The sequence below is a fragment of the Methylomonas sp. Uni0009 genome, from assembly GCF_054188105.3.
This window is the reverse complement of the sequence record NZ_JBTAFN010000002.1, coordinates 57672-115342: the sequence shown is the minus strand read 5'-3', so window position 1 is coordinate 115342 and position 57671 is coordinate 57672. Positions and strand designations below refer to the sequence as shown.

The following is a 57671-nucleotide window of genomic DNA, read 5'->3' as shown; positions in this document are numbered from 1 at the left end:
CGAGCATTCGATTCCTAAAAAATCCATTGGTGCCAAAGGCAGTTTTTGTTTGGAGCGTCAGACTGGTTTCAATTCGGAATCGGCTGGGATTCGTTGAAATACCCACATATTTGTCTAACTCCAAATTCAAACAATCAATTGCCCTTGAGTCGCCGCCAAATTGATCGTCACCACCGTACCGGAATTGAATGCCAAGTAGTCGGTTTCGATACCGTCCGAGAAGATCACACCGTTTTCAGGCATCTGCGATTCCAGCTTGAGCGGCGTGTCGGGTGTGATAGAGCCGAAAACCAAGCTGGTGCCGGTAGTCCGACTCGGAAACGGTTCGCGAACGGTAAATTGCAGACGTTGTTCATGCCAAGCAAAACCATCTTTCAGCGGATGGGACTCGCTGCCGGAAACTCCTAATGCCCCAGCCAAGATCGACTGAAACCAGCCAGTTGAGCCAAAACCCGTAGAAATGATAATACCGGATGATGATTGAGTTTCCTGGCGGCCATTCCACGACAGCAGATACCGGGCGGATGTATGGCTTTGCGGTCCAACAAACAGATCATTGACTGCCAGCATGCGTTGACCATCATTGGTTTTTGCCTCGGCAAAGGCTATGGTTTTGCAAGCCGACTTGCCGGCTATGGTACGTGTCACCACTGACTGCAAATCCCCGATTTCGAAAGGCAGCAGCTTGCCGTCCCAGCGGCCAGGATCGGGGTTGATCGCAATGACCGGCTGACCTTCGAGATATTTCAGGGTATTGGCCACCAGCCCATCCTGGCCGATGGTGACCACGATATCGGCGGGTCCAAACTGGTAATTGGGCAGTAGCCGCCGCTCCAGCAGCTGAAATCGGCCCAGCGCTTTCAGCGTCCGTTCGGCCTCTTGCAAACGCCGCTGATAGAGATCGTGCTCATCCAGATAATCCTGGACATCGACCTGGTTGTGTTCCAGGTAAAACCGAGCTTGCGGCCAGGTGTTGAAACGCTCTATTAACTCCTGCAGCCGCGTCTTGCGTACCACCAGAATAAAGCGGTATTGATAATTCTCACTCATGACCGCGCCGATTTTTTCATGATTTGACCGAACAAATCCGGCGTGATGGTCAATTCACCGATCTTGCCGGCATTCTGAGCTAGGGATTCAAAGGCCATGGCCATGAGTTGCTCAGGTTCCATTTTGGCGAGCGCCATCGCCCTGAGATTTTCCACCGGCAGCTCCCTGAATGCCTTCATGCGTTCCGTAATGGCATAGGCTTCCGCATCCGCTTGCTGGCGGCTGTTTTCGCTGTTCAGAGCGACCAATTCTTTGCGTTGTGTTTCGGCGGCAATCTCGGCCTGCAAACGCTCGCGTTCAGTTTCGACTTTTCCGCGTTGAATGGTTCGCTCGTTGAGGATCCGTGATTCTGCAATTTCCTGTTCTTTTTGTTGCACCGATAACTCGGTTTGCAGTTCAGCCTCTTTGATCGTGCGTTCCTGTTCGACTGCGGATTTACGGCGATCATAGATGGCGTCATCCGCCTCCTTCAGAATCGCTTCCCTGGCCTCCGCCTCCAGGGCGCGAGCCGTCTCTGGCGTCGGCTGCACGGCGCTGATCGAAACATCCAGCAAATCGATGCCCAATGCCGCCAACGGGGAATCCCCGGCAAGCTGTTCTCGGAGCAAGGCAACTAACGTCTGACCCAGTTTCAATGCATCTCGTAGTCCGGTGACTTGTACTTTGTTCTGCACAATCGATTGCACGATACGAATGACCCTATCCGACAATTTCAGTGGATCTTCCGAGACATACGTCAGACCGTCGTTTTTCAGACTGTAATTCAGCATCTCGGCCATTCTTTCCGGTTCAGTCACCCGATATGTCACCTGGCCTTGCACGGTCACCGACTGAAAGTCTGCCGTCAAAAGCTTAAAAATGAATGGAGCTTCCTGAGCACTGACCGGTACTGCGGCGATCGAGGCCGTGGCAGCATTGTAGAAAAAGCTCAAGCCTTTGCCTTTTTTTCGGGCTTTACCGTTAACGGTTTTGATAACAAACGTTGATGAGTCCGCTTTGAAATATTGAATGCCTAACATGGTATTTCTCCTGTTTGTGTCGAAAAGTCACTTAATAAAAATAGTGACTAAAAGACATTAAATTGTCAAGCACGAAAGTGGCAAAAAGACACCAATTTTGTGATAATGCTTACTGCCTCAAAATTTGCCATCAAATGGTCAGAGATACCTACCGCTACCATGGATGAAAAACAGTTTTTAGCTGAATACGATAAACGCCAATATGCAAGCCCACTGCTGACTGTCGATGCTGTGCTGTTTACCTATCATGAAGAAAACCTGAAAGTATTATTGGTCCAGCGCTCGAACCACCCCGACCGGGGCAAATGGGGTTTGCCGGGCGGTTTCGTCGACTTGGAGCGGGACAAGACCCTGGAAGAGACGGTGTTACGCAAACTCAAGGAGAAGACCGGTATCGATCCGCCCTATCTGGAGCAGTTGCAAAGCATTGGCAATGCCGGGCGGGACAAGCGAGGCTGGTCGGTAACGGCTGTCTATACTGCATTGATGGCGTATCAGGACTGCGAAGCCCACATCGACACGGTGGCCGATGCGCAATGGCTTTCTCTGGATGTGGTCAACAATATGGAGTTAGCCTTCGATCATCTGGCCATCATTAAACTGGCACGGGAACGTATGCGCCAAAAGGCACTGTATTCGATCGTACCGGCCTATGCATTACCGGAAACATTCACACTACCGGAACTCCAACACCTGCACGAAATTTTGATAGGAAAACCGTTGCAGAAAAAATCTTTCCGTCGCCGTATCGAACAGGCGGAACTATTGATCGATACCGGCGAAAAACGCTCGGAGGGCGGCCGGCCGGCCGTTCTGTATCGGATGAAACAGGGCTCAGGTGCTTATACCTTCGTGCGCAATTTGGAGGATTGAATGCATGCATGTCGTTCCTGAAAAAATTGCTCATTGCTATAGGCCTAACAAGCCCGCGTAGCTCCGATTAGCGAAGCGTAATCGGAGGAACGAAAGCCTTACATCCGTGCGATTAGCAACGTGTAATCGTATTAAAATGGCTACACCCTATGCCTGCTTTTGGCTGGACATTTGCCATTGGGACTTTTGTTTCGTCTGACGGGTATTGGCCGATTTTTGCCTACCACTGTAAGATTAAGATGGAACCAATAATCTAAACTGTCAGGTAGGGTTTGGATTTTTACAAATCAACATATCGATACTACCGACTCACGCTGTTGCTTAGCTTTGCCTGCGCCTTGGTCAAAGAGATTAACAACGTTCTCCGCACGCACAGTTTCCTGTCCGCCTAACAATTGATCAAGCAACTTCGGTTTTATTAACATTTCCCGTGCAATGGTGCTACGCGGCATACCGCATTGCTGTTCGAGCACATGTAAGCCATCGGAAACGATCTCAGGAATCTCCGGAACAATTGCATCGTCTTCATCTTCCTTAATTGCCTGACTGTGCCGGCGTAAATAAATAACGCCAGATCTGTATTGATCTTCGGAAAACACGCCCAATTGCCGGCCTCGGTATAAAATGGCCGCTTTGGAAACTTTCCACTTTAGCTTGATATCGGACATCGCAGACCAGCTAAAACGACTGCCCCTAAACGCCCGCTGACATTCTTTAATGAAGTAGGCTCTCGGCATTAAAAAAGCGCTCGCAAACCGGTTAGCTTGGCTTTCCGTCAACCGGTCGCCGGTTTGAACTCCAACGTGAATTGTTAAATGCCCTATCTCGTGAGCGATGCCGAACCGGGTTCTGCAAACCGATTTACCTTCCGCATTCAACGTAATCACCGGCCTTCGCGTTGCAAAAGAAATTGCATCGATTTCGTTGGACAACCCGTCCATACGCATCAACACTGCCCCAGCATTCTCGGCCACCCGGATCATATTAGCGATGGGCCCTAGCCCTAATCCCCACTCGGCACGGCACGCCTCGGCCACTTTCTCGATGTCTTCCGGAGTGGCTGGTTCCTCATGCAGAAAGCCGTAGGCCGGAAAATCCAGACTCCGGTCCAATACAGATACCAGCCGCTTAAACATCTCGCCTTTCGCACGGGCAACCTGCCGTAAAGCCACCTTCGTGGTCAGTTGCTTACGAAAATGGCACTGTTCTTCGGCAATCGGCATTGCATCCAACACCGTAAAAAAGCCCGGTAACACATCCAAGGCTTCCGCTAAGTTCAGTGCCAGACCTTCAGTCGGCTGTTCAATTCCAGACTCCAACCTGCTCAAATATTGCCGGGATTTACCTACCGCATCAGCCAATTCCTGTAACGAAAGTTCATTGAATAACCTGGCCAGCCGAAGGTTTTGAGACAAAAACTCCGCGCTCATTTCTCCCCGGCCTGACCCACGTCACCATCGGTCGATGGGCGTTTAGGCGTAACGGCAGGCTTGCCGATTTCAACAGCATGTGGCGTAACAATCGGAGTCACGCTATGCAGCGTACTGACAGTATCAGATTTCCATTCACATTTAATAACATCGGCCGCATCGAAACCCAAAAAAACAACTCTTGGCTCCTGATCGTCGTTATAACCTTTATCTAAAATAAAACAGAACCGGCACGGCTCGTCGTTTTCCGTTTCATCAATCAGCGATTGTTGATAACGGTTAGGAATCAGCGTTGCGCTCTTTTTGGGATTATTTGGATTATCGGTGCTAAAGCGGCACGGAACGGAGCCTATCTTAAAAACCAGATCGTTTGCGCTATTTGATAGCTCTAACCAAAGATATTTCTGCGATAAAACTAAATCGATAATTCTCTTCCTCTGGCGGCCAAATGCAGTGCAGCCCCAGGTATACGGGCCATCATAGTCGGAAGTAAGATCGTCCAGCGTATTGTTGTATTCCTCTAACAGAATGTCGGCAATAATAGTAAGGCGTTCGTGGGTTAAGTCTGATTTATAGTGTATAGGAAGTCTCATCGGGCACCTTTTGTGCAAATTTCCAATTTTGTCAACCTAATGATTGTGCAAAATTGCATTTTTGTCAACTAGATGTCTTACGATGGATAAGGTGTGGCACAAACCGATTCTGTATCGTTTGATACGTGTCGCTATCGCCCAACACGTCCTACGTCCCTAAGACACGCGCATATTTCTTTACTTTTTAACGGCTTGATACCGTCCGGTTCTGGATTGAGCAAAACATCCAAGCTCGGCATTTCTTTACCGAATTCATGCCCGCAAGCCAGGCCATTTAGCCGATTCATCGCTAATACAGAAACCACCGAGTACGAATTTACCTTTTTGGGATTCCTCCCATGCGTCTTCCGTCGCCATGCCGTACCTGATTACTAAATATTAAATAGTATGATATGGCTCCATATCATGTAACATCATTCTATGTGCCATAACCGCCCTACCCCTTTAAATACAAAGAAGAGGAAGATCAGCATTGACACGATTACTTAGGAATAATGATCACTTTATTCATTTATTAGCGCGCTATCTTTCGTTAATCAGCCTAATATGACATTAGCCTCGCGCAACCTCCGGATAATATCGGCGATGTAATAACACTCCCGGTCCAACAGTTCAACGCCATAATGCCGCTTAACGGCTCCCTTAACCTGGGCATATTCCTCATCTGTCATTCCTGGCCCGAAAAAATCCGTCAAGTCCGAACGGTTAGTCAGAAAAGCAACGCTGTTCGGTCCAAAATCCAGGATAGGCCAAAGTACATTTTGCAAAAAATCTTCAACCAACTCAGGGTCGCTATAAATGTCATCTTCCGGCATTTTTACCTCAACTTCTTCTTAACCTCAGCCAAACTCCGCTTCCGTTCCAACGCCTGATCAAAAGACTCGCCCGGCTTGGCCATCTCTGATAACGAGGTACCTGTCAATCTAGCAATCACAGCCGCCCGTGTTTCCCCCGGTCTGGCCTGCCGGTTAATTTCCTCTTCAGTAAGCAGTTTACGTTCTAACGACTTAGGTTTGTTGCCGTCTTTCAAGCCAAACTGAAACTGAAAATGCGTGATGGTACGTCCAGATTTACGCTGGCCATATTTAACCCACAAATTGGAATGCTGGTTGATTTCCTCGACAGCGGGATCGATAACCCGCTTTTTCAGATCAACCACCCTATCGTATTTCTCGGCCACCTGGAACTGACGTTTTAGCCACTCGACTTCAATTTCTCGCTCACCTGCGGAACTCCATTGCACTAACAATTCATATAGGCGGATGGAGTACACACTTTCAAACCTAGCAACGTGCTTGAGCTTATATTTGGTGAATTCGCGGGACAATTGCGACAAATAAGGGATGATGCCAACAGAGAAACTAAGAACCAGCTTGCCCTCGCCTGGCACATAGTCAATGCTACTTATCCAGCGCGTTTTTCGATGTTTGATTTGGGGATTATCTGGATCGGGATCATCAATAATGACGCTACGCTCATAAAGCTTTTCAGTGGCTTTTTTGAGGTCACGATAGGCGTTGGTAAGATTTTCCAAACCCGCCAAATCAGCCACGCCGGAAGCCGTTATTTCAAAACGATAGTTCTCCGTCAAAATAGCCTTGGAATCGATCTGCGCAATACAGGCCAGCAAAACCCGTTGCTCGGCCAGCGTCAGCATGTAGCTGGCTTCGACAACCTTGTTGGATTTGACAACGGTGAGTTGGGCCGATTGTTCCAAGATAATATGACGACATGAAGTAAACAATGTCTAACTATACGCCCCTTCCAAAATAACGACAAATAAAAATAACTGTCGTTGTTTTAACGATCAATTTGTCGTCATATAAGATCAATCCGTCCACTTGTAACGCTCAATTTGTCGTTGTTTAACGATCAATCTGTCGTCATATCACAATCAATCTGTCGTTGTTTTTAGGCTGAAAGCCTTGGTATACATGGTCTGCGACGCTCTTAAAAAATATAAAAAAGGGAAAAAACAAAAAAAGGGGGTGACGATCAATTTGTCGTTATATTGGGGAAAGCTTTCAGCCGCTTAATGACTTATATTTTGGATGATGCGAACTGTGCGATTTTCTGTGTGCGTCAAGGTAGGGCGAGCACCACACAGTCGGCAAGACAGAGATAGATTAAAATTTATTAGGGTTCTAAGCCGGAACCCCAGAAAATTTTGTTATTCAGCGGGGCTGTCATCGCCATTTTTGACGGATACATCCAAAGACTTATAAACAGAAAGCCGCCCTTCCAGGTTAGCCACCAATTTTTCAGCATCCAATGCCACTTTTTTGGATGCCTGTAGTTCGGATTTAAGGCTTTTCAGCTCTGTTTGCTCAGATTCGTATTTGCCCCGTAGATTCTCCAAGGCGGTAAGCTGTTTGGATAGCTCAGAATTCTTACGTTGCACTTCCACTTTCAAATCATCATAGGATTTTGTTATCGCATCCAAAGACGATTGCAACTTACCAACCTGAATATCGATCGTCCGAATTTCAGCGTCTTTTTGCTTGAGTTCCGCAACGTGGTCTTTTTCGAGTTGCTGCCGGTCGGCGAGCGCTGCTTTATGGGTTGCTTCAAGATAACCCACTTGCTTTTTCAATTCTTCAACTTCGTGCTCAAGCTGTTCTCTATCCTTGGATAAGCCGACATTGGCTTTTTCAGTTTCGGCTAATAAACTTTTGGTTGTCACATGCGCAACGTGTTCAGCGTCAAGTTGCCCTTTTATACTTCTAAAATCTTCCTCCAGGCGCTCTATTTTCATCGCTTGGGCTTCGGAAAACGCGAATGCCTCTTCAACTCTGGCTTGAGCGTCCTTTTCGGCTTGCCGTAATGCTTCCCGTTGAACCTCAAGGTCTTTATCGGCAATACCCTTGGCGATATTCCAGATTTTTTTAAGCAGGTCTTCGCCATCCTTGGTCAATTCTTGAGGTAGTTGGATAACGGCAGGCAAAGTATCAGCCGATAGCGTTTGCGCTTCATCCGAGGCATACCAACTATTCAGGTATTTAGTGATTGTGGTTAGGCTTCCGCGTCCCAAGTTATCCAACAGCTTCAACGCAGTAGGGCGCTCACCTTGGGCAGCAATCTCGGTGCAAGCCGTATGTACTTCTTCTTCGGTCAAACGGACAGTGGCCATGATTTTGCTCCATAAAATGACATTGTGCTATCAGGATAGCACATTATTACACCATTGACAATAATTATCGTAATTACATAATTATCGTAATTATGTATATATTGCTGTTGAAGATATAACAACTCTTGTTTGTTGCTAGATTGATGAAATGCTTGTGTCCGCCAAGTAATCCCTAAAACTTTACTCACGTTTAAAGCTATTTTTGATAGAAATTGATTTAAAGTTGACCGAAAGTTGACTGATTTTTGATCAGTCAATGACTACGAATTGACAACTGTTGATAATATTGAGACTGAAACATCGGGGCAGGATATGTGAAGTGCTAGCACCGGCATTGCCGATACTAGCGCTTCACTTCCTCTTATTCGCGCTACGCACTCAACGGGAATCCTGCTCTGCGAGACCAACCGGCTGCCGCCGGCACATGTTTAACGGATGGTTAATATGAAGAGAGATGCCGATAGTGAAAAGAAGCCGACGAGAAAGAACAGCACGCCAATTGTTGTGCGGGTTACGCCGGAGGAAAAAGCGGCAATAGATGGCCATGCTCGACAGACAGGCCATAGCACATCAGCTTATCTGCGGTTGCTTGGCCTTGGTTACGCTCCTAAAAGCATCACTGACAATCAGAAGGTTTTAGAGTTGGCAAAGATCAATGGCGACCTGGGGCGTCTTGGTGGGTTGCTTAAGCTTTGGCTAACCAATGATGCCCGAACTGCGCAGTTCGGTGAGTCCACTATCAGGGCTGCACTTGCGCGTATCGAAGCTACCCAAGACAAAATGGTCGAAGTTATGAAATCAATAATATTGCCTCGATCCAAATTATAAAAATCTCAATAGCCAGCTTCTTTTGATGGCTGAATGCGTGATCGCGTATTCCTCGCCATATCATTTCGTCAGTTCATCGATCTTGTCGTCAATTGCCGTTAGCAGATGATCTAGACAGAACTTGTGCATGCTGCCTGGCGTGTGCTCGGCAATGTATTTGAGTTTCAGCAGGTACGGTTCCGGAAGGCGGACGTTGTAAACTTTGGTCACATCATCCCTAACCCCTGCTTCTTCCCAAGGATAAGCCGCGATTTTTTTTGCCAGCTTGGTTTTGGGTTCGGTGCGCTGTTCGGCTCCGGAAAGGAAAGCATCCAAATTCGGTTCCGACATTTTCGGCGGTCTGCTTTTCAATTCACTCATTGCCGAACACCTCTTTATACAACGTTTCCATTTCCTCGACGGCCTTGGGATCTTTCGGTTTTACCTCGATAACCGCCAAACCTTCTTTTGCCGCTTTCCGGTAGGCAATTCGGTCGCGAATGGTGACATTTGCCAGACCAAGATTCGAAAAATCGTCCAACAGTTTGCCAGTGTCGTCGGATTCGTGAACAGATGGATTGGTCGATGAGCGGCTGATGATGACTCGTGCCTGCAAATCCGGGTTGAATGCTTTTGCCGTTTCGACCAGCTCGTCCATTTGATTCAAGGTCCAGATGTCGAATTGACTGGGTTGGATAGGTACATACGCTTTTTGCGCAACAACCAAGGCGGAACGCAATTCCACTGAATCTCGGCCGCCGGCATCGATGATTATGTCCTGATAACGGTGTTCAAGATCTTTGACTTCGGCAGGCAAACCCTTGCCGAATTTTTGTACGCAAGCGACACGTGGCATCACCTTCTCTTCGTCTCGGCTTTGCGCCCAATAATTAGCGCTGCCTTGTGGATCTGTATCGATCAATAGAACGTCCCTGCCAGCCAACGCTCGCATCGCAGCTAGGTTGGTCGCCAGCGTGGTTTTGCCAGTACCGCCCTTCTCTCCCCCAATCAAAATAATCATGCCAATTCATCCTATGTTATTTCATTAGATATGAAGTCATATCATACCATTTCATTTGAAGTTATTTCTTGCCCAGGTTATTCAGCAGGCGAATAACCACTTAGATCATGGTTTGAGTCGTGCGGGTTTCTTCGTTGATGCTTTTGGCGTATTGAAGAAGTTGATAAAGATCGCGTTCTGTGGAGTCATGCATAGTCGCAACATATGATATCAAACAATGCGAAATCATATCATATCATTATAAGTCGCCATGCTACGACATCTACCGCCGCCCGTCTGTGATTTTTAGCGATAACGATGTGGCGTTTTATAGAGCAGACTTCGGCTATTGGTCTCGCTTGCTTCCTTATGTTTTTCCCAGTAATAGTCTCGATCCTGTATGCCCATGCTGTTTTCTCACGTTTGTAACGTTGGGGATAAGCATATTTCATCTCATCTTGTCACAGTGGAAATGTTTCCAGCATGTTTTGCATTCCTTGTTCTCGGCATAATTTTTCCAAAACCGGAGCGAAGTCCTTCTCATTAAGCTTGAAGAATCAGATAGGTATCGTAGTAACCAGCAAGATATTAAACCAGTTTAACCCTGCTCACTCGATCCAGGCCGTAATCTGGGGCCATCGACAACATGAGGAATGCAAAATGAATTTTGACTTGGATACTGCGATTCAATTGGTTCATTCAATATCGGTATTATTCAAAGAAGCTGCAATGGCTTTGGGAGCGGTTGCTACATTGTTGATTAGTTATCGTAAGGTTCGCAAACAATTAAATTTACTAAAACAAAGGTTTTAGTAAAAATATTATGATTTCATATCATATCATTGTGTTTTCATGCCCCTAAATAGGCGATTTTTTGCTTATTCGCCTAATATTTACGTTTTTGCATTTTAATTATAATGCTATAAAATACTAATTTTAGTAAATTATATATCCGGCCCAGAAGGCCGAAAATACCGACCAGGTTTACACACGCGGTAAGGAGTGAAGATGGCCGAATCCAATGGAATTACCTTTGGGATAGCCGCAGGATTCGGAAAAAATAGTACGCTAAGACTTTTCAGTAGTTCGCAGCGGTCTGAATTGCCCTTCTTCAATCTTTCTATTATGACGCCAAATGTAATCGCCCGTCAGACTGATGTGTTCCCAACCCAACGGCGACAAGTATTGCAGTAGCGCATCATCAATAGGCTTGTCCAATCCCCGCAGTTTTTCGACAGCCCTTTCCAGATAGACGGTGTTCCATAACACAATGGCCGCCGTTACCAAATTAAGGCCACTGGCACGATAACGCTGTTGTTCGAAGCTTCGGTCGCGGATTTCGCCCAGGCGATTAAAGAATACCGCTCTGGCTAAGGCATTGCGGGCCTCGCCCTTATTCAGTCCCGCATGGACACGTCGGCGCAGTTCTACGTTTTGCAACCAATCCAAAATGAACAAGGTGCGCTCGATACGACCCAGTTCGCGCAAGGCCACAGCCAGTCCATTCTGCCGTGGGTAACTGCCCAGTTTCCGTAGCATCAACGACGCGGTGACAGTGCCTTGTTTGATTGACGTCGCAAGCCGTAGTATCTCGTCCCAATGCGTTTGGATGCTTTTGATATTCAAATTACCGCCGATCATGCTCTGCAACGCTGGGTAATCTTGGCCGTTTTTCGGTACATACAGCTTGGTATCCTTCAAATCGCGAATACGGGGCGCAAAGCGAAAGCCCAGCAGATGCATGAGTGCAAAAACATGGTCGGTAAAGCCGGCGGTATCGGTGTAATGTTCTTCGATCCGCAAATCCGATTCGTGATACAGCAAACCATCGAGCACATAGGTCGAATCGCGGATACCGACATTCACGACTTTGGTATGAAAAGGGGCGTACTGGTCGGAAATGTGGGTATAGAACAATCGGCCCGGCTCGCTGCCATACTTCGGATTGACATGGCCCGAGCTCTCGGCCTTACCGCCCGCCCGGAAACGCTGGCCGTCAGAAGACGAGGTCGAGCCATCGCCCCAGTTTTCGGCAAACGCATGATTGAACTGGGCATTCACTAACTCGGCTAATCCGGCGGAATAGGTTTCGTCCCGGATATGCCAGGCTTGCAGCCACGACAGTTTGGCGTAAGTCGTGCCGGGGCAAGACTCGGCCATTTTGGTGAGCCCCAGATTAATGGCGTCGGCCAAGATGGTCGATAGCAACAAAGTGCGGTCTTTAGTCGGCTCTCCATCCTTCAAATGCACAAAATGCCGGCTAAAGCCGGTCCAGTCGTCCACGTCCATCAATAATTCGGTGATTTTGATGCGGGGTAACAACATGCCTGCGTGGTTGATCAATTGTTGTGCCGCTTCAGGAACGACGGCATCCAATGGGGTGATCTTCAGCCCTGAATCGGTGATGATGGCATCGGGCAGTTCATTGGCCAATGCTAAACGGTTTACCGTGCTCAGTTGTTGTTCGAGCAACTGCAACCGATCATGTAGATATTGTTCGCAATCCGGATTAACGGCAACCGGCAATGCCTTTGCCTGTTTGAGCGCCCGAAATTTCTCAGAAGGCAACAGGTATTCATCGAAGTCGCGAAATTGCCTGGAACCCTGTACCCAGATGTCGCCGGAACGGAGTGCGTTTTTCAGTTCAGTGAGCGCACAGATTTCATAGAAGCGACGGTCAAGCCCTGGCTCGGCATGTACCAGCGACTTCCAGCGCGGTTTGATAAAAGCCGTCGGCGCATCAATCGGCACTTTGCGTGTGCCGGTACTGTTCATAATGCGAATTACCGCAATGGCATCCAACACATTTTGCGCCGCTGGTGCCGCTCGTAATGTCAGCACGTCCAGAAAATCCGGCGTATAGCGGCGGAGGGTGCTGAATTGCTCAGCAAGCAAGTGTAAGTGATCGAATGCGGCGGGTTTGGCCAGTTGATCCGCTTCGATGATGGTTTGCTGGAAGTCGTCCCAGGAAATAACGGACTCGATTGCGACGTAAGGATCGCTCTCCGATTGCTTGGCGTCCAACAAGGCATGACCGATTTTTGAAAGTAATCGTACCTTGTCGTTGATCGCCTTGCCCTGTTGTTGGAACTGATGTTGATGCTTGTGCTTGGCTGCACTGAATAACTTCAACAGGATACGGTCGTGCAAATCAATAATTTCGTCGACAATGGTCGCCGTGCTTTCCAAGGATACAGCCACGAGCGTGGCGTATCGGCGCTCGCTTTCAAACTTGCCGAGGTCCTGCGGCGTCATTTGCCCACCTTCACGCGCGATTTTTAATAGCCGGTTCTGGTGAATGTGCCGACCAATGCCATCCGGCAAGGCAATGGCCTGAATGGTTTTCAGTCGCTCGATGTGCTCCAGCATATAACGGGAATTGGGCTTCAAAGGCGACTGGCGTAGCCAAATCAACCAAGTCGTGTTGGAATCCGGCTTGATTTTCAGCAGTTCGTCGAGCCGTTGTCGATGCAACGCCGTGAGCGGCTGGGCCAATGTCCGGTAGAGGCTGCGATTCGCGCGAGTGATGGCTTCGGCACAGGCTCGCTCGACCACATTAATCGTCGGTAGAATAACCTTGCGTTGGCGAAGCGCTTCCAAGGCATAGGCCGCTAACACCACACCCTTATCGGTTTGCATGGCGAGATCGGCCAGCGTTTTCACCAGAAACCGAAAATCGGACAAACCGAAGGTCGATAAGCCAAGATAGCCGCGCAGTTCCTGGAAATGTTCGCGCCGCGTTTCGTCGCGTTCGCAGCTAACGCATGACCAGGGTAACGTAGCAGGCAGAGCTGTACCGCGAAGCCCAGTCGATTGGCGTCACCCCGGCGCTGCCGAATCAGAGCCCAGTCGGATTCATTGAAAGTGTAATGGCGGATCAGGTCGTCTTGAGTATCAGGCAAGGCCAGCAAACTACCCCGTTCCGTAGCGGACAAAACCAAGCGCCTGGCCATGATTACGCAGTGGTTTTCAAATATTGGTATAGGGTTTCGCGGCTAATGCCATACTCGCGGGCCAACTTGGCTTTCTGCTCGCCGGCACTGGCCCGGCTTTGTAACTCTGCTACCTGCTCAGTCGATAGTGCTTTCTTGCGCCCCCGGTAAGCGCCGCGCTGTTTGGCCAGCGCAATGCCTTCGCGCTGCCGTTCGCGGATCAGCGCCCGTTCGAACTCGGCAAACGCCCCCATGACAGAAAGCAATAAATTGGCCATCGGCGAATCTTCGCCAGTGAAAGTCAAGCATTCCTTGACGAACTCGATGCGCACGCCGCGTTTGGTTAACTGTTGCACCAAGCGCCGTAAGTCATCCAGATTTCTCGCCAAGCGGTCCATGCTATGCACGACGACCGTATCGCCTTCTCGAACAAACGCAAGTAGCTCGTCCAAGGCGGGGCGTTCGGTGTCTTTGCCGGAAGCCTTATCGGTAAACACCTTACTGACCTCGACCTGTTCCAGTTGCCGTTCCGGATTTTGGTCGAACGAGCTGACTCTGATGTAACCAATCCGATGCCCTTGCAAATGAACAGCCCTCAAATAACCAAAAGTGTCAGGATAAAATCTATAGCCTTTGGCGGCATGTGTCAATATTTGAAAAAACATACTCTATCCTGACGCCAAAGTAACGCACAGCCTGACATCAGGTTAGGGTATAGTCTTAACTGACACCGCCACCCATAGCTTGGTACAGAGCCGCACTATCGACAAGGCGCTGCGCCTGAGCCGCGATCAAGTTAATTCTGGTCTGTTGCGCCGCTTGTTGTGCGATCAGTTGCTGAACGTAGCTGGCTGCACCCAGTGCATATTGCCTCTGCACGGATTGCAAAGAGCCCTGTGCCGCAGCATCGGCGCCGGCCAATGCTGCCAATGCCTGGGCATCGTTCTCCAGTGCGCGCAGGACATCGGCCACATTGCGCAGGGATTCGAGCACCACGCTTTGGTAATTGGCTGCCGCGGCATCGAACGCGGCCAATGCCGCGCGCTTTTCGGCGGGCAGTGCGGGATTAAAGAGCGGCTGGGTAAGTTGTCCAAGGACATTCCATATTGCCGAACCGGGGCCGAACAATGCGCCTGCAACCAAGGTCTGCGTAGCGAGATCGGCGCTGAGATTAAGTTGCGGATACAGCTTGGCGATTGCGCTGCCGTATTCCGCGTTGGCCGCGTGTAACAGCGCTTCTGCGCCCAGGATGTCGGGGCGGCGGCGCACCAACTCGGAAGGTACGATTAAGGGTAAATCGGACGGTAGGGTGAATTCTTCCAGAGTGAAAGTGGGTAATCGCCCATCTCCCGGGGCACGGCCGGTGAGTGCGGCCAGCAAATGTTCATTCTGCTGGCTCTGTTTGCGCAACAGAGGAAGTCCGGCGCGAGTCTGTTCCACTTGGGTTTGCAGTGCCAATACCTCATCCGGTGCGCCCTGGCCAAGACGCACGCGTTCTTGGGTAATGTGCAATTGTTCATCTTGCGCGCGAAGAATGGCCTCCGTAGTCTGTATTTGTGCCGCAAGCCTGGCTTGGGTGATCGCGGCGGTAACGATGTTGCCCGCCAAGGTCAGCTGCGCACCTTCCACTTCGTGACGACGATACTCGGTTTGAGCGACTAAGGCTTCCAATGCGCGGCGGTTACCGCCGGCAAGGTCGAGTTGATAATTTACGTTAACACCGGCGTTAAACAAACTGAATTCCCGCGCCTGGTCATCTTGCCCCAATACGATGGGATTAAAGCGTTGTCGTTGAGCACTGAAACCGGCATCGACTTGAGGATACATCATCGCCCCCTCCTGCGCCGCACGGATTTCCTGCGCCTGACGTAACGTGGCTCTTGCAGAAGCCAGCGTTGGACTGGCCTGAAAAGCCTGTTCTATCAGCGCGTCGAGTTTGGAAGATCCCAGATCACGCCACCACTGTGCACTCACATTTGAGCCGATCCTAAAGTGTTGTGCCCCCCCAAAAGCCGTGGCTGCGGATGCCGTTTGAGTTGACAAAGGGGTTGCGGTGTAGGCTGGCATATCGGGGGCGGCCGGTGGTTTGAAATCGGGCCCTACGGTACAACCTGCCAGCAATCCGGCAAAAATGATGGCTGTATAGGTCCGAACCGTCATGTGATCGGTCTTCGATCGATCAATGCCGTGACGGTGTATTCCTTCAACATTGCCCATAAAAATGTTCCACGAACGATTGACGAAAACTCTGATGGCAAGCCAGGCAACTGCTTTGCAGATTCGCAAAGGCTGTGATCACGCCTTGTCCATCGTTCCGAGCGGCAACTTGTTCCAGCGCCCGCGCAGCTTGATGCGTTATTTCGTCATGACTTTCGAATGTGCCCATATTGGTGCCAATGAACGTCAGGATACGCATCTTCTCGATAACGGGCGGCTCTGGATGCTCGGCGATCTGTGGCGCAATTTTGGCGACCAAAGCCCAATCTTCACGAGAAATAGCGTCTGTGATGGCCTGCATACTCCTACCGAGTTCTTGCATGATCCTTTTTAGTTCTAACGGCTTAACTTCGGTATCTCCATCAGCCCAAGCATGCGAGTAGATGCCGGCTATAAATACGCTGGCTGCAATGACAGTCAATAGATTTTTCGGGAAGTTTTGGTATGTCATAAAGCACCTTGAATTTAATTGTTTTCTCACTCAAATCCTCGTCCTTCGCCGACTTCCTCATGGGCCACGCCATCGCGGATATGGTAGATGCGTTTGAAGGTGGGAATAATTTTTTCATCGTGGGTGACAACGATGATGGCGGTCTCGAACTGGCGTGCCATGTCGTTGAGGATACGGATAACGGCCATGGCCCGTTCACTGTCGAGCGGCGCGGTGGGCTCGTCGGCAAGAATCACAGGCGGGCGATTGACCAGCCCCCGCGCGATTGCAACGCGCTGCTGTTCGCCGCCGGAAAGCTGCGACGGCATGGCACGGGCGCGGTGTTGTACATCCAGTGCGGTGAGAAGCTCCAGTGCTTTCGCACGCGCTTTACTATTGGGAATCCCTGCCAACATCGGCAGCAGTGCAACGTTGTCGGTCACATCGAGAAAAGGAATCAGGTAGGGTGCCTGGAATACGAAGCCGATCTTGTCGCGCCGCAAGGCTCGCAGGTCACGTACTTTCCAATCGTTGTCAAAGATCACCTCATCACCCAGAACCATGCGACCGGCAGTCGGATCGATCACCGCCCCCAGACACTTGAGCAGGGTGCTCTTACCGGAACCTGATGGTCCGATGAGTCCTACCACTTCACCCGGAGCAACCTGCATGTCCACGCCCCTCAAGGCATGAACAGCGGTATCGCCCTCGCCGTAGCGTTTCTTTAAACCTTCAATGTGAATGCCTTTGCCGCTCACCTTAGCCTCCTATGGCGTCGGCCGGATCGACCTTGAGCGCCATACGGATAGCAACAAGGCTGGCCAATGCGCAGATTGCCAGCACAGCGAAAAAACCGGCGACGGAATCAAGTGGCTCCAACAGCACATACTTGGGGAAAATCGGCACCCAAAAGGTAGCGGTGATTTTCCCCACCACAAAACCTATAGTGCCAAGCGCAAGCGACTGCTGCATGATCATGCCGGCAATGGTGCGGTTCCTGGTGCCGATCAGTTTAAGCACCGCGATTTCCCGGATTTTTCCCAAGGTCAAGGTATAGATGATGAAAGCAACAATGGCCGCGCTGACGATGCTCAGAATCACCAAAAACAAGGCGATTTGCCTGGCTGATTTATCGATTACTTTGTCCATCAGAATCGATTCCATCTGGGCACGGGTATAAACCTGCAGGCGCGTCCAGCGGCGAATCGTTTCGGCTGCATCCTCAGGGAGTGTGCCGGGTTTGAGCTTAACAAGTACCGCATTAACATAGGTGTTGGTACTTTGCGATGCGTTCACCACAGCGAGCAGATCGGGAATGCCTGGGCGATTGAAGTCCGGGTTCTCGGCATTGCGGCGGCGCTGCTGAACCAGAGCATCGTTGTCTTTCAGAAATTGCGCTTCTTGTGCGTCTTTGAGCGGAATGAACACCATCGGATCACCGTTATAAGACACCGTGCGTTTGGATAATCCGACGACCGTGTAAAAATTGCGGCGGATTCGGATGCGCTCACCGAGCTGAAATCCGCTGGAAATATCGGCAATGGCTTCATAGTGACTACGGGTGATATGTCGTCCAGTGACGAGATACCGGGGCTGTCCCGGCGTACCCGGCTTGCCGGCCGTGACGCCAACTACCATGGCGCTAACATCCTGCTCGCCGTGGCCTACCTGCATAATCAGATAGGTGACATTGGCTGCGTATTCTACCTCCGGCATATTCAGCAGACTGCGATACAGATCGTCGTACAGACTGGACGATTCGGCATAAGGCCCCTGAGTGCCCTGTTGCACTACCCACAGATCCGCGCCTGTATTGTCCAGCATCACCTGTGCATCGTCGACCATGCCCCGATAGATGCCGGCCATACTCAGCGTCACGCCGATCAATAAGCCTAATCCGACGCCGGTGAACACGAATTTACCCCAGGAATGGAGAATATCGCGGCCCGCCAAGCTGATCATCGTGCGGCACCGGGAATGTGTTCAACCACATGAATTCGGCTGCGAGTGGTCAGCGCCTTTTCGCTGTATACCACTACCCGATCGCCGTTCTTGAGTCCATCGCGTATTTGCACTTGGCCATCAAGATCAGCAACACCTAATTTAACGGGGGTAAAGTGCAGGTCGCCGTCCATAGCTTGCCAGACTCCCACTTGCCCATTCTCACGATGGATGGCGGCATTGGGAATCACCGGGGCAACTGGTAGGGCAGGCAAGTCGACTGTGACTTCGGCCAGTTCACCCAGCGGCGGCAATGGATCGGGAGGCAAATCGAAACTCGCCTTGGCAAGCATTTCTTCAGTTACGGCATCAGCTTTGGGTTCCACCCGCAGTAAACGGCCGGCCAGCACATGGCCACTGCGGGAGCGCAACACAATGCGGGCTGATAGTCCGGCGGCAAGTCCGGCGGCACTGATCTGGTCGAAGCGCACGTTCAACCATAAACTTTCGGGATCGATCACTTCCACCACAGCTTGACCAGCAACGACAGTTGTGCCGGGATCAGCATCTCGGGAGCTGACCAAGCCATCAGCCGGCGCGATCAGACGCAGGTTGCCCCGCTGCGTAATCAATGCCTCCCGGTCAGATCGGGCACGAGCGACGTCTTCATGGGCAACCGTAAGTACAGCATCCGCTATCTGCAATTCCTGTCGCTTGGTGTCGACTATTTCTTCGCTGGTCGAGCGTACTGCAAACAATTGTTCATATCGATGCAACTGGGCCTTCGCATACGCTTGCCGAGCCTTCGCTTCGCGCAAAGCCGCTTCGGCACGCTTGAATGCCGATTCCTGCGAGTGGACGCGATCATCGAGATCGACCTGATCCATCTCGCCTAACACTTGACCGCCCTTCACCCGATCGCCCACATGCACCTCCAGACGTTGCACGCGACCGGCAACCGTGGGACCAATTTTGTAGGTATAGCGCGCCTCCACCGTGCCGATACCGAATAGCGCAGGGGCAATTGACTTTGACTTTACTTCCGCGACCGTCACGGTTACCGGTGCTAGCGGGCCGGATCGTAAGGCGACGTAGACGAAAAGCACAAGCAACGGCACAATAACTGCCATAAGCGCCAAGGTGCGTTTTTGTAGAGGCATGCGATTCATTGCGCACTCCGGATGCCACGCTGATAAATGGCAAAGACGCGTGGTGCATCGTGGCGGATACGCTCCACATTGCCGGCCAGCAGCGATTGCATGACCAGGCCTTGGATCGTGCCGATGAACAGGGTGGCCGCCGCTTCGGTATCGAGTGTGGCGGACAGCTCGCCGCAAGCCTTGCCCGCCTCGATCAGCCGGTGCAGGCGTTCTCCATAACGCCGGATCAAAGCTTGCACTATACGCTTGGGCGCGGTCTGCTCGGCACGTTGCAATTCTCCAAACATCATTCGGGGAACCCCTGGATGCTCGGCCACGAACTCGACGTGGCTCATGAATATCGCCTGCATCGCGGCTAGAGGCGATTCAATACCTTGTGCGGCGCAATCAATCCGGGCCAGAAGGCGTTCCGCCACCCACTCCATGACTGCCTGCCAAATGGCGTCCTTGGTCGGAAAATGACGAAACAACGCGCCCTGGGTCAGGTTCATATGCTTGGCGATAGCCGCAGTTGTGATTTCGCTGGGGTTTTGCGAACCCGCCAATTCAACCACCGCCTCGACTGTTACGGCCCGTCGTTCATCCGCAGGAAGATGTTTTACATGGGTATTCACGGTTGCTCTCAAAAGGATAGTAATTAATTACTATCTTATGATGATAAACAAATTATGCAAGCGGAAAATTATTCTGTGGAAGATCACGATGACTCAATTGTTGATCTAAGAGTATGTATTTTTCTAAAGTAAATGTACGCTACAGCAAGGCCGATTGCCCCTTTGCGGCCAAACATATCAATATATGTTTGGCCGCACTAGGCTCTAACACATGGTCTTGCCCACTTAGTGCATTGATTGCCATTACAACTCTTAAACTCTTACCATAAAAGGGGTTGTAAGCCGGAACCGCCGAAAATTTTGTCACGCCAAAATTCGTTCTGAGTCATGCTAAAACTGACAATGGCCCTTAAATGGAGTAGACCCGCCAGTTGGCCCAGTGGGAGCGCAGCTACAATTTGACGACATATTAGGTTAGGCTAATTGAACAAGGCGACAAAAATTAGCGCTGCACCTCAATCTCTGCCGACTGAATACCAATCGCGATTAGCGCCAGCAACTTTGCGAATCGATACAGTCCGGGATATTCGGCACAAAGATCGTTCATTCCGCTACCGTCGGAAACCGCAAAAACCCCCAAATAAATTTAAAAGCGCTGATGTGGCCTAGGGGGCTCTATTACGCCTTTACGAAGGAATCATCACGTCTACCTTTTTAGCGGTCGGCAATAGGACGGATAGCTACTTTTGCCTTAATAAGCGTGCACAAAGAACCATCTTCCTGATAATAACCGTATTCAAATGTCGGTGTGCTTCTGCCTTTTTTAGCTAAGTCAGTGCGTATTTGCCGCTCTATTTCCGGAGACATATGAAAAATGAGTTCTAAATCACTTAGACCTTGCGCTCTAAAATCCAGCTGTAACGAACTTGTCAAAACCCTATGGTCGGGGAATAATTTCTGACATGCCATTGCTGCAATAGGATCAGCCAGACAGGCTTGGAATCCGCCAAATAAACTACCCCCGACATTAGTTGCAATCCAGCTATGTGGCAAACGGATTTTGATAGTGCGCCAGTCGGGAGACAAAACCAGTACTTTAATGCGCATTAACCAAAAGAAGGGCAGGCACTCGATTCTTTTTTTATCTGATAACAACGGTGTGTTCCAGATAAAATGACGTAGGTTCATCGCTGCGTCCCGATGCTTCCTGATGCGCTAGTTTCGCCGCCGCTGCGGCCGATGCGAGTGCCTGCTACCACGGCTTAAATGACCCGCTTTAGGGGTTCTTTGTCCAATTCGTCGCCCAGTAGTGCCTGGAGCATTATCTCCCCGGCACCTTATCGGCGATGACGGTTGGCTCGCTTTCGAGTGCGGTCTGAACCTGTTGTGGGATTTCATGATTGGGCAAAATGCTGTTCCCCTGATTCGTTTGTTGCAACAGGCAGTCGATTTCCGCTTCTGCTTCGCGCCAGTCTTCCGCCATGTCGCCGCCAGCAAAGCCGTGCTTTTCGGCGCGGTAATAGGCGGCTTCAGCGATCATTCGATAGCGCTCCTCTGGTGTTACGAGCGGACGATTCGGTTGCTCGGCAACGGCTTGAGCCGTCTTTTTAGAGGCGGCAGTAGATTTTGATTTGGTCATGGGGTGTACTCCTATTTAATCAGTGGTTTTGCGCGCGCTGGCGTTGGTTATCTTGCCCTTGCCGACGGCCCCCGCCAGCAGGGTGTGATAATAGTTATTCAATCAGTCCTTCGGCCTTGAGCGCCGCCTGCACCGCAGGACGTGCGGCGACGCGGCCCTGATAGGCGACCAGCACTGGCCATGGGGCAAGATCGACACCGACGTAATTGCCCCAGCCCAGTACGGTGAAAAGATAGGCATCAGCCACAGTAAAATTGTCGCCCATTAGCCAGCGTTTGCCATCGAGCCGGGTACTGACATGATCGAAACGCCGGGCCAGTTGCGCCTTGACGAGGTCTTTCCAGGCTTCCGGCGCCTGTGGATTGAACAGCGCGCCGAAGCTCTTGTGCAGCTCGGTAGAGATGAAGTTGAGCCATTCCATCAGGCGGTAACGCTCGATACTGCCAAGCGGCGGCACCAGCTCTGTTTCCGGCACATGGTCCGCGAGATACTGGATAATGGCCGGACCTTCGGTCAACACTTGACCGTCATCGAGCAGCAGGGCGGGTACGTAACCATTGGGATTGATCGTGCGGTAATCGACGCCGGTTTCTGTTTTACCGCTGGCTAGGTCGACCTGCTCGGTTTCATAGTGGAATCCACCCTCTTCGAGAACGATGTGGGGCGATAACGAACAAGCGCCGGGGCTGTAATAAAGTTTCATAGTGTGGTCTCCTCAGGCTAGAAAAATGGGTAGTAGGTATCAGTCGTGCTCACCACCGCAGGTGATGCAGGCGAGACGGCAGGTTGAGCGCTGTAAATCTATTGATCCATAGGTTACTCCGCAGGAAATTAACAAGAAGCTTCATTCGGTCAATGGCCGCCCGCCGCGCCACCGGCATCCGCCGATACTTTTCTGACCAATGGCATCAGCAATAAGGCCAGGAAAAAAACCAGGCTGAGGATATGAAACAGCGTATTGAGGGTAATCACCTCGGCTTCTCGCATCACCAGGCCGTAAAGCTGCTTGAGTGCGGCCAGTTCGCTGTCCGATAACGACAAGCCGGCCATGCGTTCCTGCAAGCCCGCCAGTAGCGATTGCGCTTGTGGAGACCCCGGCGCCACCGATTCACGCAACACGGCATAATGCTCCTTGTTCAATTGAATCATTAGCGTGTTAGAGACGGCAAGGCCGATGGCACCACCCAGGTTGCGCATCAGATTGTAAAGTCCGCTGGCATTTTTGACTTCTTCCGGCGGCAAAGTGCCCAAGGCCAGCGAATTGATGGGCAGAAAGGCAAACATCAGGGCAAAGCCACGCAAGGCCTGCGGCCAAAAAAACTCCCAGTAGCCTGACTCATTAGTGAGATCGCCGTTCATCCAGGCACCCAGCCCATAGAGAGACAAGCCCATCGCCATCATCAGCCGTGAATCCAATACTTTGGCGAGGGGGCCAGCGACGAAGGCCGACAGCAGCTGAAACAGTCCTGTGACCATCACATATTGGCCAATCTGCAGGCTATTAAGACCTTTGACGCTGGCCAGATACACCGGCATCAAATAAACGGTGGTGTACATACCGATGCCGAGGATGAAGCTGAACACACAGCCCACGGCGAAGTTGAGATTGCGGAATGCCCAGAGATCGACAATAGGGTGTTCGATGGTCAGTTCGCGATAGAACATGGCGATGCCGGCGATGGCGGCAACCACGCTAAAAAACACGATCTCGCGGCTATCAAACCATTCCTTCCGCACCCCTTCTTCCAGCACAAATTGCATACTGCCGAGAAAGACGATGATGTAGACGATGCCGAGAAAATCGATTTTTTCGAGCAATTTCCAGTCCGGTTCATCCACCCGCACGAACAGCCAAGTGCTCAGACAGACCAAAAATCCTGGTAACAGATTGATCAGAAACAGCGCTTTCCAAGAAAATGCTTCGGTAAGATAGCCGCCCAGCACCGGTCCCGCCGTGGGTGCGATGGTCACCACCAGGCCGACGACGATGAACATGGACGGTTGAAGACGGGGCGGAAACATCGTGTAGATCACCGCAAACACGGTGGGAATCATAGCGCCGCCAAACAAGCCTTGGAGGGCGCGAAAAACGATCATCGAGGGCAGATTCCAGGATAAGGCAACAAACAGGCTCATCAGCGTAAAGCCGCCGCAAGACAGCACGAACAGGTAACGGGTCGACAGCGCCCGGCTCAGCCAGCCGGATAGGGGGATAATCACCACTTCGGCGATCAGGTAGGCGGTTTGCACCCAGGCAATCTCGTCTTTTGTAGCCGCCAATCCTGCCTGGATCTGTTGCATCGAACTGGCGACGATCTGGATGTCCAGAATCGCCATGAAAATGCCGAACACCATGCCGAAAAAACCGAACCATTGTTGCGGGGTGAGCGGTTTTTCAGCCGCACCGCCATGACTCTCCGGCACGTCTTCGGCGGCTATAGTCTCTGTGGTCTTGATCATGTTGCGCTACTTTACTCGAACCTTAACCTCGGTGGACAGTCCCGGTCTCAGACGAGTTAAGTCGGTACCGGGGCGGAACGAAATCTTCACCGGGACACGGCGTACAATTTTGGTGAAGTTGCCGGTGGCGTTTTCCGACGGCAACAGACTGAATTCCGAACCGGACGCAGGTGCGAAACTGTCCACTGACCCTTCGAAGACCTCACCGGGGTAAGCATCAACGTAAATCCCCACCGCTTGCCCCGGCTGCATCCGGGCGATCTGGGTTTCCTTGAAGTTCGCTTCCACGAACAGGCCATCGTCCGGAATCAGAAAGCCGAGCGCACTGCCGGGTTTGACCAATTGCCCGACCTGCACGCTGCGATTGCCGATGACGCCAGCTATTGGCGCTACGATACGGGTATTCCCCAGGTCGATGCGGGCCAGCTCCAGCGCGGCCTCGGCGGCTTTGACACGGGCGCGGGTTTCCTCGATTTGCGCATCCAGAGTAGCCAATTCACTTTTCGCTCCCTGCACGGCCGAACTGAATTTATCCCGATGGGCGGATGCCTGGGTGTAAGTAGACTGGGCGCTATCATGAGATTGCGCGGAAATAGCCCCCTCCTGGGCGAGATTGCCGTAACGCTTCAAATCCTTGCCGGCGCGATTCAGATCGGCATTGGCGGCAGCGATATTCGCCGCCTCCTCGCGTATTTTGGCGTTTTGGGTGAGTTTGTTGGCTTCCAGGGTCTGGATGTGCGCTGTTTCCATCAGCACCTGGGCTTCAGCCTCGGCGACACGGGCCTTAAAGTCATGATCATCGATCACCACCAGCAGGTCGCCTGGCTTCACCTTCTGGTTATCCACGAACAACACCTCCTTGACATACCCGGTCTCCTTGGAGCTAATCAAGCTGATGTGCGCCTTCAGATAGGCGTTGTCGGTAGTCTCGAAAGGATGGATCGCCTTGAGCCAATAGACGATGCCAGCCGCGATTGCGACCATGAGCAGAAAAGAGATTAATAGGGTTTTTTTGGAGAGAGGGAGTGACATAAATTTTTATTGCCTAACTAAACGGTGTAGTTTAGTATAATCACTGACCCCGCTTTGATGCAACGAAATTATTCAATCCTTAAGATGAACAATCCTAACAACCCCAAACGACAGGCTATTCTCAATGCGGCTAAGCGCGTTTTTATTGCCCACGGTTACAGCGGCACCAGCATGGAAGCCATCGCCGAAGCCGCGCCGGTGTCGAAACCGACTCTTTACAACCATTTTAAAGGCAAACAGGAGTTATTCGCCGCAGTGATCGAGAGTCAGTGCGAGGCGGTATTGAACACCCTTTCCAGCGTCAAGACCGAACTCCTCGACCCGGTTGCCGGCTTGAAAGCCATTGCCGGCGCTTTCGTCGAGCTGATTTATGCCGAGGAAGCCTTGCAACTTTACCGGCTGATCATCGCCGAGCAGAAACATTTTCCGGAATTGGGCGAACTGGTTTACCGTTCCGGCCCGGAACCGGTGTTGCGGCAATTGTCGTCTTACCTCGCCGAACTGCATGCACGTGGCGCCTTGCATATCGCCGACGTAGAAACATCGAGCCGGTTATTTTTGGATATGTTGAAAGGCGATCAACATTTCCGCTGCCTGCTGGGTTTGCAATCCGGCCTAGAGGATGCGGCAAAACAACGTCTGATCGACGCTGCGGTTTCTTTATTCCTCAAAGGTCATGGTCATGATGCATAAAACCGGCTGGTTATTACTGTTGGGCGGTTTGGCCGGATGCACGATGGGGCCCGATTACCGCAAAGTCGAGCCTGCGGTTCCGAAGCATTGGCAGGCAGGACAAGTACCGGAAGCGGGCTTGAAACCGGCCAGTCCGGAGGCCTTGAAAAACTGGTGGAAAAGTTTCGGCGATGCGCACCTGAACCATCTCATGGACCAAGCGTTGGCGGGAAACCTTGATGTCAAGATAGCCATGACCCGTATCGATCAGGCACGCGCCGAACGTCGCGGCACCCGTGCGGAATTGTTTCCGACCGTTAACTTGACGACGGGAGCGCAGCGCCAAGACAACCCCTTCCCCGGCTTGGCGCCCGGTATCAAATACAATATGTTCGAACTGGGTTTCGACGCCCTCTGGGAAGTCGATTTGTTTGGTCGTGTGCAACGCAGACTGGAGGCCGCCACTGCCGATCTGGAGGGCGCTGGCGAACAGTATCACCAGTCCCTGGTGACGCTGACGGCCGAGTTGGCGCGCAGTTATGTTGACTACCGCAGTCTTCAAAATCAACTTCGGATTACGCGCTCGAATCTGAAGTCGCAGCAGCAAACGCTGGAACTGACCGAAAGACTCAACGCCGAAGGCGTAGGAACCCGGCACGATGTGGTGCGGGCGCGGGCCCAGACCGAGACCACGGACGCCCAGATTCCGGCGCTGGAAGCAAGGCTGGTCGCCGCATTGCGGCAACTGGAAGTCCTGGTGGGACGTCAACCCGGTACGCTGGATGCCGAATTGAATTCCACTGAAGCCGTGCCGGCAGCGCCGGGACGGGAGATTCTGGCTTCGCCCGCCGAAATGATACGCCGCCGCCCGGACCTTCGCGTGGCTGAACGCCAGCTCGCAGCGGCAACGGCCATGCAAGGGGCGGCCATCGCGGAATTGTTTCCGAAAATATCGTTGTCGGCTTTTGTAGGTCTGCGTAACACGGATATCGAAAGCCTGTTCAAATCGGCCGCCTTCTCCTACGGCACCGCCGCCAACCTGTTGCAACCCTTGCTCAATTTCGGCCGCATCCGCGCCGGCATCGACCTGGCCGACGCCAAGCAAAAGGAGGCCTATCTGACCTTGGAAAAGGCAGTACTCGAAGCCCTTCGGGAAACGGAAACCGCTTTGACGCGTTATCTCAAGGAGGAAGTTCGCCGGCAGACGTTGACGCGTGCGGTGGCAGACCACCAGGAATCGGTACGTCTGTCGCAATTGCGTTATCAGGAAGGTGTTTCCACATTTCTGGACGTGCTGGATGCCCAGCGCGCACTTTATGCGGTTGAAATCGAGCTGGCGCGTTCCGAAGCCGAGACTTCCACGAATCTGATCGCCGTGTATAAAGCGCTGGGTGGCGGCGCGAACGCCCAGATGTAGCTGCAAATGTTCCAGGAGAAGTGATGAACAAACAGATAAAATCGATACTGACATTCACCCTCCTCGGCATTGCCATCGCGTCGGCTGTGGCGTGGTGGATCTTACGCCCCAACGGCTTACCGGATAGCATTGTCAGCGGTAATGGCCGCATCGAAGCCACCGAGATCGATATTGCCACCAAGATTCCCGGCCGTATTGCCGAAGTCCTGGCGCGGGAAGGTGACTTCGTACAGGTTGGCAAGGTGCTTGTGCGCATGGACACGCAAACACTGGAGGCACAGAAAGTCGAAGCGCTGGCTCAGGTGCGTCACGCAGAAAGCGCCTTGCAAACCGCGACCTCCATCATTGCCCAGCGTGAGAGCGAATATCAGGCGGCATTGGCGGTCGTCGCCCAGCACCGGGCCGAACTCGATGCCGCCGAAAGCCGCCTGGCGCGATCACGCCGACTGGTTGGGGAAGGGGCAACGCCCAAACAGGAAGTTGATGACAATCGTGCGCGGGTGCTGGGCATCCAGGCCATGATCAGCGCCGCGGAAGCTCAGGTCATGGCGGCGCGTGCCGGTATCGAGGCGGCGAAATCACAGCGTGTACAAGCTCAAGCGCAAATCGAGGCGGTCAAAGCTACCGTTGTCCGCCTGCAGGCGGATATCGACGACAGCGAACTGAAAGCGCCGCGCGACGTGCGCGTGCAATACCGCATCGCCGAACCCGGCGAAGTGCTGGCTGCCGGTGGCCGGGTACTGAACACGGTGGATTTGTCCGACGTCTATATGACCTTCTTTTTGCCCACCGCCGCCGCCGGCAAGGTTGCGCTCGACAGCGAGGCCCAGTGGGAGCGAGTCTACAATTTGACGACATATAAGCATTAGCTAATTAAAAACTGACCGCTAAAAGCCGGGACCAATAAAAAGCTAACCCTGAGATTTTAGATATAATATGCCCAACTCAAATCGTAGCAGGGCTTGCCGTGGCATATTCATGGAACGATCCGGATGCACAGGACTTGTGGACGCTCACTAGCGACGAATCCGCATTGTTGCCAGGCATGACCGACAAAGGACGGCTCGGTTTCGCGGTTCAGCTCAAGTTTATGGAAATGTACGGTCGATTTCCTGAACGCCAGGAAGAGGTAGACCGGAACGCTGTGCAGTGGTTAGCCACGCAACTGGGTACAACGACGGATGCGTTGTCATTGTATGAGTTTGGCGGCCGCCAAGGACAACGGCATCGGCGCACTATTCGTATTTTTCTTGGTTTCCGCCGCGCAACCGGCACTGATCTACAACAGCTTGTGCAGTGGCTATGCGACGATGTATTGCCGTTAGACCCGCAAGCCCGCCACGGCCTCGACGTGGCGCTCGATTGGTGTCGCACACACCATCTGGAACCACCCGCCGGCGATCATCTTGATCGCGTCATTCGGTCCGCAGTCCATCGTTACGAAACACGGCAACTGGAGACCATTTTTGCGCGATTGAGCGCGGCCAACAAAGCCGCCATTGACCGGTTGCTTGCCAGCGAGGAACCTGACTGCGAAGAATCGCTCAACGAGGAATCGACAACCATCTCCTTTAGCGACCTGAAGATCGACCCCGGCAAAGCCAACCTCGATAGCTTGCTAACTGCCATCGCCAAGCTCAAGTGTATCGCCGATATCGGCCTGACGCCTGCCGTATTTCAGGATATTCCCGTCAAGTTTATTGATCAATTCCGGCAGCGTTGCGGAGCGGAATCGATCCGAGAATTACGGCGCCACCCTGACGCGATTCGCTATAGCATGGTGTCCATGTTCTGTTGGCGGCGTCAGCAACAACTGATCGATGCCTTAATCGATCTGCTGTTGCAGGTCATTCACAATTTGGGTGCCCGGGCCGAAAAAAGAATCGATAAGCGCCAATTCGCTGCATTCAAAAAGGTGCGAGGCAAAACACGGCTTCTATTCAAGCTGGCCGAAGCCACCGTGGATCAGCCGGAAGGGCTTGTCAAGGAGGTTGTCTATCCCGTGGTAGGACAGAAGATATTGCAGGAATTGGTTGAGGAGTTTAAGACCATGGGGTTCGACTTCGAGCGGGAAGTGCAGGAAACCATGCGCTCATCCTATGGTCACCACTACCGGCGGATGCTGATACCGGTACTGGAAACGCTATGCTTTCAATCCAATAACACCGTACACCGTCCCGTCATCGACGCCCTGGATATACTGAAGGCCAATCGCGACAGCCAGCGGCAATACTACAATGCCGATGAAGTTCCGCTGGAAGGCATTGTAGAAAAGAAATGGCGCGATATCGTGGTGGAGCCAGACAAGGAAGGCAAAGACCGGGTTAATCGCATCAACTATGAAATCTGCGTACTGAAAGCTCTGCGTAAGCGCTTGCGCACCAAAGAAATCTGGGTTGCCGGCGCGGATCGCTATCGCAACCCGGAGTACGATTTACCCGCCGACTTCGCGGCCAAGCGTGATAGCTATTACGAGCAGCTGAAGGCTCCCAAGGATGCGGAAGCATTCATTGCACAAATACAGTCCGCCATGCGGGAATGGTTGACCAGACTGAATACCGGGCTTCCAAGCAATTCTAAGGTTCGCCTGCGTAAGCAAGGCAAAAACCTTATCCACCTGACACCATTAGATCGGCAGCCAGAGCCACAAAATATGGCGGCGCTAAAACGCGAGATTGGGCGGCGCTGGTCAGATGTCGAGCTGATTGACATTATCAAAGAGGTTGACTTGCGGCTCAATTTTACGACAGCGTTTCGCACCAACGCCAGTCGTGAAGCGCTCGACCCGGCATTGTTGCAACGCCGCCTGCTGCTTTGTCTATTCGGCATTGGCACCAATGTCGGCCTAAAGCGCATCGCCAGTCAACAGCCAAGCGTCAGCTTTGAGGAGCTACGCTATGTCAAACGCCGATTTTTGCAGAAAGACGCACTGCGCTCATCCATCAGCGAAGTTGTCAACGGCATTTTCAGGATTCGCAATCCGGCCATTTGGGGCGACGCGACGACTGCCTGCGCTTCCGATTCCAGGCAGTTTGGCGCCTACGATCAGAATTTGATGACTGAATGGCACGCGCGTTATGGTGGGCGCGGCGTCATGATTTATTGGCATGTGGATACTAACTCGACGTGCATCTATTCCAAGCTTCGGCGCTGTTCCTCGTCCGAAGTGGCGGCGATGATCGAGGGCGTACTGCGGCATTGCACGAATATGGAGATTGAACGCCAGTATGTCGATAGCCACGGCCAGAGCGAGGTGGCTTTCGCCTTCAGCTATATTCTGGGCTTCGACTTGTTGCCTAGACTCAAGGCCATCGCCAAGCAGAAATTGTATCTGCCGGCAACGGCAGACGCGGCACAGTACGCAAATTTGGAACCGATCTTGACCCGCGCTATCGATTGGAATCTGATACGGCAGCAGTACGACGAAGTTATCAAATATACAACGGCGCTACGTTTGGGGACAGCAGAACCGGAAGCCATCCTGAGCCGCTTCACCCGTGCCAATGTCATACACCCCACTTACAAGGCGCTGGCAGAGCTGGGTAAGGCGATCAAGACGATTTTCCTGTGCCGTTACTTGCACGATGAATCGCTGAGGCGGGAAATTCACGAGGGCTTGAACGTGGTGGAGAACTGGAATAGCGCCAATGACTTCATCTTCTATGGCGAGCGGGGCGAGTTCGCAACCAACCGCATAGAAGATCAGGAATTAGGGGTTCTGTCTCTTCACTTGTTGCAAGTTTGCCTGGTGTACGTGAATACCCTGTTCATTCAGGAAGTGCTGGCGGAACCTGCTTGGCGTGATCGCATGACAGTAGATGACTGGCGTGCGATCTCGCCGCTGATCTACCATCATGTGAATCCCTATGGTCGTATCGAGTTGGATATGGCACGGCGCTTGACCCTGGCCGCATGATCCGCCGAGAACGAGGGTTTTTGATAAGCCTTCTTTGATCGCTGAAGTCATTGTCAGACGTTCACAGCACTAATTTTCGTCGGCATGAAAATTCGGGTTTGTTTTTGTCACTATAACTTAATTTAATACCTTTTGTGTGTCATACTATAAATGACGGGTTAAGTGACAGTTTTTGATAAACAAATCATATTCTCCCATGCTGTCACATAATCGACCGTATAAGTGACAGGTGAAAAATGCTAATTGGCTATATGCGGGTTTCAAAAGCGGATGGTTCTCAGGCATGCGATTTGCAGCGCGATGCGTTAATGCTGGCTGGCGTCGATTCAAAGCACCTTTATGAAGATTATGCCTCGGGGAAACGGGAAGACCGTCCCGGCCTGGCCGCCTGTCTAAAAGCCTTACGAGAAGGCGATACGCTATTGGTCTGGAAGCTGGATCGATTGGGACGCGATCTCCGCCATTTGATCAACACGGTACATGATCTGACCAGTAGAGGTGTTGGTCTCAAGGTTTTAACAGGTCACGGCGCTGCTATTGATACGACAACCGCCGCCGGCAAACTGGTCTTCGGTATTTTTGCCGCGCTGTCTGAATTTGAGCGTGAGTTGATTTCAGAGCGAACCGTAGCCGGATTAGCATCAGCTCGTGCGCGCGGCAGGAAAGGAGGCAGACCCTTTAAGATGACACCCGCCAAACTGCGGTTGGCCATGGCGGCGATGGGGCAGCCGGAAACAACGGTGGGAAATCTTTGTCAGGAACTGAACATTACCCGGCAAACCTTGTATCGGCATGTTTCGCCCAAAGGCGAACTGCGGCCGGATGGCGTAAAGTTACTGTCTAGCGGTTAAAAGTCCTATGACGAAAAAACTCAAACTCGCGACAGCCCCCGCTGCAATTGAATGCACAACCAAGCCGCTACGATCCCGAGTAACCAGCGTCCGCCCAGCTCGCAAAACACCATCCAGTCCACGAACCAGGGTACCTGGCGGGGATTGATGCCCGATTCGGCAATGTCTTGAAACGATATTTCCAATTTGCCTAATAGCTGTGCCGGTAAAGTCGCCATGATCACCAGAACTGCTGCCAATAAACCCAATCCGAGCAACCATAACCGTTGCCGCCAGCCTTGCACCGGCCAAATTAGCAGAATCGAACCTTCGATGACCATTGGCACGAAGCTATGCAGCAAATGGGCAGACGACTTCAATACAGTCTGCGGTGGAATGAAATGACTGGCGTTCAGATAAACAGGCCGCAGTACCCAGGCCGACAACTCAATCGAGGCATCCAATTGGGATTGTGCAGATTCCACCAGCTTTAATCCGGGGGATAAGTCCGGCGCCATCGAGATCATGACGGCCTTCAGCAATGGGAACAGGCCTGTTATCAAGCTGTCCCCAAAAAACACAACCAAACCGGACAACACCAGCCAGGCCAGCAAACCTTTCAAGGTCAGAACAAACAGCTCACGCCGGCTCATGGCTTTGACGTGTCGAACCAAACGCCCACCAGGCAAAATAGAAACAGCCCAACACCACCATCAATGTCGGCGCCACATAGGTATGAATCAACTGAAACCAACCGGGTTGGTAAGCGATGACGAAATACAGTACGCAAATGCGCAACAGATTGATGCCATAGATCAAGCCGATGCCCAACAGCAAACCCAGCGCCTTCCGTTTTAATCCGGACGGAAACGCCAAAACGGCGGACATCACCAAAAACAACGCCCCGGCGCCGTCGCAGCCGCGCACGATTTCCAAGTCGGCCTTGGCGGAAAGCAGATGGTTTTGCTTAGGCCAAACCTGTTCCAACGGTGCTAGCCAATTGACCAGATCGGCGCAAACCGCCACCACACCGTGGAAGTAGATGACATTGGCAAACAGGTCGACCGGAATCTTGAAGTAAGCGTAGTCGAGCAGCGCGTAGCAGGCTACGAATAGCATGAAGGTTACCCACTCGGGGAATTTTTTCGGTTGGACTTTTTTCAATGCTCACGTGCCATAGTTAAAGCGCCTTGCGATACGTTTTCGACTTTGAAGCGTGCGGTACGTACCTCACCGCACGCTTCGAGTTTGATCTAACAGTGCGATAACGTACCCCCAATAATCGTGCGAGACGGTCACATTACATTAAGTTGGAATCATCTTGACCCAAATCTCATAAAGGTCGCGCAGACTCTTGCCGGTTTTTCTTTTACTTAAGACACCATAGGCGAGCGTTACCAGCATCCATACAGGATTAAACGGTACAGAACCAAACCCAACAAGAACCGGTTGACCGTAATCGGCATCTTTTTTATTACCAAATCTTTGATCCCATCGAAGCGATGGGTAATTAGTCAAAAAGACCATGCTTAAATACATGCCCACATCTATTGCAAGAGAAAAAGTTTGGTTAGACAATTCCTCTTCAGGAACTTCAATAGGAAAGGATGAGTGAGCTTTAATCTCTTGAATTTCATCATCTGTGCGTGGGCGCGACTCAACTTGCGCTGCTAACCAGTTTCCCAACGGATCAAGAGATGCTGCCGTGAAATCGGCTTGCCATGATTCAAAACCCTGTGTCTGCTGAACTGCGTTCCTTAGCTCGTCAAGTCTTTCCGGAAGAATGTTCTGAAACCATGCGAAATAGTCCCGTAACTCCTTTTTAGACATTTCCCGAAATTTAAGTGTAAACGGTGGCTGTATCGTTGCGTAGGTCATGGTTAGTGAATAATTACGTTGATACTATTTTGTTTTAGCATGTCTAGCAAAGGTTGCGACGGCCCGCCAACACCGGTAACAGGACTTTGGAAGAAGTGCCAAGTCGCACCGTCAATTCGTCCAGTATTAATCAACTCCGCATCCTTGACAATCTGATTTCTGATGTCAGCGGTTAAAGATGTGTAGCCCACTTTCGATTCGTTAGCAACACGATTGACCAGTTGATCAACGTAACGTCCACCTTGGCTTGTGTTGAAATAGACCTGCGACTCGCCGCCAAGCAACTTCAGCGCATTTTCACCGATTTGTCCGGTGGAACCAATTTTACTGTATTGATTTGCCGTATTCGCTACGGCATTTGCCAAACTTGAAGCCGTTTTACTCTCAAATTGAGAAGCACCGCCTGTGACAGCCGCAGCCGCAATTTCCAATCCCCCTTGAAATCCCCAAATCGCGGCATTCGAATAATTACCGGCTTGGTAATTAAGCGCCGATTGCTGGAGCGCGTTCGAACCTGGAGTCAGCGTATTGAGTCCGCTACTCACGTAACTAATACCTTGTGTTTGCCCCCAATCCATGACCTGTCTGGCCAACAGGCCATTCGGATCATTAAAATTGATCGGATTGTTGTGGACGTAGCTGTAGCGGTTGAGCCCATCGACGTAGCCCAGCGGGTCGCGCTGGGTAAACCGGATTTGGTTCGGATCGTAATACCTCGCCCGGTAGTAAGTCAGCCCACTGGCGTCGGGTTCTCTGCCGGTGTAGCCGTACTGCGGAACGGTGCCAAGGCCGCCGATCTTGCTACCGTAGGCGTCAAACCGTTGCGTGGCGGTGACGGCCTTGGCGGCGTTGGTGGTCGCCAACACAGAGCCCAGGCCGTCTTGATGGTAGTACGTCGCCGTGGCGGTCGGCAGATTGATGTTGCCGGTCAGCCGGGCCAGCGGATGGTCGGTGCCCGCTTGCACATAGACGGCATTGGCTGTCGTCCAGGCGGTGCCGGGGTATTCGGCGTAGATCGAGCTGCCGTCGTAATGGTAGTTGGTGGTGACGCTGCCTTCGGTTTTCTGAATGCGCCTGCCCTGGTCGTCGTATTTGAAGCCGGCGGTGGCGACGGCGTTGACTTGCACTTGGTTGAGCCGGTTGAAACTGTCGTAACCGTATTGGTTTTGGTTGCTGCCCGCGCAAGCCGCGTCGCTGGCTCGGGTGACGGACGTACCGCTGCATTTTTTGCTCTGGTTCCCTGCTTCGTCGTAGAGGTAGGCTTCCAGCAAGGCGCCGTTGAGGTCGGTTTGATGGACTTCGGTCAGCTGGTGGGCGGTGTTATGCTTGTAAGCCGTGGTGTTGGTGACCGGATTTCCCAGCTGTTTCAGTACCCGGTTGTTGTAGACGTCGTAGCCGAAGGCTTGGGTTTGCGTGGTGGTGCCGTTGTTGACGTTGACCAGCCTATCCAGCGGGTCGTAGCCATAGGTGTAGCTGAGAGTGGCTTGGCCGCTGAGGGTTTCCTGATTGGTCTTGCGCCGGCCTAAACCGTCGTAGCCATAGCTGGCTTGGGCGATGACGGTGGCGGCGTTCTTATGGGCGATTTTGTTGAGGCTGTTGTCGGCGTTCCAGGTCAGGGTTTGATCGATGCCGTTGGGGTAACGGGCTTCGACCAGCCGACCGCCATTGTCATAGTCGAAGGTGTAGTGGTCGAAGTTGGGCGCCCACAGGCTGATTAGCCGGCCGACTTCGTCATACAGGTAGTAGGTGCCGCGGCCATCGTTGTCGGTCAGGCTGTCGAGCTGGCCGCCGGGGCTCCAGGTATAGCCGAGGGTTTTGTAGCCCCGGTTGTCGCTGACCTGTTGCAAGCGGTGGGCGGCGTCGTATTGGTAGTCGTAGGCGGCTTCGAGCTGGCTATTAGGCGTTGGGCTCCAGGTTTCGGCGCGGGTGGGTTGCCCCAAGGGGTTGCGGCTGTAGTCGATCTTTCTGCCGTCTTCGGCAGTGACGCTGAGCAGTTGGTGGCCGTAATCCCAGACGTAAGTCAGGGTGTGGCCGGTGGCGCCAGGGGTTTGTTGGGTCTTGACGTTGTTGTTCAGGTCGTAGGTATAAGTTGTGGCCTGGCCCAAGGCGTCGGTTTCGGTGAGTTTGCGGCCAAAGTCGTCGGTGATGTAACTGGCTTGGGTGGCCACCGTGTCGCTAGCCGATGCGCCGGTATCAGGGTCGATGGTTGTGCCGCCGTCGGCCGTGGTCTGGCCGGCTTTGATTTCCTTTAGATTGCCGAGGTTGTCGTAGACGTAGCGGGTGACCGGCCGGATGGTTTGGTTGAAGGTGGCGCTGCTTGGGTTTTGGTCGACATAAGCCGGGCCGGCGACGCGGATCAAGCGGCCCAGCGCGTCGTAACGTTTCAGGGTATCGCGAGCGGCTTCCGTGGAGCCGGCCGCCGGGGTGTCGGTGGTTTTGACGACTTGGCCCAGCGCGTCGTAATCGAACTGGCGGATTTGCCCCAGGGTGTAGCTGCCGACCTTGGGTTGGGTGACGCTTTTCAGGCGGCCGTCTTGCGCGGCATTCCAGTAACTGTAGACGGTGCTATTGCCGTTGGGGTCGGTGACGGCTTTAACCCGGCCGGCCGCGTCCAGTTTGCGGCTGACGTTGTGCCCGGCCTTGTCGTAGGCCTTGGTCCAGCGGTTGACGGCATCGTAATCAAAGCCCAGCGTGTAGTTGTCGGGGTCGGTGATTTGGATGAGGTTGCCGGCTGCATCGTATTGGTATTGACTGACGTGGCCGCCGGCGTCCAATGTTTGTTCGAGGCGGCCGGCGCTGTCGTACTGGCGAAAGCCCGAGTCCCAGAGCCGCAGTTGGCCATTTTGGTTCAATACCAGTTCCTGGCCGTTCAAACGGCCGTCGCCGTCGTAAAAATAGTCGCGCGGGTGGCCGGCTGCATCGGTGCCGGTCAGAGGCAGGTTGTCGGCGTCGTAACTGCTACTGACGGTCTGCCAGTCGGCATCGATGCCTTGGCTTTGCCGGCCCAGGCTGTCGAATTGCAGCGTAGCGGTGTCGGCCGGGTCGGACGCATTGATCACGCCGTCGCCGGTCTTGTCGCCCAGCCGGGCGATTTGGGTCGGATACAGGGTGTTGGCGTCATAGGTGGTGGTGACGGTCGGTCCCGTGCCGCCGGCGAAGGTGCCCAACACCGCGCCGCTGAAGTCGCGCAGGGTTTTGCTTTGGGTGGGCTGGCCGCTGGCGGCGTCGTAGTTGCGTTTAGTCCAGGCGGCAATGTTGGCCAGGGCCGGGGTGGTGCCGGCGGTCGGCACGATGCCGGTTTTCAGCTTGATGGTATCGGTCAGGTTGCCCTTGGCGTCGTATTTGAGCAGGGTCCAGTTGCCCAGAGCGTCCTTGATGCGTTGCGGGGCGTTGAACGCGGTAAAGTCGTAGTATTCGGTGGTGGCGCTGGACGGCTGGATGATGCGGGTGACGTTGCCGGCGGCATCGTATTGGTATTGCACATTCAAGCCGGCCGGATCGGTTTCGCTTAGGCGGTTGAAGGGATTGGCGGCATCGTAGCTGTAGTCGTGGGCGGCGCCTGCTTCGTCGACGATACGTAGCGGGTTGCCGTTGGCATCGAAGCTATGCCGACGCTCGAAGCCGCGTTCGTTGACGGTGACGGTTTCGCGGCGGAAGTCCTGGTAACGGAAGGTGGTGGTTTCCGGGAGTAGCGTGCCGTTGTTATGCCGTTGGTGGCGGAACACCCGGCCATCCACGTAGTAGGAAAACTGCATGCCTTCGCCTTGCGGCGCGGTGGTGCGTTTCAATGCATGGTTCAGGTTTTGGCCGTCGGCGCTGCTGTAGTAGCTGTACGTGACTGCGGTGTGTTGATTGGCGACCGCCAGCGGGCTTTTGTACGTGGTCAGGTTGCCGTTGCCGTCGTAGCCGTATTGATGGCTGGCCAGCACTGTACCGCCGCTGGCTTTGACATCCACCTGGCTGATGCGGCTGGTCGTGTAGCTGAACGCCAGCTTGCGGCCGGGGCCGTCGGTCACGTCCTTGAGAGTCTGGTCGGCGTTGTAACTCAGCGTCAGGGTATTGAGGTTACGGTCCTTGATGGTCAACAGTTTGGCGGCCTGGCCGGCGGTAGCGCCGGGATTGCTTTCGAAACCGTAACGCAGGCCGTTCTTTTCGGTGACACTCCAGCTGCCGTCGGCTTCGCGCTTCAAGACCGAATACACACCCGGCGCGGCCTGGAAGGTGCTATTTGCCGGCACAGTCGTGCCACTCAGGCGGAAAAAGCGCTCGCTGCCTGTACCATCCAGCCAGCCGACTTTGACGTAGCCGGCCTCGCTGCCGTAGAAATTCAATTTGTGGTTGAAGCTGTGAGTCCAGCCGAAACCCACCGGGCCATCCTTCGGATTGCGGCTGTTGTAATTGCGCTCAAATACCAGCGGCAAACCCCGGCCCGATACTGAAATGTCCCGCTCCGAATGGTACATATTGCCGGTGGCCAGGTTGACCGGGTCGCCGCCCCAGCTTTGCAGGGCGTTCCAACCGTTGGACAAGGTGGTGGAGTTAATCAACGCCCCGGTATAAAAGCTGCTGGGCAGGAAGCTGTCGCGGGGATAGCTGGTGGTGATTGGACTCGGATTGACTAAAGGGTAGCCGCCGCCGAGCCCTCCGGCGATCATGGCGGAGAAGTAGCCCTTGGTTTGGTTTTCCACCATGTAGACGGCGCCATTCCAGGTTTTGGGTTGGGCGCCGCCGTCGGTGTAGGCAATGGTTTTCTTGGGGACTGTCACCGTGGAACCGTCGTTAACAGCGGCGGTGATGGCGGTTTGATAAGGAGCCATGCTGGCATCCATCAGACTAGACCAACTGCCGATATTACTCGAATTGAGCGTGACCAGCGGGTTAGCGCCGCCGGATTCGCCGGCAAATTGCAGGCCGCGTACCGTGGATACCGCGTCAGTGCGAATCAGTTCCTGCCAGATGAAATGCTCGTAGGCCGACGCGCTGTAGGCAAACAGCTTGAACGTGGGCCAATATTCAGCGCGTTGCGCGGCAGCCGTCGTCGCCGTCGTGTCGAGTTTGACCAAATGGGCGACATTGCCCAATACATCGATATAAGGCCCGCTTGGATGCACGGCGAACGGTAAATCGAACAGGTAATCGACCTTGAGTCCGGCGGCGGTCAAGCCGAGATGGGTACCGCTTTCGCCGCTGATGCCGTTGAGCTCTCCCAGGTACTGCCCCGCATCGGTCACGTAACGCAGGTACTTCATCAAGGCGATATGCAGCAGTTCGCCTTCCGTTTCATCGTAATTGGCGGCGTTGGCCGGCGTCGGAGCGGTCGGCGCCGATTGCACGGTTTGCGTCAAACGCTCGGCGCGCTCCGCAATCAGCCTATCCGAGCCTTGATGGGCATAGGCCATCAAGGCGTGGTGGGCGCCGGCGGTCAGATTGGTGTAAACGGTTTTGTTGAAGCAATGCAGGTCGGGGTCCGGCGTGCTGTTGGCCGGGTCGTCGTTGCGGCATGACGCTTGGGAGAGACTGGTATCGCCCAAAGTTACCTTCATGATCAACCGATGTTGAGTGCCCAAAGTGACGGCGCTCGTGCCGGTGGCCTGGACCACGCCATCGACCTTGATGATCGGTTTGAGATTGACCAAACTAGGCGGCGTGGCCAGATCGCCGTTCCAGTTGTTCCAGAGAGTTTGCGAGCCGGCATCGGCCGGTATGTAGGACAACGTCAGACGCTGGTGAACGATGGACGGCAACGACAGGATTTGCTCGGCGACCAGATCGGCGCCGCTACCGTTTTTGACTTTGATCGACAGGCGATGGCGGTGGCTATCCGGCAGACTAGCGGCCTCGGGTGATGACGAACCGCTCCAATTGACGTATTGCGTGACTTTGTAGGGTAGCGTGACCGGCAAAATGTCGTAATTTCTGGCGGTTTGTTCCCCGAGGTAAGGCACGTCCAGCAAGGTGTTGTCTGCGTTAAGACCTTTTACGTAAGTCTCAACCTGAGCGGCATAGCGCTCGTGCGGCAAGGTATGCGTGCGGCCGGTCAAATAGCCGGTCGCACTGTAGTCGAATGCCACGCTGGATTGAATGCCGGCGATACCGGGCTGATAGGTATTATCCTTGAAACTGGGGTCTAGCGGAATCCAGCGGTAGCCGGTGTTGTCGGCAGACGCACCGCGATAATTGCCGTAAGGTAAACAGGCCTCGACCCAGACATGGCGTAGAAAAATGCCATTGGCATTCGAATATTTTCCGGCATAAGGATTGAGGTTGCCTGACAAAATAGAGCCAGCGGCTTGGTAACTTTTGGCACCGAGCCAGCGTGGACCGCGGCCGTTGGCGCCCAGATTGGACGAATCGATTAACTGGATGTCGCCCAGCACGTAACGCGCAGGAATGTTGGAGGCACGTAGTAGCGCAATCAGCAATGAGGCTTGGTCGGTCGAGCCGCCGGCACTGCTGTACAAGGTGCCCTCCGAACCTTTCATAGAGCCGAAATAGGGCTCGAAGCGGATGTTGTTATAAACGTACTGGTATATTTTGACCGGTGAGTAATTCAGTTTCGCGGCAAGATTTTGAATTTCTCCGGAAATGATGACGTCTTCTGTAGCATTTAGATCGGCAGGGGCATAACCGCAGGCCAGCGCTTCGGTGGGCACGGAAGGTGCCGCCGCTTCGGCCGGTTTACCGAGCATATCCAGCAGAAAGGCATAGGCCGGCACGTCGGGCTTGAATGGCCCGGCGCTCAGATAGCGGGGTAGTTTCTTACTGGGCTCCGCCGGTGTCGGTTCGATCTCCGCGCCCAATCGGGTCGTCGGCGTTGGAATTGCCTCGGGCGCCATGTCGGCGCTTTGTTTCCGGTGATGCAATGCGCGCAATTCGGCCTTGGCATTCCCCAAAGCGCGGCGGCGATCGCCGTCCTGATGAGCAGAAGAAAATCCCGATAACGAGCGATTGATGCGGTCGAAGCGCTGCGCGACCTGCTTGGCATAACGGTCGAAGTCATCCACTTTGTCGGGTTGTTTCAGCCCGGCCAGTTTGGAGCGCATCCGGTCGAGTTCGGCCTCCACATCCTGGCGTAAATCGGCAATTTCAGAACGTTTGGCTTCCAGCAGCTCTTGCTTGGACGATAGCAGATTGGCTTGACCGTTCTGTTGCAGCCTATCCTCTTCATCGGCTTCATCGAGCAGTTCGGCGGCTTCATCCAGATGTTCGCGCAATTGCTGCGCCAAGGGATTGCCCGGTTGTTGATGCACTTTGAGTAGCGTTTGTACCACGGCATCCGGTAACACAGCTGCGTCTTGCGGCGCGGCGAATAGTGATGATGTTGCGAGCAGACCCAGGCAGAGCCAAACGAACGCCCAGGGAGAGCGAAAACCGGAAACGAGTGACATGGAAAATTCCTTGGCCGAGCCTTTGGGTTTAACGGAGATTGCGCGCTTTAGTATGTTCAACATGCCGCATGATGAAGGAAAGCAGCCCTCCCATCAGCAACATAGCCCAGGTAGGCAATGCCGGGACCTGGGTGGGCTCAGTTGGCTCCGCTACCTCGATTTGACTGGTAACAGAGGTTTGCATATCGGCTGCCAACACCTCATAGGTAAAATTATATAAGCCAAGTGAAGTAGGCGTGCCGCTGATCTGGCCGGTATTGCTATCCAGGCTGAGTCCATCCGGTAAATCGCCGGAACTCAGTAGCCAGCTATAAGGCGGCGTGCCATTGCTGGTGTTTAGTGCGGCGTTGTAAGGTAAATCGATAAAAGCGGTCGTGAGAGGGATGGCGGTGGTTTCGCCGGCGACGCTGCGTCCGTTGCCCTTCAGCAAGCCGAAGGCATCCGGTACGTTGGGATTGGTGCCGAGCAGGGCTTGTGTCTCGGTACCATCGGGCAGGCCATCGCTGTCGGTATCCGACAGAGTCGTTGCCGGGATCGACGCTAATGTTTGCGTGGTGAGTAAAGCGTCGCCGCCCCAACTGCCGTTGGCTTGTTGCTGGGCAATGAGAAAACTTTCCGCATTCACGACGGCCGGGTCGCTAGCGCCAAGTACGGTGCTCAATGCGCGATAGGCTAGCGCGGTTTCCAATACTGTTCCGGCGCTGCCTTCGCCGAATCCACCACCCGGCGTTTTCTGTTGGGTTTTCAGCCAGGCGGCGCCATTGGCCAGAACGCTGGAAATCGTCGTCGAACCACAGCTTGAAGTGTTGTAACGGCTTAACACGATCAAGCTATAGGCGGTCGGCAAAATCTGGCTAGACTGGGAGCCAGTGGGGGGTACGAAATAGGGCCAGCCGCCGTTGCCGGTATTGCGCTGGGCAACGATGTTACAGACACTGTAGCCTTCCTGAGCATAGCTTGTAGCACTCACCTTTATGGCCTCCAACGCCATGGCCGTATCGGGATAACTGGTGCTGTAGTGGTCGTAAGCCCCCCAACTGCTCTGGGGCGACGCTTCATCGTTGCGCCAAGTGATCAAGCGGGATGCTAAATGGGGTTGTAAGCCGGAACCGCCGAAAATTTTGTCACCCTAATTTCAGTCCTTCTACCAGCGCATCCAAGTCGATCAATTTGCCGTCGTTTTGGAATGTGTAGTGCCCATTCAACAAAATGTGCCGCCAAGCCGTAGGCGACATTTGTGTAATTAACGCTAATGCCTTAGCATTCCCATTCGCTTCGAACTTAGTCAATAGCTTCGATAATATCGCCGAGTTGTAGTAGCTGATCGCATTGGCAATCAGCCTTGCACACTGGTTACTGATCTCGATTTCTATATCGGTGCGTCCGGTCAATTCCTTCTTTCCGCCAACTTTTGAGATGGCTCCGCGTAGCTGGTGATAGGATTCAATACGGTTTTGTGAGCGATGAACATTGCGCTCCAGTTGCGGATCGCGCAGATAACGTAATGTGTAAATGCTGCGTATTAGTTTATCGAAGTCAAAGATCGCGCGGCGTGTCGGATTCGGCGCGGTATAAGTGCATAACTTGCGGATCAGCGTACCTTGCGTCATTTCTTTCAGACCAAGCGTAGCGACAATCTGATCGAAGTTCGGTTTTTCTTTAGCAATGGCTTCAATATCAATCTGGCTAACCGGTTTGATTAGAAAATCATCGTACAACGCCAGATCATCGGCGCAATAAAGTTCTTGCAATTGGTCATTCAGGTCGGTAAATCGAGGTTCAAAGCGCAAGCCGAACCAATGCAAAATAGCAAAGTTTGCCTTGTTAACGCTGTGCATGTCACCCGTGATCGCGGTGGGCACAATATCGGATGTGTTGCGATACCAGATATCGAAAACATGATGGGCTTCGTATTCATGCGCGCCGATTAGATAACCGTTTAGCGGTATGTGGTTGCACAACAGCGTATAGGCTACTACGCCTTTGCCGCGTCCAAAGTATTTCCGCGAATGACGGGCCTTTACCGTTGGCCGCTCAACACCTAATTTTTGACCATCGACAGCGGCGTACAGCGTTTCCAAGTCGAACGAGTAATAGGGGAAGATCGGAAGTTCCGCGATAGCGTTGCTGATGAGGTCATTAGCGGCCTGAAGGGAGGCTTGTCGAAGGTACTGCTGGTAGCTTGTCTCCAGAACGTGGTACGGAATATCGCTGGTACGAGCCATAACCAGATTGCCGTGATTCATTGCCTGAGCGATGATGACCGCCATCAGGCTGTCGCTGTCGGCGACCTTTTTCGCATATCGCGGTTGCAACGGCTTCAGCGCAGACAAAAACTGGGTTTGGCTATTGACGAAACGGAATACATCGGCAACATCGCAAAATGGCAGTTTTTCATAAAATGTTCGCTCGGATGCCTTGTGTTTATCAGCCTTTGGCTTGCGCCAGGACAGTTTCTGAGTATTTTTATCGTATTCCAGGTATGTCAATTTACCTTGTTTTAGTTCGCGATTGAACGCTATCCATTGCTCTCGCAATTCGGCCGCAAGTGCATCAAGCTGGATATTGATCGACTTGCGCAAGAATGGGATGTCCATCTGTGCGAGTATATCGGCCTTGTCTTCCATGGATACCAGCTCATCAGAGAAATGGCGATGTTGCAAGCTATCGTCAATGTAAATTTCGCCAGACTTCAGGCGTTTCCTGATTTGACGATATAACCAAAATTCGTAGCGGTCGGCATGTAAACTGGTCGGATTACCGTCTGCATCGAAGATTAATAGATACTGTCGCAGCCGCTTCGGCAACGTGGTTGGCGGGCATTCATCCAGTGGTCTCTGCGAAAGGCGCTGCTGCTTGGCGAATACTTCTTTGGCCCAAACAAGCGCGGCAAGCCAGGGACTGTCAGGGGTGACGCTGGAGAAATCGAGCGCGACGTATAACGGTCTTAAATGGCGGCGAATACGTTCGGCCATGCCGTCAACCGCTTGCCAATGCAGGGCCAATTTGCTTGCTGGTTTGACACTCATGCGCTGACCCGTGTCCTGAAGCGTGTCTTTCGGCATGATCTTGTATGCACGCTGCCGCACATTGCCGAATGGTGTGGCATCGGCTACCGTTTCATCTACATAGAGCAGCAACAGGCGTCCAACCCGCTGGGTTTCCAGGCGGCGTTGTCCCTGAACGACAGCAAACGATTGTTTTGCGGCTGCACTGCTTTCATCTTCCAACTGTTTCATGTGGAAAGCCATCGCATCGACCAGATTATCGGTAAACTGCCGGTAGCGTTGCCAGGCATAGCACAACAAGTAGAGATAGGTCTGCTCCGGCTTGAGGTTTCGCAAGTCGTGAACGGTATAAAAATTGGCCAAACTCGCATAGTAGAGCAAGTTCTGCTGTGAAACGCCCAACTTGGGCAGCAAGGCTTTTGCAATCCTGTGCAGCGGTTCCAGCAGGGTGCGCTTCTCGCGTTCGCGGGTCATCTGACGCCAGCCGAAATTCTTGGCATCCTGCTTTAGCGCCGCTAATTGAGACAGGGTATCATCACGCACTAGGAGCTGGGTCAGTGAGGCTTTGGCCTCGTCATCAAGTATTTCCGCAAGCAGGCCGCCCAACCGCCGGCGTTCGGCAGATAGGGTTTCGCTGATCAATTCTTGCAGAGTGGTATAGCCAGGCCGAATGATTTTGTGTTCGTTAAGCCATATGAGCAATTCGGCAGCGATAAACCCTGGTGAGACATCGCGCCGTACAATAGACTCGACTTGATGTGCAAGCTGCGGCAGGAAGTCGGATGTCCACAGCCGATAGCCGAACAATTCGGCGATTCGCCCGCGCTGGGTGTAATACTCATGGTTGGTTATCGGCTTTCGTTCGAACACATCGCCGATGAAATAACGGCTCAAGACAAAAGCGCAATCGTCTTCGACTTCGTTCCAGTCAAACCGGAAAAAGCTGTGCTTGGCCTTGAAATAACCGATTTGCAAAATGCAATAAACCTGCGCATGAAGACCGGGGCGGCTGGCCGCAAGCTCCAATTCTGTTTCAGATAGAGCCAAGTATTCCAACCGCTGATCATCATCGAAATCCGGCAGGCCGTACAGGGCGACTTGTTCAGCTTCCGAGAGGACTGTTAATCGCTCGCTTTTGGCGATCATGGTGACGATGTTCCACTCGAACCAGTCCAACCAATGCGCGCAAGGGTTTCGATCAAGGTAGTCCGTTTGACACCGAAGTTGCGGCAAGCCGCCGCTTTGGACATACCGCCATTCAGTGCGGCAATAATCGCGTCCAGTTTTTCGCCGGTAATGGCTTGCGGACGACCGCCTATCCGTCCACGCCGCCTAGCGGCGGATAATCCGGCAACAACCCGCTCTTGAATTAAGGCTCGTTCGTACTGGGCAAGTGCGCCGAATACATGGAACAGAAGTTCGCCGGATGCGGTGGTGGTGTCCATGCCCTCGGTTAGAGACCGGAAGGCGACTTGTTTACTCTTAAGCGTGTTTACGATTTCCAGCAGATGCGACAACGACCGGCCCAGCCGATCCAGTTTCCATACCACAAGCACATCTCCAGGGTGGACAAATTCAAGTACCTTTGCCAGACCTGTTCGGTCATCTTTTGCTCCGGAAGCACGGTCTTCAAACAAGTGCCGGGCATCTACCCCGGCAGCCAGCAGTGCATCGCGCTGCAAATCGGTGCTCTGCCGATCCGAATCCGATGAAACACGCATGTAGCCTACTAACATAGACGAAAAACCTATCAAATTTAGTTTCCGTATGGTATCGCATTCCGACAGGGTTTATCGCATATTTTTAGGGCTTGTTCGATAGGCAAATTTTAGATCGGTAGCAAGCTGTCGGAAAACATGTGTTTTGCGACATGAATACTCCAATTTGAAGTGAATAAGAGATGACTACAAACGAAACTTTACCTAATTAATGCAAAATAATATTATTTGACAACATAGACGACCGGTCGTATCATAATTGCGGTTCTTGTCTTTGTTGATAACAAGCTAGTAGTTCCACTTTTTTTGGAGGTTATTGATATGCCGAAATTTATTATTGAACGCGACATTCCTGGTGCAGGCCGTTTAAGTCCAATGGATTTACATGGTATTGCACAAAAATCTTGCAATGTTTTACGTAACATTGGACCCAGTGTGCAATGGATGGAAAGCTATGTCACTACTGACAAGATTTATTGCATCTATATCGCCGATAATGAACAATTGATTCGAGATCATGCCGCACAAGGTGGATTTCCGGTTAACCGGATCGAAGAAATCATTACCATGATCGACCCTACTACCGGCGATTGACAGAGAGCTGGATAACCTATGGAAGTAAAGTCCATTCAACTCAAAAAAGCTAAAGTCCTTGACTATGGTGTGCAATTGCTGATGGAAAAGGGATATCACGCCAGCGGAATTAAGGAAATATTGGCTGCGGTCAAAATTCCCAAGGGGTCTTTTTACCACTATTTTGATAGTAAGGAGCAATTCGCTGTCGAAGTAATACTTCATTATATCGAACCATTTATAACTCGATTGGCTGCAGAGCTTAATGATTCACAAAAGGATGGATTGCAAGCATTAAAGAATTATTATGCCAGTTTGATCCGCGATGTAGAAAATAATGATTTTAAAGGTGGTTGTTTGCTTGGTAACCTCATGGGGGAAATAGGAGATACCAGTGACATTGGCCGTAAAGCGTTGTTAGATGCGACTTCGCGGTATAGCCATATGCAACAGGAAGCATTGCTTAGAGCGCAAAGTCAGGGCAGTGTCAGAACCGACCGTTCAGCACAAAGCATGGCCGACTTATTATTTAATAGCTGGCAAGGCGCACTGTTGCGCATGAAAGTCGAACAGTCAATCGAACCGCTTCATGCGGTTTGCAATGATTTGTTGGACGATTACTTCAGGGCGAAATAAATAATAAAGGTTAAGCAATTTTTTTTGCAAAAAAACAATACGACCGGTCTACTAATATGGAGACGGTTTATGTACATGATTGAGGATTATTCGATGAAAATTAGATATTTTTTACTATTAACGCTGCTAAACAATCTGTTTTCGCCTATAGCTTCTGCGGAAATGCTGGCGATGCTGAACTATGAATCAGAACCTCAGCAGCAACCGCGCCGGGAAGGAATTGCTATCATGGAGCTTGATCCTAAATCTCGAAATTTTGGAGAAATTATCGAAGATATTCCCCTGCCGGTTGACGGGGTTTCACATCATATTTTTTATAACAAAACATTGGATAAAGCCTACATCACCAATTTGGGAAATGGTGCCCTTAGGGTAATGAAAATGCGTAGAACACCGTTAAACCCTGTGGAAGTTCCGGTGCCAATGTGTCAGGTTGGAGAAGACATCGTGTTTTCCGATGATGGAAAAACCTGGTATTTAACCTGTATGGGTAGCAGCAACGTTATCGTTGGCGACGCTCAGACTGACAAGGTAAAACAGGTGATCAGCAGTGAAGACAAAGACCGGTTTATCCTTTATCCACACGGGATTGGTTTTAATCAAACAATCAATAGGCTGTTGGTTACAAGTACCATCAAGCCGGATATGAGTCAGACGGGCGAAACCGTAGCCGAGATTGAAGCGTCATCCGGAAAAATCATCGCAACGCACAAACTTGTCGCTCCTGGCTCCAATGGCGGTTCTGCACCGGTCGAAGCAGTATTCATTCCACATTCTCAGCCTGCCAAAGCCTACATCAACACCCTGTTTGAAGGGCGTTTATGGTTGGCCGATTGGCAACAACATTCCAGGCAGTTTAATTTCAAACCGGTTTTCAATTTTGCCGATATAAAACAAGGCGCACCATTGGAAATCTATTTCAGCCATGATCATAAAAGGTTGTTTATCACCACGGCTAAACCAGGTGCTTTTAATGTTTTTGATATCAGCACCGACCCCAGCCAACCAAAATTAATTAAGTCCATTGCAACCGCCAGTGGCTCCCATCATGCGGTGATATCCCCGGATGAACATTATGCCTTTGTGCAAAATAATTTTTTAAATCTGCCAGAGATGAATGATGGATCAGTATCTGTTATCGATTTACATAAAATGGAGAAAATCCGAGATATTAATACCCTTAAAAATAAAGGCTGGAAAGCAAATATGATTTTAATGATGCCTGAATGGCATACAGATGATGCGCATTAACAAAGTTAGTATGCGGAATTTGTTAGCTGTTTGACCAACTAGAAACAGATTATACAAGTTACTAAAGCGACAATTATTCATTGACCATTTTGACTTGCGACCTAATTCAATCAAACTCAAGTAAATTAAGAGAAAATTCCAATGAGCGAAGAAAAAAACCTAAAAGATTTTGTAAAACAGGCTAAAAATCAAATACAAGAAATTGAGGTAACCGAAGTTCATGATTATTTGAAACAGGGATACCAAATTTTGGACGTAAGGGAACCCGGCGAGTATTTAGCCGGCACCATTGCTGGAGCACTGAATATTCCGCGTGGAGTTTTAGAACCTGCAGCCGACCGTGAATATGCAGGTCATCACGCAGAACTGATGGATAGAGACAAAAAATGGTTATTATTTTGCGCAAGTTCTGGCCGTTCAGCCATGGCGACAGTGACATTACAACAAATGGGATTTAAAAACGTCAAAAATATTAATGGTGGAATGAATGCTTGGAAAATGGCGGAATTGCCCATAGTGCAACCTTAATGCAAATTTGTCATGTAGAGCGACAGTAAGGATTCGTAAGCGATACCAGTATCCCACTTTAGCGAAGGCGCCATGCGCGAATTTGCTGGAGCTTATTTCGGGCGCGACAGCGCCTTCATGTAGAGGAGTAATCAGATGAGCAACAAACTAAACGGTATTAACGTAGCGGCGCTGCAGGAATTTGCACAGGGCGTAGCCGAAGCCAAGGATGCTGCAAAGCGCAGCGCCCGATTCAATGTCAAGACCCAATGGGAACATCAAACACGTTCCGTGGCGACGGTTAGTCAGTACTCCTTGGCTGGGGTTGAACATCAACGTCACTTCGAGATTGCCGCCGACGAGCCTACCGAATTGCTCGCGGTCAGAACTCGGCGCCAAATCCTCAGGAACTGCTCATGGCTGCGCTCAATGCCTGCATGACGGTGGGTTACGTTGCCAATGCTGCGGCAATGGGTATCACCGTTCACAGCCTGGAAATCGAAACCGACGGAGAGCTTGATCTGCGCGGATTCCTTGGTCTGGATGAAAGCGTCAATCCGGGTTACGACCAAGTGAGCTACGTTGTTCGGCTGCACACAGATGCCCCGCGTGAGAAGGTCGAAGAACTGCACAAGATCGTTACCAAGACCTCGCCGAACCTGGCCAATTTCTCCAAGGCCATCCGCATGCTGCCAAAACTGGAGATTCAAGGAGCCTAGTCCCAAGGCACTCTGCCAAAACCATTCAGCTTGAAAGCACGTAGCGCGTTCAGCGCTGCGTCCCCTTATTTGAGGTACACAATGAGCAATTTGTTCACCCCCTACGATCTGTCCGGCGTCTCGCTGGCCAATCGGATTGTTATGGCCCCGATGACCCGCACCAGGGCGCTGGATAATGTTCCTGATGAACTGACCGCGCTCTATTACGCGCAACGAGCTTCCGCTGGCCTGATCGTCTCCGAGGGTTTGCCGATCTCCGATGAAAGTCGCGGCTATCTGTATACCCCAGGATTGTACACCGATGAGCAAACACAGGCCTGGCGGAAGGTCACGGATGCTGTACATGCCAAAGGTGGGAAAATCTTTGCGCAGCTTTGGCACGTCGGCAGAATGTCGCATACCTCCCTTCAGCCCGACAATGCAGCGCCGGTGTCCTCCGGCGAAGTGCCGGCGACCAACACAAGCGTCTATGCGTGGTTGGAACCCGGCAAGGCCGGCCCCGTGGCACCGAGCGTTCCCAGAGCGCTGAGGAGGTCCGGCGTGTCACAAGGGACTTCGTAGCCTCCGCGCTACGAGCCATTGACGCAGGATTCGATGGCATTGAACTGATGGCCGCCAACGCCTTCCTGTTCGACCAGTTCCTTAGCAGTGAGCTGAACACGCGCACGGATGAGTACGGCGGATCTATCGCCAATCGCCAGCGTTTCCTCCTTGAAACCGTCGATGCCATCGCTGACGCAATCGGCGGAGCACGTATTGGTGTACGCGTATCCCCCTTCGGGCGACTGTACGACTTGAGTCCATATGCAGACGAGGAAGAAACCTGGATGAGCGTCGCAGCGGCACTCAATGACAGGGAGCTGGCCTATGTACACCTGAACTATCAGCCCACCATCACCGCCGCTGAGGTTCCTGCTGGTTTTGGTGCGCGTTTCCGGCAAGCCTATAAGGGCACGCTGATGGCGGCGGGAGGTTTTGATCGTGAGCTTGCCCAAGCGGAACTGGAGAAAGGTGATCTCGACCTTTTTGCATTCGGAACTTCGTATATCGCCAACCCTGACCTTGTCGAAAGAATGCATAATGGATGGCCGCTCGCAGAGAGCGACCGTTCGACGTTCTACGGCGTCATCGGCTCCAAGGGCTACACCGATTACCCCAATTTTCAGCATAGTGGCTGAAAGGTGATGGAGAAGTCTTCGATCATCCAGGACTCGCCCAGGCAACGTGTGAAGGAGTGATTGCCGAGAATCTTCGTCATGAACAACAGACGATCATCAAATATAACCACAGCCGATTTTTTGAGCTTTTTACATGAATCCCGACCGTCCCTCAATGACTGACGGTTTTGAACTTGGAATCGGTGGCTAATTAATCGGAATACGCAGGAAATGTATAAAAACTCGGTGTCGCTATATTTTGGCTTATGAAAATCACTACAAACGACTAACTAAAGGTTTTCGGCGCATGACCATGAACGCTATTGCCCATTTTCACACGAATCCTTACGGTCAACCTTCATGCAGCAATGCTTCTCGCTGCTCTGCCCAAAAAATACTGGCCGCATGCTCCGATATACTCCCATCTGCCACCAATTGGCATAGCCCAAGATATGACGCGTAACCCATCCCTCACACCTCCGATAACGGCAAAAACAGCGTGCGCGGATGGGTCGGGGAGGGATGAAAGCCGTGCGAAGCATAAAAATTGACGGCTTGCTCTGATAAAGCATGAACCAGCAGCGCACGGACGCCGACAACCTCGGAAACCTGAACCGTGCGCAAGATCGCATCACGCAATAAGGATTTGCCGAGTCCGTGGCGCTGCCAAGCGACATCAACCGCCAACCGGCCAAGGATCATTACGGGAATAGGGTCTGGCATGTTGCGGCGGACACGGCCCGGCGCAAGCTGGCCATCAACGGAACCAGTCGAGAGACAGTAATACGCGGTCACTTGTTGATCGGCACAGAGCACATAGGTGCGCGACGCCCCGCGCCCTTCGTTGCGCAAGGCGCGGTGTTTCAACCAATGGTCAAGGGTTGGCTCGCCACAATCGAAGTCTGCCACATCATGCGCGGCAGTCAGTGGGGCAGGGGCGTTCCATTTTTGAAGTTCCGACAATCACGGCTCCCATGGGGCTTTGGTCGCCATCAATTTTCGCAGCTTAGGATTCTCGCTTGGCGGTGCGTCCAGCAAGGCTTGAAATTTCTGGAACGCCGCCGCATCCAGGGTAAAAACGCGCTGGTCAAGCAATACGTCTTCAGCTTCGCGGCAAGCCGTTTCTAGCATAAATTCGGTGCGTGATTTCCCTAACAACTCGGCGGCTTGGTCGATCAGGTCTCGTTGCCTGCGCTGAGCGCGAATATTGATATTGATGTCACGGATTGGACTACCGCCTTCAGTCGGCTCGATTGGTTGCATGGGTTTGCCCTCAGCAAAAGGTTCATTTGTCTATATAGCCGAAACGTGCGCACATTGTCAATACGTTTAACAGTCACACTGGGGTACCGTAAGGATTGCTGCGTAAATGAGTAAAGTCGCCCCGTAACCTTGGTATCACGGGCTTTTAGGACTAGCGGGAGCATTTGAACAGAAACTTACGGTTTCGCCATCAGCTGCCTGTTTGTAACCGTAAGTTTGTGTACTGATCTCCAAGCAAAACTGGCGTTAAATCCGGCCTTCTTTAATGGCCTTGTAATAAGTGCGCCGACCGATACCCACCTCAAAAACGGCTTTGCTAACACTCGAGCCATTATCGACAAGCTTTTGCACTTGCTGTAGCTTGGCTTCGTTAACAGGCTTACGGCCTTTGTATTTACCATCCTCTTTAGCGATTTCGATGCCTTCCCTTTGGCGTTCCAGCATGATACCCCTTTCAAATTCAGCTATAGCCGCTAGCATGGTGAGCATCAATTGCCCGGTTGGGGATTTAGTATCCAAATTAATATTGAGGACTTCAAAGTCGGCGCCTTTCTTTTTTATCGCTTCGGCTATGTTCAACAAATCCTTGGTTGATCGTGCTAACCGATCAAGTTTTGTCACCGTAACGGTATCGCCTTTACGAATGTAAGCCAGTAACTTATTTAACTCGGGGCGATCAGCATTACTTCCCGATACTTTTTCTTTGAAAATCTCATGGCAACCCGCCTTGTTAAGTAATTCCAACTGGGCAGCCATATTTTGCTCCGTTGTGGATACTCGGCAATAGCCGATTTTTGTTGAATTCATATTGTCTTGGGTGTTTTGTGCATATAGAATATGTGCACATTATAAGTTGTGCATTTAGACAAATTCAACTACAAATGCACAAAAATGCGCCTTCTCTAAGTGTGTAGCTAGACCAAGATTCAAATGCACAGCTTTTGGAACCCGAGAGCACCAAAAATAGGTGTCATTCAAAAACAACATCCGTTTTTCCAGGAATTCTAACTATCGCCAGTTTCTTGAAGAACTTTGTACCAATCAGCGAGTGCCGTTATCGATGACTACCAGTGAAGGTTTCTTAAACCGACGGCAACGCTACCAGTCCATTAAGCTGTCACAGGATTTCTCAGATGAAGAGATGGCCAGAGACTGGACACTTTCCGATGCCGACAAAAAGGAAATCAGCAAATACCGAAAAAATTCCCGGACATTTATTGCCATCCAGTTAAGCGCGTTACGCTTGTATGGTCGCTTTCTGGCCGAAGTCAATAGCCTGTCACCCCGCATTGTCAACTACCTCAACAACCAATTGGGTTTGCCGCCTTCGCTGACAGTAGCAACGCCGGATCGCGAAGCGACATTATCGTCGCTACGCTTTTGCCGTCAAGTTACCCTTAACGTTAGCCATTTCAACATGCACATTTCAACGCTATCGGACATCAATTGGGAATCAAAAGTCGATCACGCACTAAAGGCGCTTGATCTGCACAGCCTTTTCGAAGAAAAGGACTACGGCCATGGTCTATCATCACTCGTGATAGTTTTCAACTGTCGCGATCCTGGGCTTGGCCACAAGCAGCGAGTGCGTTTGAACAATAGCACCAAAACATTCTACATTGACGTCATGTTAGACCTTGACACATTTGTTCGAGCATCGCAAGTTGAACGCAGACAAATAATTTTTGACCAAACGCGCATTCAATTAGGCGAAGTTTTTCGGCGGCGCCGGCTAAAGGACGTTGACACTGAAAAATTGCTTGCGGACCTTTTTGCTTATATGGATGAGCAACTCAATGGCCCAACTTCAACGCGGTTTGACAAGTACTGCCTTGAACATGCAGTGGGGCCGATCCATGGCTAACCAGCGGGTCAACTTGACCCAAAAGCTACGCTCCTATCGTCACTACGCTTTTGCCGGCAAGTTACCCTTATCGTTGAATGGCTGCTATTTGAAGCCCTCCCGACATTGAGCGCAATGCTGCGAATGTCAACAAGGGGTCGTGACCTGATGGCCAGTCTGTTCGAAATGAATCATTGTCAGTGGCCGCTTTAGAGAAATTTTGCATAGTCTGATTTTGTTGAAACCGTAAGTTTCTGTTCAAATGCTCCCGCTAGTCCTGATAATGCCGGCCCAGGCTTGCAAGATAGCCGGCAAACCCATATATCTTGAGTTGATTACATGGTTTTCAAAATATAACTCCGCGCATTCATCGCGCGGTACACACTTATTTAAAAATTGATTATGAATCCAGACATGCAGAGGACCGCCCATGCCCTCGATTGAATTAGTTAGCTTAGTTGGCGCCGGCTTATTATTAATCAGCGTTTTTTCCAGCAAACTGGCCAGCAAAGTGGGGATTCCCTCGTTGCTGTTCTTTTTGTTGACCGGCTGGCTGATCGGTGAATTAGGCGGACCTGAGCTGCACAGTCCGGAGATAGCCAAATTTATCGGCGACTTTGCGCTGATTTTTATTTTGTTTACCGGCGGACTCGACTCGCATTGGCCCAATATTCGCCCGGTGTTGTGGCAGGGATTATGCCTTTCCACGCTTGGCGTGTTCATCACCATGCTGTTATTGGGCAGTTTTACTTGGTTTATCCTCGGCTCGTTCAGCACGTTTTCGCTGGGTGTGCATGGCATCACGCTGACCCAGGGCCTGCTGCTGGCCGCTATCGTCTCTTCCACGGACGCGGCCGCGGTGTTTTCCGTGCTGCGTTCCAGCCACATCGTTTTGAAAGGCAACTTGCAACCTTTGCTTGAACTGGAGTCGAGCAGCAACGATCCGATGGCCGTGTTGCTAACCGTCACCTTGCTTAACTATTCGACCGGGGGCGAGTCTGCACTTCTGGAAGGCGGTATGTTTCTGGTTCTGCAATTGTTGATCGGTGTGGCGGTTGGTTATGGCGGTGGGCGTTTCATGGTCTGGCTGCTTAATCACATGGGCTTGAGTTCGGCCGGCTTGTATGCCATCGCCTCGATAGCATTGGTGCTGTTGACGTATAGTGGCGCCACATTCATGCATGGCAACGGATTTATGGCTGTTTATGTGGCCGGTATAGTGGCGGGGAACCGGGACGTTATCCATCAGCACTACATCAATGCATTCCATGACAGCTTCGCCTGGCTCATGCAAATCATCATGTTTTTAACGTTGGGTATGCTATCGGTGCCCTATCGTGCTGAATTGTCGTCCTTGGCCAGTGTGGCCGTGGCTATCAGTCTATTCCTGATGTTTGTAGCGCGTCCGGTCAGCGTTTTCATCAGTTTGTTCTGGGCCAGGATCGGGTTTAAGGAAAAGCTGCTGGTGTCCTGGGTGGGACTTCGCGGTTCCGTACCTATCGTACTGGCAACTTTTCCATTGGCGGCCAACATTAATGAGGCCGGTGAAATTTTCGTCCTGATCAGTTTCATTGTGGTGATGTCGGTATTGATTCAGGGGTTTTCGCTGGCCGCTGTTGCACGCTGGCTGGGGTTGGCGGAGAAAAATTAAAAACCGCTGCCTACATGTGCAGTTGTTAATTGGCTTTGATCTGACTACATAATTTAAATTGCTTTGACAGGAATTCGATTACGCTAGGGCTAATCGGAGTGAGCTTGACACATATTTCTTATCTGCCTAAGAACGGAATATCTGAAACACTGACAGTTGCTTTAATCTCCAGCTTATCAAGCATCATTTGCACGGACTTTTGACGTTTCCACTTATCAGGATGTGGGCCGACAACAATATGTTTGATAGGTAGTTTTCGATCAGATTCAGGAATTCCATCAAACAGCGAAATGTAGGGAACAAGAACCCCTGAGTATGGACGGAACGATACCGCTTTATTAGATGGAAATACATCGATCTTCCCCGCCGCTTCGATCATATTTTTGGGGAACTGGACAGCTACTATTCTTACTTCGCATTCCTCTTTAAATCCTTGATGCTTATGTCGAATCGCCAGCATGATGGTCGGCTGGGCTAATTCAACTGCCTTTATTTCAAGATCGCCGTCAACTACGATTTCGGAGGCAATATCTTTAACTTTTCGTAAGCGATCTTCGAACGACGTACTTGAATTGAATTGGATAATGTCCTAGCAATTAGAAAGTGATTAAGCCGTTTGATCGGCGAGATTCCAAGGCAACAGTGCTTCGAAGTCCTCAGCGGTTTTCGCCGCGGGGAGCTCTCGGAACAGATCGACCAGATAGGTGTAAGGATCGATACGATTAGCCTTGCAGGTTTCGATCAGCGAATAGAGATTGGCGCTGGCACGGGCGCCGGCCACTGTGTCACAAAACAGCCAGTTGCGGCGGCCCACCACGAAGGGGCGTATGGCGTTTTCACAGAGATTGTTGTCGATGGGCCAAGCGCCGTTATCGATGAAACGAATCAGTTTGGGCCATTGCGACGATAGGTAATGCAAGGCTTTGCCCAGCAAACTGCCGGGGGTGACCGCATGCAGATGCTGTAGCAGCAAGCCTTCTATTTTTAGCAATACCGGTTTGCTGAGCTGTTGGCGCTGTTGCCCACGTTGTTCGACGCTCAGGTTTTTGGCCTTGGCTTCAATGGCATACAACTCGCTGATCGCGGCAATAAACTGTGTTGCCAGTGATTGCGGACCACGCGCGGCTTTGGGGATGGCGGCTTCGGCTTCGACAAAATAGCGGCGTGCGTGCGCCCAGCTTGCGTCCGGGTAAGTCCGGAAAAGGAGAATGTGAATAACTGAAACCTTTATTGAAATCCAGAGGGTTCGACTCCCTCCCGGTAAAGGCTAGCCAGCCAGCCGGAAACGAGTCTTGCATGGAGTCTAGTAATAGGCCTCGTGAAGCGTAGACAGTGGGTATTAAAGCTGTGTGATCGAGTCTCGAAATCATGTGATCGTTGACGTCTTCATTGTGTTGGGTATGGGGATAGCACCGTTACTTGCGTTTAGGCGAGCAAGTAGCGGGTCGGCCGGGATCTAAGAGCAGAGCAAAGATACAGGATGGATTTCCCGGAAACCGGAGAGATCCCGTATTTGACCCGTCAAATGAGCCTGATGGGCACCTTGGCTGAAAGGGGCCTGGCTATTCGGTCTGCTTGAATCGAATAGAGCGAACATCGAGCAAGGGCGGGAAGCCGTGAGTGAATCCATAAGCAAGCGGCCATTCAGTGCGGGAAGTCGTAGCTTCTCATAGTACTGTTGACAGTGGGGAACCTGGCTCGCAGGGACCCAAACGAGGGAAGGAGAAGTCGTGTTATGAAATCGCTTTAATGAAACATGGGAGGGTGCATTGGAACCTTTAAGCGTGTCAACGAAACGAGAGCGAATAGCCGAATTGGCCAAAATTCATCCTGACTTGGCGTTTACGTCGTTAAATCAGTACCTGGATTACGAATGGCTGCTCTATGCCTACCAACTGACCCGCAAGGACGGTGCGGTAGGAATTGATGGTCAAACCGCCGCTGACTATGTCGTCAATCTGGACGGAAATCTGAATG

At 52.0% G+C, this 57671-nt stretch carries 47 protein-coding genes and 4 pseudogenes (1 of these 51 only partly in view); 17 read left to right on the top strand and 34 right to left on the bottom strand.

From position 1 onward, the window contains the following. Positions 1 to 126: 126 nt before the first annotated feature. Both ACWAU0_RS22590 and ACWAU0_RS22585 read right to left on the bottom strand, forming a co-directional pair. Positions 127 to 1050: a diacylglycerol kinase catalytic domain-containing protein gene (locus ACWAU0_RS22590; RefSeq protein ID WP_458139264.1), complete on the bottom strand. Its 924-nt coding sequence runs from the start codon at positions 1048 to 1050 to the stop codon at positions 127 to 129. Further along, entirely contained in the window at positions 1047 to 2069 is a 1023-nt protein-coding gene (locus tag ACWAU0_RS22585) for an SPFH domain-containing protein (protein ID WP_255187123.1), read from the bottom strand. The genes ACWAU0_RS22590 and ACWAU0_RS22585 overlap by 4 nt, the downstream gene beginning before the upstream one ends. Positions 2070 to 2228: 159 nt before the next feature. Here ACWAU0_RS22585 and ACWAU0_RS22580 point away from each other — a divergent pair, with 159 nt between their 5' ends. Further along, complete coding sequence (locus ACWAU0_RS22580) at positions 2229 to 2942, top strand: NUDIX hydrolase (protein ID WP_255187122.1); 714 nt, start codon at positions 2229 to 2231, stop codon at positions 2940 to 2942. 287 nt (positions 2943 to 3229) lie between these two features. Here ACWAU0_RS22580 and ACWAU0_RS22575 read toward each other — a convergent pair whose 3' ends face one another. The 5 genes from ACWAU0_RS22575 to ACWAU0_RS22555 form a co-directional block, all read right to left on the bottom strand. Beyond that, the gene (locus ACWAU0_RS22575; protein WP_458139263.1) at positions 3230 to 4372 is read right to left on the bottom strand and encodes an ImmA/IrrE family metallo-endopeptidase; all 1143 of its coding nucleotides are present in this window, start codon (positions 4370 to 4372) and stop codon (positions 3230 to 3232) included. Further along, positions 4369 to 4965 carry a hypothetical protein gene (locus ACWAU0_RS22570; protein ID WP_458139262.1) on the bottom strand — a complete coding sequence of 199 codons (597 nt, stop codon included), beginning with the start codon at positions 4963 to 4965 and terminating at the stop codon, positions 4369 to 4371. Before ACWAU0_RS22570 ends, ACWAU0_RS22575 begins: the two co-directional genes overlap by 4 nt. Positions 4966 to 5501: 536 nt before the next feature. Continuing rightward, complete coding sequence (locus tag ACWAU0_RS22565) at positions 5502 to 5780, bottom strand: hypothetical protein (RefSeq protein ID WP_458139261.1); 279 nt, start codon at positions 5778 to 5780, stop codon at positions 5502 to 5504. Positions 5781 to 5782: 2 nt separating this feature from the next. Beyond that, positions 5783 to 6682: a RepB family plasmid replication initiator protein gene (locus ACWAU0_RS22560; RefSeq protein ID WP_458139260.1), complete on the bottom strand. Its 900-nt coding sequence runs from the start codon at positions 6680 to 6682 to the stop codon at positions 5783 to 5785. Between the two features lie 453 nt (positions 6683 to 7135). Continuing rightward, positions 7136 to 8095, bottom strand: coding sequence for a DNA-binding protein (locus ACWAU0_RS22555; RefSeq protein WP_522069932.1), 960 nt, complete (start codon positions 8093 to 8095; stop codon positions 7136 to 7138). Between the two features lie 444 nt (positions 8096 to 8539). Between ACWAU0_RS22555 and traJ the strand changes: the two genes are divergently transcribed. Beyond that, positions 8540 to 8923 (top strand): conjugal transfer transcriptional regulator TraJ, encoded by a 384-nt coding sequence (gene traJ / locus ACWAU0_RS22550; RefSeq protein ID WP_458139258.1) that lies wholly within the window; start codon positions 8540 to 8542, stop codon positions 8921 to 8923. A gap of 60 nt (positions 8924 to 8983) precedes the next feature. Here traJ and ACWAU0_RS22545 read toward each other — a convergent pair whose 3' ends face one another. Next, complete coding sequence (locus ACWAU0_RS22545) at positions 8984 to 9283, bottom strand: hypothetical protein (protein ID WP_458139257.1); 300 nt, start codon at positions 9281 to 9283, stop codon at positions 8984 to 8986. Beyond that, positions 9276 to 9923, bottom strand: coding sequence for an AAA family ATPase (locus tag ACWAU0_RS22540; RefSeq protein WP_458139256.1), 648 nt, complete (start codon positions 9921 to 9923; stop codon positions 9276 to 9278). Before ACWAU0_RS22540 ends, ACWAU0_RS22545 begins: the two co-directional genes overlap by 8 nt. A gap of 639 nt (positions 9924 to 10562) precedes the next feature. On the opposite strand from ACWAU0_RS22540, the gene ACWAU0_RS22535 reads away from it, so the two are divergent. Next, positions 10563 to 10715, top strand: coding sequence for a hypothetical protein (locus ACWAU0_RS22535; RefSeq protein ID WP_458139255.1), 153 nt, complete (start codon positions 10563 to 10565; stop codon positions 10713 to 10715). 255 nt (positions 10716 to 10970) lie between these two features. On the opposite strand, the pseudogene ACWAU0_RS22530 reads toward ACWAU0_RS22535, so the two are convergent. The 13 genes and pseudogenes from ACWAU0_RS22530 to ACWAU0_RS22470 all read right to left on the bottom strand — a co-directional run bounded on the left by ACWAU0_RS22530 (position 10971) and on the right by ACWAU0_RS22470 (position 25219). Continuing rightward, positions 10971 to 13855 (bottom strand): annotated as a pseudogene (locus ACWAU0_RS22530) (Tn3 family transposase). A 2-nt stretch (positions 13856 to 13857) separates the two neighbouring features. Then, positions 13858 to 14418: a recombinase family protein gene (locus tag ACWAU0_RS22525; protein WP_458139308.1), complete on the bottom strand. Its 561-nt coding sequence runs from the start codon at positions 14416 to 14418 to the stop codon at positions 13858 to 13860. Between the two features lie 136 nt (positions 14419 to 14554). Further along, positions 14555 to 16018, bottom strand: coding sequence for an efflux transporter outer membrane subunit (locus tag ACWAU0_RS22520; protein ID WP_458139307.1), 1464 nt, complete (start codon positions 16016 to 16018; stop codon positions 14555 to 14557). A 19-nt stretch (positions 16019 to 16037) separates the two neighbouring features. Beyond that, the gene (locus ACWAU0_RS22515; protein ID WP_458139306.1) at positions 16038 to 16502 is read right to left on the bottom strand and encodes a cytochrome c; all 465 of its coding nucleotides are present in this window, start codon (positions 16500 to 16502) and stop codon (positions 16038 to 16040) included. Positions 16503 to 16528: 26 nt separating this feature from the next. Beyond that, positions 16529 to 17239, bottom strand: a complete 711-nt coding sequence (locus ACWAU0_RS22510) for an ABC transporter ATP-binding protein (protein ID WP_027149509.1) — start codon at positions 17237 to 17239, stop codon at positions 16529 to 16531. A 1-nt stretch (position 17240) separates the two neighbouring features. Beyond that, complete coding sequence (locus ACWAU0_RS22505; RefSeq protein WP_313729534.1) at positions 17241 to 18443, bottom strand: ABC transporter permease; 1203 nt, start codon at positions 18441 to 18443, stop codon at positions 17241 to 17243. Beyond that, positions 18440 to 19591, bottom strand: coding sequence for an efflux RND transporter periplasmic adaptor subunit (locus ACWAU0_RS22500; RefSeq protein ID WP_458139254.1), 1152 nt, complete (start codon positions 19589 to 19591; stop codon positions 18440 to 18442). Before ACWAU0_RS22500 ends, ACWAU0_RS22505 begins: the two co-directional genes overlap by 4 nt. Beyond that, positions 19588 to 20196: a TetR/AcrR family transcriptional regulator gene (locus tag ACWAU0_RS22495; RefSeq protein ID WP_064006681.1), complete on the bottom strand. Its 609-nt coding sequence runs from the start codon at positions 20194 to 20196 to the stop codon at positions 19588 to 19590. The genes ACWAU0_RS22500 and ACWAU0_RS22495 overlap by 4 nt, the downstream gene beginning before the upstream one ends. A 654-nt stretch (positions 20197 to 20850) precedes the next feature. Beyond that, the gene (locus ACWAU0_RS22490; RefSeq protein ID WP_171697919.1) at positions 20851 to 21324 is read right to left on the bottom strand and encodes a PaaI family thioesterase; all 474 of its coding nucleotides are present in this window, start codon (positions 21322 to 21324) and stop codon (positions 20851 to 20853) included. A gap of 133 nt (positions 21325 to 21457) precedes the next feature. Next, positions 21458 to 21775: a DUF2934 domain-containing protein gene (locus tag ACWAU0_RS22485; RefSeq protein ID WP_171697920.1), complete on the bottom strand. Its 318-nt coding sequence runs from the start codon at positions 21773 to 21775 to the stop codon at positions 21458 to 21460. Between the two features lie 94 nt (positions 21776 to 21869). Beyond that, on the bottom strand, positions 21870 to 22478 hold the full coding sequence (gene gstA, locus ACWAU0_RS22480) for a glutathione transferase GstA (RefSeq protein ID WP_171697921.1): 609 nt from the start codon (positions 22476 to 22478) through the stop codon (positions 21870 to 21872). Between the two features lie 149 nt (positions 22479 to 22627). Beyond that, a complete protein-coding gene (locus ACWAU0_RS22475) occupies positions 22628 to 24235 on the bottom strand; it encodes a DHA2 family efflux MFS transporter permease subunit (protein WP_171697922.1) in 1608 nt (535 codons plus the stop codon). Between the two features lie 6 nt (positions 24236 to 24241). After that, entirely contained in the window at positions 24242 to 25219 is a 978-nt protein-coding gene (locus tag ACWAU0_RS22470) for an HlyD family secretion protein (protein WP_458139253.1), read from the bottom strand. Between the two features lie 132 nt (positions 25220 to 25351). Between ACWAU0_RS22470 and ACWAU0_RS22465 the strand changes: the two genes are divergently transcribed. From ACWAU0_RS22465 to ACWAU0_RS22445, 5 genes are all read left to right on the top strand, one after another. After that, a complete protein-coding gene (locus ACWAU0_RS22465) occupies positions 25352 to 25960 on the top strand; it encodes a TetR/AcrR family transcriptional regulator (protein ID WP_171697924.1) in 609 nt (202 codons plus the stop codon). Then, complete coding sequence (locus tag ACWAU0_RS22460; RefSeq protein ID WP_171697925.1) at positions 25950 to 27356, top strand: efflux transporter outer membrane subunit; 1407 nt, start codon at positions 25950 to 25952, stop codon at positions 27354 to 27356. The genes ACWAU0_RS22465 and ACWAU0_RS22460 overlap by 11 nt, the downstream gene beginning before the upstream one ends. A 23-nt stretch (positions 27357 to 27379) precedes the next feature. Further along, positions 27380 to 28225 (top strand): HlyD family secretion protein, encoded by an 846-nt coding sequence (locus ACWAU0_RS22455; RefSeq protein WP_522069930.1) that lies wholly within the window; start codon positions 27380 to 27382, stop codon positions 28223 to 28225. A gap of 80 nt (positions 28226 to 28305) precedes the next feature. Next, a complete protein-coding gene (locus ACWAU0_RS22450) occupies positions 28306 to 31272 on the top strand; it encodes a Tn3 family transposase (protein WP_425258005.1) in 2967 nt (988 codons plus the stop codon). A gap of 236 nt (positions 31273 to 31508) precedes the next feature. Continuing rightward, entirely contained in the window at positions 31509 to 32123 is a 615-nt protein-coding gene (locus tag ACWAU0_RS22445) for a recombinase family protein (protein ID WP_319963201.1), read from the top strand. Positions 32124 to 32143: 20 nt separating this feature from the next. Here the strand turns inward: ACWAU0_RS22445 and ACWAU0_RS22440 are convergent, their stop codons facing one another. The 7 genes from ACWAU0_RS22440 to ACWAU0_RS22410 form a co-directional block, all read right to left on the bottom strand. After that, a complete protein-coding gene (locus ACWAU0_RS22440; protein ID WP_319963202.1) occupies positions 32144 to 32755 on the bottom strand; it encodes a hypothetical protein in 612 nt (203 codons plus the stop codon). Beyond that, the gene (xrtM, locus tag ACWAU0_RS22435) at positions 32742 to 33266 is read right to left on the bottom strand and encodes an exosortase XrtM (RefSeq protein WP_522069929.1); all 525 of its coding nucleotides are present in this window, start codon (positions 33264 to 33266) and stop codon (positions 32742 to 32744) included. Before xrtM ends, ACWAU0_RS22440 begins: the two co-directional genes overlap by 14 nt. Before the next feature lie 141 nt (positions 33267 to 33407). Continuing rightward, on the bottom strand, positions 33408 to 33980 hold the full coding sequence (locus tag ACWAU0_RS22430) for a hypothetical protein (RefSeq protein WP_319963204.1): 573 nt from the start codon (positions 33978 to 33980) through the stop codon (positions 33408 to 33410). Between the two features lie 2 nt (positions 33981 to 33982). Next, positions 33983 to 41368, bottom strand: coding sequence for an RHS repeat-associated core domain-containing protein (locus ACWAU0_RS22425; RefSeq protein WP_319963205.1), 7386 nt, complete (start codon positions 41366 to 41368; stop codon positions 33983 to 33985). 28 nt (positions 41369 to 41396) lie between these two features. Continuing rightward, the gene (locus tag ACWAU0_RS22420; RefSeq protein WP_458139304.1) at positions 41397 to 42446 is read right to left on the bottom strand and encodes a putative Ig domain-containing protein; all 1050 of its coding nucleotides are present in this window, start codon (positions 42444 to 42446) and stop codon (positions 41397 to 41399) included. Between the two features lie 46 nt (positions 42447 to 42492). Then, positions 42493 to 45522, bottom strand: a complete 3030-nt coding sequence (locus ACWAU0_RS22415; RefSeq protein WP_171697930.1) for a Tn3 family transposase — start codon at positions 45520 to 45522, stop codon at positions 42493 to 42495. Next, positions 45519 to 46112 carry a recombinase family protein gene (locus ACWAU0_RS22410; RefSeq protein WP_171697929.1) on the bottom strand — a complete coding sequence of 198 codons (594 nt, stop codon included), beginning with the start codon at positions 46110 to 46112 and terminating at the stop codon, positions 45519 to 45521. The genes ACWAU0_RS22415 and ACWAU0_RS22410 overlap by 4 nt, the downstream gene beginning before the upstream one ends. 303 nt (positions 46113 to 46415) lie before the next feature. Here ACWAU0_RS22410 and ACWAU0_RS22405 point away from each other — a divergent pair, with 303 nt between their 5' ends. The 6 genes and pseudogenes from ACWAU0_RS22405 to ACWAU0_RS22380 all read left to right on the top strand — a co-directional run bounded on the left by ACWAU0_RS22405 (position 46416) and on the right by ACWAU0_RS22380 (position 50958). Next, on the top strand, positions 46416 to 46688 hold the full coding sequence (locus tag ACWAU0_RS22405; RefSeq protein ID WP_458139303.1) for a DUF4242 domain-containing protein: 273 nt from the start codon (positions 46416 to 46418) through the stop codon (positions 46686 to 46688). An 18-nt stretch (positions 46689 to 46706) separates the two neighbouring features. Next, positions 46707 to 47303 carry a TetR/AcrR family transcriptional regulator gene (locus tag ACWAU0_RS22400; RefSeq protein WP_458139302.1) on the top strand — a complete coding sequence of 199 codons (597 nt, stop codon included), beginning with the start codon at positions 46707 to 46709 and terminating at the stop codon, positions 47301 to 47303. 69 nt (positions 47304 to 47372) lie between these two features. Further along, positions 47373 to 48554, top strand: a complete 1182-nt coding sequence (locus ACWAU0_RS22395) for a YncE family protein (RefSeq protein WP_458139301.1) — start codon at positions 47373 to 47375, stop codon at positions 48552 to 48554. Positions 48555 to 48695: 141 nt separating this feature from the next. Next, positions 48696 to 49082, top strand: a complete 387-nt coding sequence (locus tag ACWAU0_RS22390) for a rhodanese-like domain-containing protein (protein WP_458139300.1) — start codon at positions 48696 to 48698, stop codon at positions 49080 to 49082. Between the two features lie 135 nt (positions 49083 to 49217). Continuing rightward, positions 49218 to 49780: pseudogene (locus tag ACWAU0_RS22385) on the top strand (OsmC family protein). A gap of 81 nt (positions 49781 to 49861) precedes the next feature. Next, a pseudogene (locus tag ACWAU0_RS22380) lies at positions 49862 to 50958 on the top strand (alkene reductase). A 450-nt stretch (positions 50959 to 51408) separates the two neighbouring features. Here the strand turns inward: ACWAU0_RS22380 and ACWAU0_RS22375 are convergent. The 3 genes from ACWAU0_RS22375 to ACWAU0_RS22365 form a co-directional block, all read right to left on the bottom strand. Further along, positions 51409 to 51900, bottom strand: coding sequence for a GNAT family N-acetyltransferase (locus tag ACWAU0_RS22375; protein WP_458139299.1), 492 nt, complete (start codon positions 51898 to 51900; stop codon positions 51409 to 51411). Next, positions 51901 to 52200 carry a type II toxin-antitoxin system TacA family antitoxin gene (locus ACWAU0_RS22370; protein ID WP_458139298.1) on the bottom strand — a complete coding sequence of 100 codons (300 nt, stop codon included), beginning with the start codon at positions 52198 to 52200 and terminating at the stop codon, positions 51901 to 51903. Between the two features lie 246 nt (positions 52201 to 52446). Then, positions 52447 to 52956 carry a recombinase family protein gene (locus ACWAU0_RS22365; protein WP_483283224.1) on the bottom strand — a complete coding sequence of 170 codons (510 nt, stop codon included), beginning with the start codon at positions 52954 to 52956 and terminating at the stop codon, positions 52447 to 52449. A 304-nt stretch (positions 52957 to 53260) separates the two neighbouring features. Here ACWAU0_RS22365 and ACWAU0_RS22360 point away from each other — a divergent pair, with 304 nt between their 5' ends. Together ACWAU0_RS22360 and ACWAU0_RS22355 are read left to right on the top strand one after the other, a co-directional pair. Then, complete coding sequence (locus tag ACWAU0_RS22360) at positions 53261 to 54064, top strand: Imm44 family immunity protein (protein WP_458139296.1); 804 nt, start codon at positions 53261 to 53263, stop codon at positions 54062 to 54064. Positions 54065 to 54473: 409 nt separating this feature from the next. Beyond that, positions 54474 to 55694: a potassium/proton antiporter gene (locus ACWAU0_RS22355; RefSeq protein WP_458139295.1), complete on the top strand. Its 1221-nt coding sequence runs from the start codon at positions 54474 to 54476 to the stop codon at positions 55692 to 55694. A gap of 118 nt (positions 55695 to 55812) precedes the next feature. Here ACWAU0_RS22355 and ACWAU0_RS22350 read toward each other — a convergent pair whose 3' ends face one another. After that, a complete protein-coding gene (locus ACWAU0_RS22350) occupies positions 55813 to 56154 on the bottom strand; it encodes a hypothetical protein (protein ID WP_458139294.1) in 342 nt (113 codons plus the stop codon). A 147-nt stretch (positions 56155 to 56301) separates the two neighbouring features. Then, a pseudogene (locus ACWAU0_RS22345) lies at positions 56302 to 56871 on the bottom strand (IS66 family transposase); the annotation flags it as partial. A gap of 607 nt (positions 56872 to 57478) precedes the next feature. Here ACWAU0_RS22345 and ltrA point away from each other — a divergent pair. Then, a protein-coding gene (gene ltrA, locus ACWAU0_RS22340) for a group II intron reverse transcriptase/maturase (protein ID WP_458139293.1) crosses the window boundary here: on the top strand, positions 57479 to 57671 show its 5' end (the start). It continues 1109 nt past the right edge of the window; only the first 193 of its 1302 coding nucleotides appear in the window; its start codon is at positions 57479 to 57481; its stop codon lies beyond the right edge, outside the window.

Coding starts and splice junctions, on each gene's coding strand:
- ACWAU0_RS22465 (WP_171697924.1), top strand. CDS start 25,352: ATGAACAATCCTAACAACCCCAAACGACAGGCTATTCTCAATGCGGCT.
- ACWAU0_RS22370 (WP_458139298.1), bottom strand. CDS start 52,200: ATGCAACCAATCGAGCCGACTGAAGGCGGTAGTCCAATCCGTGACATC.
- ACWAU0_RS22410 (WP_171697929.1), bottom strand. CDS start 46,112: ATGTTAGTAGGCTACATGCGTGTTTCATCGGATTCGGATCGGCAGAGC.
- ACWAU0_RS22415 (WP_171697930.1), bottom strand. CDS start 45,522: ATGATCGCCAAAAGCGAGCGATTAACAGTCCTCTCGGAAGCTGAACAA.
- ACWAU0_RS22455 (WP_522069930.1), top strand. CDS start 27,380: ATGAACAAACAGATAAAATCGATACTGACATTCACCCTCCTCGGCATT.
- ACWAU0_RS22350 (WP_458139294.1), bottom strand. CDS start 56,154: ATGCTGGCGATTCGACATAAGCATCAAGGATTTAAAGAGGAATGCGAA.
- ACWAU0_RS22500 (WP_458139254.1), bottom strand. CDS start 19,591: ATGAATCGCATGCCTCTACAAAAACGCACCTTGGCGCTTATGGCAGTT.
- ACWAU0_RS22565 (WP_458139261.1), bottom strand. CDS start 5,780: ATGCCGGAAGATGACATTTATAGCGACCCTGAGTTGGTTGAAGATTTT.
- ACWAU0_RS22575 (WP_458139263.1), bottom strand. CDS start 4,372: ATGAGCGCGGAGTTTTTGTCTCAAAACCTTCGGCTGGCCAGGTTATTC.
- ACWAU0_RS22505 (WP_313729534.1), bottom strand. CDS start 18,443: ATGATCAGCTTGGCGGGCCGCGATATTCTCCATTCCTGGGGTAAATTC.
- ACWAU0_RS22390 (WP_458139300.1), top strand. CDS start 48,696: ATGAGCGAAGAAAAAAACCTAAAAGATTTTGTAAAACAGGCTAAAAAT.
- ACWAU0_RS22540 (WP_458139256.1), bottom strand. CDS start 9,923: ATGATTATTTTGATTGGGGGAGAGAAGGGCGGTACTGGCAAAACCACG.
- ACWAU0_RS22590 (WP_458139264.1), bottom strand. CDS start 1,050: ATGAGTGAGAATTATCAATACCGCTTTATTCTGGTGGTACGCAAGACG.
- ACWAU0_RS22475 (WP_171697922.1), bottom strand. CDS start 24,235: ATGATCAAGACCACAGAGACTATAGCCGCCGAAGACGTGCCGGAGAGT.
- ACWAU0_RS22445 (WP_319963201.1), top strand. CDS start 31,509: ATGCTAATTGGCTATATGCGGGTTTCAAAAGCGGATGGTTCTCAGGCA.
- traJ (WP_458139258.1), top strand. CDS start 8,540: ATGAAGAGAGATGCCGATAGTGAAAAGAAGCCGACGAGAAAGAACAGC.
- ACWAU0_RS22570 (WP_458139262.1), bottom strand. CDS start 4,965: ATGAGACTTCCTATACACTATAAATCAGACTTAACCCACGAACGCCTT.
- ACWAU0_RS22485 (WP_171697920.1), bottom strand. CDS start 21,775: ATGACCAAATCAAAATCTACTGCCGCCTCTAAAAAGACGGCTCAAGCC.
- ACWAU0_RS22460 (WP_171697925.1), top strand. CDS start 25,950: ATGATGCATAAAACCGGCTGGTTATTACTGTTGGGCGGTTTGGCCGGA.
- ACWAU0_RS22360 (WP_458139296.1), top strand. CDS start 53,261: ATGACTACCAGTGAAGGTTTCTTAAACCGACGGCAACGCTACCAGTCC.
- gstA (WP_171697921.1), bottom strand. CDS start 22,478: ATGAAACTTTATTACAGCCCCGGCGCTTGTTCGTTATCGCCCCACATC.
- ACWAU0_RS22585 (WP_255187123.1), bottom strand. CDS start 2,069: ATGTTAGGCATTCAATATTTCAAAGCGGACTCATCAACGTTTGTTATC.
- ACWAU0_RS22395 (WP_458139301.1), top strand. CDS start 47,373: ATGTACATGATTGAGGATTATTCGATGAAAATTAGATATTTTTTACTA.
- ACWAU0_RS22365 (WP_483283224.1), bottom strand. CDS start 52,956: ATGGCTGCCCAGTTGGAATTACTTAACAAGGCGGGTTGCCATGAGATT.
- ACWAU0_RS22400 (WP_458139302.1), top strand. CDS start 46,707: ATGGAAGTAAAGTCCATTCAACTCAAAAAAGCTAAAGTCCTTGACTAT.
- ACWAU0_RS22440 (WP_319963202.1), bottom strand. CDS start 32,755: ATGAGCCGGCGTGAGCTGTTTGTTCTGACCTTGAAAGGTTTGCTGGCC.
- ACWAU0_RS22355 (WP_458139295.1), top strand. CDS start 54,474: ATGCCCTCGATTGAATTAGTTAGCTTAGTTGGCGCCGGCTTATTATTA.
- ACWAU0_RS22430 (WP_319963204.1), bottom strand. CDS start 33,980: ATGACCTACGCAACGATACAGCCACCGTTTACACTTAAATTTCGGGAA.
- ACWAU0_RS22470 (WP_458139253.1), bottom strand. CDS start 25,219: ATGGTCGCAATCGCGGCTGGCATCGTCTATTGGCTCAAGGCGATCCAT.
- ACWAU0_RS22515 (WP_458139306.1), bottom strand. CDS start 16,502: ATGACATACCAAAACTTCCCGAAAAATCTATTGACTGTCATTGCAGCC.
- ACWAU0_RS22580 (WP_255187122.1), top strand. CDS start 2,229: ATGGATGAAAAACAGTTTTTAGCTGAATACGATAAACGCCAATATGCA.
- ACWAU0_RS22545 (WP_458139257.1), bottom strand. CDS start 9,283: ATGAGTGAATTGAAAAGCAGACCGCCGAAAATGTCGGAACCGAATTTG.
- ACWAU0_RS22555 (WP_522069932.1), bottom strand. CDS start 8,095: ATGGCCACTGTCCGTTTGACCGAAGAAGAAGTACATACGGCTTGCACC.
- ACWAU0_RS22490 (WP_171697919.1), bottom strand. CDS start 21,324: ATGAACCTACGTCATTTTATCTGGAACACACCGTTGTTATCAGATAAA.
- ACWAU0_RS22405 (WP_458139303.1), top strand. CDS start 46,416: ATGCCGAAATTTATTATTGAACGCGACATTCCTGGTGCAGGCCGTTTA.
- ACWAU0_RS22425 (WP_319963205.1), bottom strand. CDS start 41,368: ATGTCACTCGTTTCCGGTTTTCGCTCTCCCTGGGCGTTCGTTTGGCTC.
- ACWAU0_RS22535 (WP_458139255.1), top strand. CDS start 10,563: ATGAATTTTGACTTGGATACTGCGATTCAATTGGTTCATTCAATATCG.